Raw genomic sequence first — 57,671 nt, 5'->3', positions numbered from 1 at the left:
ACGACCATCCACCCGTTCGGCTCCATGTGATCCACTCCGGCGACTGGTTTGAAGTTGACGAGGTCGGCCAGGGTAATCGGCGCGGTCACGGAGTAACCGTCCCGCAGGGGTGGCGGAGGTGGGGGCGTGATCATTCCCCCGCGCCCATCGCCGCGCCCATCACCTCGTCCATCACCGGCCGAGTCCGACGAGCCGGGGATGTTGACGGATCCGCTGATGTCGACGCCGTCGCCGTTTACCGTGCCGGTACTTGATGGGCACCCGCCAACATAAATATCTGACTCTGAGCAGGTTTCCGCTGCGGCCGCGAAAGGGTGACTTGGGCCTGCAACTACGACGACGACAATCGCTGCGAATAGTCCAAAAATCAGTCCTGTTCGCATACTCCACCGTCCGCCCAGGGCTCTCGGGACGAGACCACAAGCAACTGTTTCACTTTGTCCCAATCTTCTGAGACCTGAAAGGGTTGCCGAGCGGGCCGTTGAGGTGAAACTACCGAGGCGCCACTCTTATCGAGGACTTCAACGCTCGACACATCAAGACACGCATAAATGCTCACGAGATCTTCTCCATTCGCTGAGCTGCCCGAAAAACGCTGGATTGTTACATGGTCAATTTTGGAAAGACCAACGGAGCGCAATTCTTTTGTTCGAAATTCCTGGTATCCAGAAAGTGCTGCTCGCAAAGCGGCGCCCTTTGCCACCTGCTCTATCCGCTCAGGATTCTTGCCCCCGTCGGCCAAGATCTCATCCGACACCTTCACGTACGCGGCATACGCCGCCGTCGCCGCCGCGAGCGCCTCCGCCTCGTTCGCGAAGACCGGTGTCGCCCTCGGTGTCGGAGACACAGGGTCCGGCGCGGATGTTCGTACGCAGCCAGTGAGCATCAGAGCTGCTGAGAGAACCGTTGAGAGAGCCGCTGTCACCACCACTGAGCGCGCCCGGATGTGTGCCGCACCGCTGAGCCGAGGAATGATCCGCATATCAACCGACGGTAGGGCAGGCATCGTGCACCCCGTCAGAACTTTCCACAGGCTGTGCACGCCTGGTCGCAACGGGTGGTTGAGGAGGAGCTACGGTGGAAGTGGAAACCATCTCCCGATCAGAAGGCATCTCGTGGAACTCAGCGGAGCATGGCAGCGGGCGGCGCGGGGGGCAATGTTGCTCGCAGCGGACGGCACACTCAAACCGACGATCTTCGCCGAGATGTCCGCCCTCGCCACGAGCACCGGCGCGATCAATCTTGGTCAGGGATTCCCCGACGAGGATGGACCGGCCGAGGTGCTCGAGGCCGCCCGCCAAGCCATCACCGACGGAATGAATCAGTATCCGCCCGGACTCGGCTTCCCCGTGTTGCGAGAGGCGATCTCTCGGCACCAGCACCGCTTCTACGGTCTCACCCCGGACCCCGACCGCGAAGTGATCGTGACCGCCGGCGCGACAGAAGCCTTGGCTGCCGCCATCCTCGCCCTCGTCGAGACCGGTGACGAGGTGGTCACCTTCGAGCCGTTCTACGACTCATATGCGGCCATGATCGCGCTGAGCGGTGCCGTGCACCGCACGGTCGCCCTCCGCGCCCCGCTCTTCCAGCCCGACCACGACGAGCTGCGTCGCGCCGTGACGGATCGCACCCGCATCATCCTGGTCAACAATCCACATAATCCCACCGGCGCGATGATGGATCTCGAGACCCTCGAACTGATCGTCGAGCTTGCCCACCGGCACGACGCTGTCATCGTGACCGACGAAGTGTACGAACATCTGACCTTCGGCCGCGTCCACCTGCCGATCGCCACGCTACCCGGAGCCTGGGATCGCACCGTCACCGTCTCCAGCGGCGGCAAGACCTTCAGCACCACCGGTTGGAAAGTGGGATGGATGACCGGGCCTTCCGAACTCCTGCAGGTCATCCTCGCCGTCAAGCAATTTCTCACCTATGTGAATGCAGCTCCGTTCCAGCCGGCCATCGCAGTGGGTCTCGGCCTGCCCGATGAATTCTTCCGCGGTGTCGCGAGCGTGCTGCAGGGCAAGCGCGACTTGCTCTCCGCGGGGCTGCGCCATGCCGGGTTCTCGGTCAGCGAGTCCCAGGGCTCCTACTTCGTCGTGGCGGATGCTGCGCCCCTCGGCTTCGCGGACGCCGCCGGCCTCTGCCGCCGCCTACCCGAGCTCGCCGGGGTGGTCGCCGTGCCGATGAGTGCCTTCGTGACCGATGAGCACAAGAGCGACTATGCATCGCTGGTGCGATTCGCGTTCTGCAAAAGGGTGGACGTGCTCGAGCGCGCATCCGCCCAACTGGCCGGGCTGAGTCGGTAGCTCAGCGACATCGCCGAGTCTGACCGCGCGGGAACCGCGTCGCCACGTGCAGCTAGTGCGGCAGAGCGTGCACACCGAAGCGGCGCAGCGCGAGCGCCGGGTTCACCGCGCGCACTGCAGCGATCCGTGCCACTGACACCCAGGCGATCGCCACTCCCGTTTCATCGCCGATAGTCGCGAGCTCGACACCCATCGGATCTACGATCATGCTGTTACCGGCCCCGACCGGCGGACCGTGATCGGCAGCAGCGAAATACACGGTGTTCTCGATAGCGCGCGCCGTGACCAGAGTGCGCCAGTGCTGCTCCTTGAGCGGGCCCCGCACCCACTCGCTTGGCAGCACAATGACATCCGCTCCCGCGTCGACGATTCGCCGGCTTACCTCGGGAAAGCGGATGTCGTAGCAGGTCTGCATTCCCACGGTCAGATCACCGAGAGCGAAGAGCCGCGGCTCTTCGATCGGACCGGGCATGACCCAGTCGCTCTCCCGCTGACCGAACGCGTCATACAGGTGCAGTTTGCGGCACTTCGCCACCAGCGTGCCGTGGGGGTCGAGCGCCACCAGCGTGTTGAAGAACCGGGAGTCGTCGTCAGAACGCTCGAGCATCCCGGCCACGATGTGGATATCCAGCACCTTCGCAATCGCCTCGAGCCCGGCCACGAACGGGCCGTCGAGAGCCTCGGCGGCTGCAACAGAGTTCGAGCCGAGCGCCGGTGAAAAGTAGGAAGAGTATTCCGGAAAAACTACTAGCTTCGCGCCGCGGGATGCCGCGGTCGTGGCGAGATCGCGCAGCTGCTCGAGATTGGCCGCGGTGTCTTCGCCGGGAGCAATTTGCGCGACAGCGATGGCTAGGGGTTCAACTCTGTCGCTCATGCGGCCAGCCTATTCGCCTAGGTCAACTTGCCTGACGCTAGCGCGGTGATCTGCTGCCGATAGGGCAGAAGCTCTGCCTTGAGACCGAGCCCGACGACCCCGACCAGGCGATCCGCCCGGTAATACCCGACGGCGACCGCACCGGACAGTTCACCCTGAAGGATGCGGATGTCGCCATCGGTCAGCGCTGGCAGCCCATAGGCCTGCACACCCACCTCGAACTGGTTCGACCAGAACGCTGGCATCGGCGTGAACTCTCGCGTCACCAGCTCGGCAAACGACCCATCGTCGGCAAGCCAAGCTCCGAGTACCGCACCCACACGTTTTCCCGTGTCGGTCGGGATGTTCCAGTGCTCGATCCGGCGTGCAACGTCATCGAACATGCGGTTGGGGAAGCGCGCGATGTCGCCGACCACGTAGATGTCGTCATGCGCGGTGCCGTCGGTCGATACCGCCCGGAGCGCGGAATCCGCGAGCACACCATCGGTGAGGTCGAGAGAGGTGCCATCGAGCCAGTCGGTGTTGCACACGGAGCCGATTGCCTCAACCAGCACGTCCCCGGCAATGACCTCGCCAGTGTCAAGTTGCAGACCCTCGAATGCGACCTCGCCAAGAATGGCGGCGACCGTGCGGCCGAGTGCGAATGACACCCCGTGCTGTTCGTGACGACGCCGGAGCTCCGCGCCCACCAACGCCCCGAGCGGCCGGATGAGCGGCTCGGCCCCGGGTGCCACGATCGTGACCTCGCAGCCGAGCTTGCGTGCCGTTGCCGCCACCTCGCAACCAATGAAGCCGGCTCCTACCATCACGACGCTCGCGCCGGGCACGAGTTCGTCGCGCAGGGCCATCGCATCGTCGAGGGTGCGCACGGTGTGCCGCCCGGCGATGAGCGGGAGATCCAGCCGCCGTGAGCGAAGTCCGGTGGCGATCACCAGGGCGCGCCACGGATGTTTTCGACCATCGTCAGCCGTCACGGTGCGAGCCTCGAGATCGGCGGAGACGACGCGAGCGCTGAGCATCCACTCCACGTCTGCCGTGGCCGCCCGGGCCGGGAAGGCGACTGCACTGTGCGATACCCCGGTAGAGAGCACCTCTTTTGAGAGCGGCGGACGGTTATAGGGAGCGTGCGGCTCTTCACCGATCACGGTCAGCGGGCCCGCGTAACCGGCCCGGCGCAGAGCCTCAGCGGTGCGAAGCGCACCCAGCGACGCGCCCACAATAATGACCGGCGCGATGGTCACCGGCACAGCATCCGGCACGGCGCTACTCGACGATTCGAATGGCCTGCATCGGGCAGACGTCGACGGCTGATTCGACATTGTCGCGCTCCGAGTCATCCGCTTCTGCGTGGTATTCGAGCTTGTCGTCGTCATCCAGCTTGAAGAGGTTCGGCGCCTCGAATACGCACTGCCCGTAGTGCTGGCAGAGCTCCATGTTGACCTCGATCTTGATCACGGCTGCTCCTTCATGCGCGGGTCAACCACGGTCGACGGGTAGAGGTCTTTAGATGGGGTGCGGATGCCCCGGAACTCCCAGTCGCCCCCGAGCGCGGTGGAGACCACCTCTTCGCTCTCGGTGGGCTGGGCTCCGACATCGGTGCGGATTGCGGTTAACCCGGTGACAATCAGGTTTGACAGGGTGCCGAGGCCTTCGACCTCAACCTCGACGACATCCCCCGGCTCGACCGGACGGGAGAACGCCGGCGTGCCGGAGAAGAGCAGGTCGCCGGGGCTCAGGGTGATGGTGCGCGCGATGTCGGCCACGAGGTAGTTCATATCCCACTCCATATTCGCGGTGTTGTCGTCTTGCTTGACCACCCCGTTGACGAGGGTGCGGATCTGTTTGTGGCGAAAGTCCCAGCCACTCACGAGCCCGGGGCCCACCGGGGCCAGGGTGTCGCTGCCCTTGACCCGCAGCATCGAGCCGGCATCCGTGTCACGGAAGTCATGCAGCCCGAAGTCGTTGCCGATCGTGTAGCCAGCGATGTAGTCGCTAGCCTTGTCCGGCGAGACATTGCGGCAGGTGCGACCGATCACGATGACGATCTCGCCCTCGAAGTTGAGCCACTTGCAGCCAAGCGGCCGAACGACCGAGCCGCCGTGGCTGTTGAGGGCGGTGACCGGTTTGTGAAAGTAGGTGGGGGCAGCGGGAAGCTTGGTCATGAACTCGTCGGTGCGGCTCGCGTAGTTGAGGTGTACCGCGATGATCTTCGACGGAACCGACGGCGGCAGGTGCCGCGCCTCATCCACTCCCACTTCACGCCCATCGGCGGCCACCAGGGTGTCACCGTGTCGCACCACTTCGGTGGCGAATCCGTCGAGCAGGATGCGGCGGGTCTCGACCGTGCCTGCTCCGACTGTGCCTGTCTCACGCGTGTGCTCACTCACGCGAGAGCACCAGGTCTTTCGCCGGAGGGAATCCACCCTCGGGTCGCGGGAACCACACATGCACCTGGCCGGTGCCGATCGAGTTCTCGTATTCGCTGTAGAGCACCCCGGGAGCAGTGCAGGCCTCTTCGCCGATGGCGCCGATCGTGAGTAGCCAATGCCCAAACATGCCCTCCGGGCGCACCCGGTGGAACGCCGGCATCGTCTCCAGCACCTTCGCGTGGTCGCCCGCCGTGAACCAGTCGAGACGCTCGTAGTCGGCAACACGCGCCGCCTCCGAGAAGATGTGACTCGGATCCGCCATCTCATGCTTACGCAACTCGCGCAGCTTATAAAAAGTGTGCGACAGGGCACCGGAGGCGAGCAGGATGACCCGTCGATCACTCTTGGCAACGGCCTCGCCGATCGCGCGGCCGGCTCGCAGGAAGTCCTCATCGGTGGCGGTCTGGCAGAGGCTCACGCTGATCCACTTCTTATCGGGCAGGCCCTCACCGAGGTACTTCCAGAGGTTGATCGTCGCGTACATCACCGGTAGGTCTGGGTCGTCGATCGGGGTGATCCAGGTGCCATTCTTCTCGTCCTGCGCAGCGATAAGCTCGGCGAGTTCCGGGTCACCGCGAAAGTCAAATGGCACGCCGTGCATGCCCCGCGGCAGTTCCTCCGAGGTGAACAGGCCGTGACGGCGCTCCTGCGAGGTGACGATGAACTCGACGGTGGATGCCCAGTGGCTGTCGAGCACGATGACGGTGTCGTAGTCCTCAGTCCCCTCACCGGCAGTCTCGAAGATATCCGCCCGGAGCTTCTCGAGGCCCGAGACGAGAGTCGAGTCCTTCCCCTCGTTCAGCTCCATGCGTATCTCTTTCGACAGCATGATGGTTGGCACGTGCGCGATCAGGCCAACACCGACAATTTCACCCATGAGCTATTCCTTCCAACCGTTGGGAGCGACGACCGTGTTCTTCACGTCCGCATAGAAATCGAATGACCAGGTGCCGCCCTCGCGGCCGACCCCGGATTTCTTCGAGCCGCCGAATGGCGCTCGGAGGTCGCGCACGAAGAAGCAGTTGACCCAGATCGTGCCGGCTACCAGCCGGGTCGTGATCGCCTCGGCGTGGGCGCGGTCGCCGGCGACGACCACCGCGGCGAGGCCGAATTCGGTGCCGTTTGCGAGCGCGATCGCCTCTTCGTCGGTGGCGAAGGTCTGCATTGTGAGCACCGGTCCGAAGACCTCCTGCGTCACGATCTCACTACCGGGGGCCGGGTCATCCACGAGAGTGGGGCGAAAGTAGAGGCCGCCGAGCCGGGAATTCTGTTCGCCTCCGAAACGGATAGTCGCGCCATCCGCTCTCGCGCGGTCGACGAAACCGGTGATGCGCTCAAGGTGCGTGCGGTGCACCTGCGGGCCGATGTCGCTGAGCGGATCCCGCGGATCACCCTGCACGAGCGCCTCGACCTTGCGGATAAAAACTGCCGTGAACTCGGCAGCGACGCTCTCGTGAACGAGCAGCCGCGTGCCCGACAGGCAGACCTGTCCGGCATTGTCGTACTGCTCCACCGCGAGGGATGCCGCGAGCTCGATGTCGGCATCGGCGAGCACGATGCACGGGCTCTTGCCGCCAAGCTCGAAGCTGCAGGGGGTGAGGTTCTCCGCCGCCGCGCGGGCGATCGACTTGGCCGTCGGCACCGAGCCGGTGAAGGAAATTCGGCTCAGAGCGGGATGCGCGACGAGCGCGGCGCCGGCTTCAGCCCCGTAGCCCTGCACGACGTTGAACACTCCGTCGGGCAGGCCGGCCTGCTTGGTGAGGTCGGCGAAGAAGGACGCCGTGAGCGGCGTCCACTCGGCGGGTTTCAGCACGACCGTGTCGCCGGCGGCGAGCGCAGGAGCGATGCGCCAGGTGGCGAGCATCAGCGGGGCGTTCCACGGCGTGATGATCGCGGCGACTCCCGACGGATCCCAGCTCACGTGGTTGCTGTGCCCCCGCGTTTCGAAGTCGTCGACGTGGAGGTGCTCGACGAGCCAGTCGGCGAAGAACCGCACGTTGTGGGCCACCCGAGGCATGACCCCGCGCAGGTTGCTGCGAAGCAAACCCCCATTGTCGAGGGTCTCAATGTTGGCGAGCGCATCAAGATTTTGCTCGACGAGGTCGGCGATGCGGTGCAGGATCGCGGCGCGCGCGGACGGAGGTGTCGCCGCCCAGCCGGGGAAGGCATCCCGGGCAGCCGTGACAGCCAATTCGACCTCGACAGCCGTTCCACGGGAGATCGCACCAAGAAATGAGCCATCGATCGGCGAGGTGTTGGCGAAGGTCTCGGCGGATGCGACCCGCAACCCGCCGATGTAATGACGGGTATCGACCGCGACGCCGGCGACTTCGATGCGGTGCAGCGCCGCGCCGCTGGTGCTGGTCATCGCGCCGCCTCCCGGGTCGAAGGACTCCTCGTTAAGTCATTCGGATACTAATGAATTACCATAGCGAATCCCGGGAGGCTCTACAACCACTGGCTGCGCTCGTTACTCCGACTTCTCTGCGTGCGCAGTCACGAGGCGAAGCATCTCGGCGAATTCGTCGCGGCGCGCAGGATCGATCGGGCTCGCGATATGACGCTCCTGCAGGTTGAACGCCGGGAAGAGAGTATTCATCAGGGAGCGCCCGGCGGGGGTGAGGCGCACCACCACGAGGCGACCGTCACTCGCGCTGCGCTCTCGAGCGAGCCATCCGCGCCCCTCGAGGGTGGAGAGCACTCCGGTGAGTGTCGCCTTGGAGAATCCACCCTCGAGAGCGATCTGGCGGGTCTCGATCGGCTCCCAGATCCAGGTGACCCAGAGCACGACGAAGGCCGTCCATGACAGGTTGTTTTCCGACAGCACCGTGCGCTCAAAATGATTGCGCACCGCATTGGCCGCCCGAAACAGGTTGGAGGCGACCGCCATCGCGGAGTAGTCGAGCCGCAGGTCACCGAGTCGGGCGTCGACCTGGCGCTCGGTTTCGGCGAGCGTGTGCGCTCCGGCCATCGGGACTCCTTCTCACGTGCGATGCAGACTGCGCTCACTCTAATTGACCGCCGGACGCGATCCGATGCGCTATCGCACCGGGGCAGGATGCCCTATCGTCGGAGATAACTTGTTCGTACCCTAACAACACCCCCAACCTGATAGCGAGGAATGAGTTGACTTCGACGACGAATGTCACTTTGGCCGATTTGGATCTCTTCGAGTCGGGTGATCCCTGGCGGGTCTTCGACGAGCTGCGTGCAAACTCCCCCGTGCACTGGGACGAAGAGGATGCCCCGAATCACGGCTTCTGGTCGCTGACGAAGTACCACGATATCGTCGGCGTGCTGCGCGACACCGAGACCTTCTCGAGCGAGCGCGGCACCGTCAACCTCGAGGAGCTGGATGCGGAGCAGATCGAGGCGCGCAAGTCCATGCTCGAGACTGACGGTGTGCGTCATCGCTCTCTTCGCCGGCTCATGCAGGGCGAGTTCACCCCGAAGGCGGTGGCCGGGTACGAGACTTTCCTGCGCGGCCTCACGGCATCCACGCTCGATGCCGCCTTCGCGAAGACCGAGTTCGACTTCGTCGCCGAGGTGGCTGCCGACTTTCCGATCCGCGTGCTCGCCCGCATGCTCGACGTGCCCGACACCGACATTTATCGCCTCATCGACTGGGGCAATCGCATGGTCGGCAACACCGACCCGGAGCACACCGACGTGCTCGCGCACTCTGCGGAGAGCGAGAAATATCGGCTGCTGCCCTTTCGCTCCCCCGCCGCCCAGGAGGTCTTCGACTACGGCAATGAGCTCGCCAGGCAGCGGCGCGGAGGCGATGGCACCGACCTCGTCTCCCGACTGGTCAACCAGACGCCGATGGACGGCATCCCGCTGAGCGAACGCGACTTCAACAGCTACTTCCTGCTGCTCGTCGTCGCCGGAAACGAGACCACCCGCCACACCATCACCCATTCGATGGACTACCTCATGCAAAACCCCGACCAGCTCGCGCTGCTGCAGGAGAAGCCGGAGCTGATCCCCTGGGCGGTCGAGGAGTTTCTGCGAATGGCGAGCCCGGTCTACCACTTTCGCCGCACCGCCACCCGCGACACGGAGATCAACGGACAGGCCATCAAAGAGGGCGACAAGGTCGTGCCCTGGTTCGCCGCCGGCAACCGGGATCCGCAGGTCTTCGATGACCCCTACCGCATGGATGTCACCCGCAATCCGAACGAGCACATGGCCTTTGGCCGTGGTGGTCCGCACATGTGCCTCGGCAACGCGCTCGCGCGGCTCGAGATCCGGGTGATGTACGAAGAGCTGCTTCCCCGCATCACCGGAATGCACCGTCTCGGCGAAGTCTCGAAACTGCGCAGCAACTTCGTCAACGGCATCAAGCGGTTCCCGGTACGGGTCGAGCTGGCGAGCACGAGATGAGCGACCGAATGGGTACCGGGTCGCATGAGGTCGGGTCGCATGAGATCGGGTCGCATGAGATTTGGGGGGACGAATCGGCAACGGTGGACCTCGCGGCCAGCTGGGCTGCGCGGCGGGTGGTGCGGCACACCGATCCGCTCTCCACCGCGCGTTCGGCGACGGATCTCGCCCTGGATGCCGGACCGACCATCACCGCATCCGGCATCGGAGCGGAGGCCGCCCTGCGCGTCTGGGACCGCGTGCTCGAGCCCGCCACCCGGTCGCAGGATGACCCACTCAATCTCGCGTATATCGCCGCCGCGCCGACCCGGGCCGCGATCGCATTCGACCTCGTGACCAGTGCTGCGAATATCTTCGGTGGGCTGTGGGAGGCGGGAGCGGGAGCGATCTACGCCGAGAACGAGGCACTGGCCTGGATCGTCGGGCTGCTCGGCTGGCCCGATTCAGCGGGCGGATGCTTCGTCTCCGGCGGCACCTCCGGCAATCTCTCCGCACTCATGACCGCTCGCGAGACGGCGAAGTCCCACCGGGGAGGTCGCCCGTCCGGCGGCTGGCAGCTCGCCTGCACCGCGAACGCCCACTCCTCCATCCGCTCGGCAGCGAAGGCGCTCGACGTCGACGTCATCGAGGTGCCGATGGATGCTCGCGGCCACCTCACCGGGGTGGCCCTCCGGGCCGTGCTTGAGCGCTCCCCCGACGTGTTCGCGGTCGTCGCCTCAGCCGGCACCACCAATGAGGGGCTCGTGGACGACCTCGCGGATGTCGCAGCCGTCGCCCATGAATTCGGAGTCTGGCTGCACGTGGACGGTGCCTACGGTGGGGCAGGACTCGCCGCCCCGAGCGTTCGCGCGCTCTTCAACGGCATCGAGCAGGCCGACAGCTTCATCGTGGATCCGCACAAATGGCTCTTCGCCCCCTACGACTGCTGCGCGCTGCTCTACCGCGACCCGGCGCTCGCCCGGGCGACCCACTCACAGCGGGCCAACTACCTCGATAACGTGGATCGCGAGTCGTGGAATCCCAGCGAACTCGCACTGCACCTGAGCCGGCGCGCGCGCGGGCTCCCCCTCTGGTTCAGTCTCGCCACCCACGGAACCGACCGGTATCGGGATGCAATCGAATGCTCTCTCGAGACCGCGCGGGCGGTTGCGAGCGCCATCCGGGCATCCGACCACCTGCGGCTCGTTCGGGAGCCGGAGCTCTCCGTCGTGGTGTTCGACCGTCCGGGTTGGCAAACGGCTGATTATCAGGCCTGGTCGCATTCCACCGCGGTCGAGGGCACGATGCTCTGCGTGCCGACGACCCTCAACGGCAAAACGGTGTTGCGTCTCGCGTTCGTGAACCCCGAGACGGATGCTGCGCGGGTGATCGAGATCCTCGAGACCCTGCGCTAGCGGCCCGGCCGGCCGCTCACCCGGCCACTCGGCCGCTCACCCGGCCGCTCACCCGGCCACTCACTCGGCCGCTCACCCGGCCACTCGGGTGTCAACTTCGCAGGCTCAATCAGCGCGGGAACCTGTCAAGTTGACACCTCAGCGGCATGAAAACCTGTCGAGTTGACACCTCAGTGGCGCTAGGGGCGCGGCAGCACCTTGGCGACCCGCTCGAGGTAGGCGTCGACGAGCATGGCGGTGCGCGCTCTGGCCGCTGACTCTTCCGCCCTGGTGTGGGCGAGCATGGCATCCGGATCCTGGCCGTCGGCGATCACTTTCGCGGCGCCCCCAGCGTTCAACCAGCCCTCAAGGCTCGCGGCGGTGAGTTCGGGATGAAACTGCACGGCCAGGCTCCTTCCGTGAGTGAACGCCTGGGAGGCGGATGGCGTGCGCGCGATCTCGCGGGCGCCGGCCGGCACCGTCCAGCGGTCGTAGTGGAACTCGAACCAGGGACCGGATGGCACGAGCCCGTCGTCGTCGCTGTGCATCGACGTCCAGCCGATCTCTGGTCGACCGGCAGCGGCGACCGCGCCACCGAGAGCCCGGGACAGCAGCTGGCCACCGAAGCAAATACCGAGCACCGGGATGTCTCTTTTCACGGCGTCCCGAAGCCAGCTGATCTCCGGAACCAGCCAGCGGCCGATGCCCGCGTCGTCCCAGGCCCCCCACGGTGCGCCCATCGGCACGAGCAGGTCATAGTCGGATGCATCCGGAAAGTCGAAGCGCACATTGGGGGTGTCAACATGCTGCTCATCGACGATCACCAGTTCGTCCACGTGGAAGCCACGTTGCCGCAAACGCTCCGAAACCGGGCCGGTCGGGCTCACATGGTCGTGCTGGATGAACAGCGCACGCATGGTCATCGTCACCGCCTATTCTGTTGGCTCTTCCCCGTCAGGCCGGTCGGGTGGGGCCCAAACTCTGACACTGATTCCAAGGGCCGCAGATATCGCGGATGTCGTCGTTGACCGGTTTAAGCCCTAGTATCGCACTAATCGTTCAGGGCCGAACGATCCAGTGCCCATGGTTATCGGGCTGGAGGATTCATGACTTTCGATGCAGCCGCACTCCGCACAGAGCTCGAGGCCACAGGTATCGATGTGCTGCGGCTGGTGTACGCCGATATCCTCGGGATCACCCGCTCCAAAGACCTGCTTGTGAGCCAACTGGAGCGCACGGCTCCGAGTGGCCCGACCTTCTGCCAGGGTGTGTGGGTCACCACCACCCAGGGCGGTGTGCTCGACGGCAACGCCATCATGTCCGACGGGCTGCAGGACCTCGTGAGCAGAATCGATCCGTCCACCGTCACGCTGATGCCGTGGGAGCCGGGAGTCGCCTTCGCCATTGCGGATGCTTTCGAGCCGAACGGTGCCGCGAGCAGCCTCGCGCCGCGGTCAGTGCTTCGCAACGTGATCGCGCAATACACCGCGCTCGGGCTCACGCCGATTGTCGGGCCGGAACTCGAGTTCTATATCGCCGAGCGTTCAGCGACCGGCGACTGGCAGCGGGCACTCACCCGCACCGGGCGCGTGTACACCACCGGCGCCTGGGTCGACCCCGACGGCCTCTTTCTGCACCTGATGCGGATGCTCGACCGAATGGACATCGGGGTCGTGGCCGGCAATCACGAGTTCAGCCCATCGCAGTACGAAATCAACCTCTGGCACGGCGAGGCCCTGCGTGCCGCCGACCGCACGTTTCTGTTCAAGACGGCGATCAAGGACATCGTGGCGCGCGCCGGCAAGCTCGCGACTTTCCTCGGCAAGCCGTGGACCGATGAGGGCGGCAGCGGATTCCACCTGCACTTTTCAGTGATCGATTCCTCGGGCGCCAATCTGATGAGTGAGCCGGATGGGCAACTGTCCACCATCTCGAATCGTCTGATTGCCGGCATCCTGGCCCATGCTCCGGCGCTCGCCGCCTTCACCAACCCCACGGTCAACGCCTACAAACGACTCGGCCCGGACACCCTCGCGCCCTACCGAGCCAATTGGGGCCACGACAACCGCAGTTCGATGGTGCGGGTGCCGCCGGAACGCGGAGCGGGCACGCGACTGGAGGTACGCATCGGCGACGGCGCGGCAAACCCCTACTTGATGGTCGCTGCTGTGTTGGCAGCTGGCCTTGACGGACTCACCCGCGAGCTCGAGATACCCCCGAGTGCGGACGGCTGGTCGTACGAGAACGAGTCGGCGGCCGTGTTGCCGACGAGCCTCACCATGGCTCTGGACGCACTCGATGCCGACCTGGTGCTGCGCCACGCGCTCGGTGCCCCTCTCGTGGACGTCTTCAGCATCCTGAAACGGGATGAGGTGGCCCGCTACGAGCAGACGGTCGAGGATCCGCACACCCGCGACGTGACCCGCTGGGAGCTCGACGAATATCTTGAAGACTACTGAGCGGTATGGACTACTGAGCGGTATGGACTACTGAGCGGTGGCCTACGGAGCGGTGGCCTACGGAGCGGGGCCGACGCTCACACGGCGCGCGAGCGGTCCTCCACGAGGTCTCCGCCGGTGAAGGTCACGCCGAGTTCCCGGTAGTACCCGCCGAGGATCTCCGCCACCGGGAGGATGGAATGCAGTTCGTCCCACGGCGAATCGGCGAGCGACAGCTCCGCATCGCCGCGCCAGGCCGGTCCGAGGTCGGCGTCGGTGCCGCCCATGGTCACGAGCTGGTCGAGAGAGAGACCCTCGCCCTGGCTGATCGAGGGCATGAAGCGGTTGTGCAGCATCCGATGACCGTTGACGAATCCGTTGTCAGCAGAGGGTTCGCGCAGCGTGACGACGGCGGATGCCAGCCGGTGGTCATAGGCGGAGAGCGAGGCCCCGATCTGCGCTCCAGCTTCGAGCCGTGGTGTCGCCTTGCCGCGCGAGAACAGCCGTGTGACGTGCACAGAGCCGAGCTTCTTGGGGTAGCCCTGGAACCATCCGCGGGCAATCGCGAAGTCCTTGGTGACCCAGATTGCGACGCAGCGGCTGTAGGTGACCCCCCGGTGGGAGCAGCGCACCACGACGAATGCCTCGAGGTACTGGGCGCGCACGGGGTCGAGCAGTTCGAGGCCACCCGCGCTGCAGGACTGCCAGTCTGCCCAGATGATGGCGACGGCCCCCGGACGGTCGGGTGCGAGATCGATGTCCGCCGGCAGGAGAGCTCGCACGTTGGCCGGATCGGTGAGGTATTCCACCGTGAGCAGTGTGCCGGAGTAGTACCACGGTGGCTTCGGCACGAGCGAGCTCGCACCGGTGGGGGTCAGCGGGGCGAGAAATCCGTTGAGAGCAGTCATAGCGCCAGAGTATAGCCCAGATTTTTTCGCTTGTTCGTATCCGAATGAACTTGTCGATTGCACTTGACGTCAGGCGCACGGTTCGCCACAGTTAGCTAACTCGTTCGGATACGGACGACTTGCTCGTACCCGAACCACCCCGCTGAGCGAACTCAATGAGGAGTATCGAAATGGCACTTGCTCCAGACCCCCTGGCCCCAGACGCCCCTGCCTCCGAAGGCGACACCGGTACGACTCTGCAGAAGGGTCGCCTCGGCACCATCGGTATCGTGTTCTTCGTCGTCGCGGCTGCGGCGCCGCTGGTCGGAATGACCGGTGCGGTACCGGTAGCCATCGTGCTCGGCAACGGTGCAGCAGCACCCGGCGCCTACCTCGCGGTCGGAATCACCCTGCTGCTGTTCAGCGTCGGCTACGCAGCGATGAGCCAGCGCGTCACCAATGCCGGAGCCTTCTTCGCCTACATCGGTCGCGGACTCGGTCGTCACGCCGGTATCGCCTCCGCGTTCGTATCGATCCTCGCCTACGTGGCGGTACAGCTCGCGGTCTACGGATTCTTCGGCGCCGTGATGGCCGGCCAGGTTGGTGTGCTCCCGTGGTGGGCCTGGACGCTCATTTCCTGGGCACTCGTGACCGTGCTCTCCCTGTTGCGCGTGGATATCGGCGCGCGCGTGCTCGGAGTTCTCATGCTCCTCGAACTCACTGCACTCGTGGTCACCTCCGTCGTCATCCTCGCCAATGGCGGTCCGGAGGGCGTCGATATCTGGGCCTCGTTCAACCCCGCAGCAATCGTCGCCGGTGGCCTCGCCGGATCCGCCGGTATCGCGTTCGCGTTTGCGTTCGCCTCGTTCATCGGATTCGAGGCGACGGCGATTTACGGCGAAGAGTCACGCAACCCAAAGAAAGTTGTACCCCGCGCCACCTACCTCGCCGTCATCGTGATCACCGTGCTCTTCTCACTCACTGCATTCGCCATGGTTACCGGGATGGGTGCATCGAAGGTAGTCGAGCGAACGGCCGAGCTCTCGACGATCGGCACGGTGCCACTCGCCGCCCCCGCCGAAGTGTTGTTCTCCCTTGCCACCCAATACGTGGGACCGTGGATGGCGACAGTCATGTCGATCCTGGTGCTCTCGAGCCTGTTCGCCGGTCTCCTCGCGTTTCAGAATGCGGCAAGCCGCTACCTCTTCGCGATGGGTCGTGGCGGAGTGCTTCCCGCCCGCCTCGGTACCGTCAACGGGCGCGGGGCGCCGGCGGCGGCATCCGTGGTTACCTCGGTAATCACGGGGATCATCATCGTCGCCTTCGCCGTCTTCCGGCTCGACCCCGTGCTCAATCTCTTCTACTGGTTCAGCGGACTGTCGGTCGTGGCGATCGTGCTGATCGAGATTCTCGTCTGCATTGCGATCATGGTGTACTTCCGCAGGAACCGGGGCGAGGAGAACGTGTTTCAGAGGAGCATCGCCCCAATCCTCGCGACGGTCGGTCTTGTTCTTGGTGAATACCTGCTGATGTCGAGGTTCGGGCTGCTCGCCGGCACCGTGGCCGATGGCGTCGATCCCACAGTCGATTCCTGGGGCCTCAGCGCCATCGGTTGGGTGCTGGTGCTGCTTCCGTTCGCGCTGCTCGGTCTTGGATACCTAGTGTCCCGAGCCCGCACATCCGTGAACCAGGAGCTGCTGCGCGACGTGCTGTCGTAGCCCGTAACCCACAGCGCTGCGGCCCGCCTGTTGTCAGGACCGCGCGCCGATCTGTCAGCCATGCGGCCTTACGTGCGACCGCATGACTGACGCACGGGCGCATGGTTCCGCCCGTGCGTCCAAACGGGATCAGATAATTGCCGCGCGAAGAGCGGCCGCAGCGGCGCCAACATCCGGGGCACCGTAGATTGCACCCCCGGCAACGGCGACCAACGCTCCCGACCGCTGCACGGAGGCGATCGTCGACACGGTGATACCGCCAGCCACCGAGAATGGAACTCCGGATGCTTCGCCGTCTCGCAGCAGGGTGGCGAAGGTGAAGCCCTCCTCTGCCTGCTCGTCGAGGCCGGCATGCATTTCGACGAATTCGGCCCCGAGGGCTACGACCTGCTTCGCACGGGCTGCCTTGTCGGCGACACCGATGAGGTCTACGACTATGCCTTTGCCGTGCTTCTTCGCTGCCGTGACAGCGCCAATGATGGTGCTGTCCCCTGCGGCGCCGAGAACGGTCACGAGGTCGGCACCGGCTGCGAAAGCGCTATCCGCCTCGAGCTCTCCGGCATCCATTGTCTTCAGGTCAGCAAAGACGATCTTGTCGGGATGTGCAGCCTTGATCGCCGTGACGGCCGAAAGCCCGGCACTCTTGATCAGCGGGGTCCCCAGCTCGAGGATATCGACGTTTGGTGCTGCGGCTGCGGCTAGCTCCAGCGCGGCTTCGACGGTGAGAGTGTCCATGGCGAATTGCAGTTTCATTGTGTTCCTTTGCATTACGGGTGGGTGGTGTGAAAGAAGAGGGGCAGCGTTCGGGGTCGGGGTCGCTACTCGAGGTTGGCGTGACGCGGCCAGAGCTCGTCAGCACTGAGTCCGCTGCGCTTCCAGAGGGCGTCAAAGAGGGCGTCGCCGAGCACAACGACCACCTGCTCGAAGAGACTGCCGGAATACTGGGTCGACGCCGTCTCGCTGCGATCGAGCTTCGTAGCCGCGGGAACCACGATGGTTGCGGTAGCCAGTTGCGCGAGGGGCGAGTCGGGTGCAGTGGTGATCGCCGCGACCTTCGCTCCCGCATCGGCCGCCGTTTGGGCTGCTCGGAGGATCCCGGCGGTGGTGCCAGAGCCGCTCGCCGTGACAAGCAGATCCTGCTCCGCGATCGCGGGGGTAGTGACTTCCCCGACAACATGCACCTCGATCCCCAGGTGCATGAGGCGCATCGCCGTCATCCGCAGTGCGAGTCCCGATCGACCTGCGCCGAGAACGAAAACACGTGGTGCGGCCGCAATGAGATCGAGGACCGGTGCCAGCGCATCCGTATCTCCGTTTACGAGGCGTGCGATGACGGTGTCGATCTCTGCGCTGATGCGAGCAAGAGACGATTCAACCGAGATATCTGCCTTTTCCATATCTCAACCCTGCGCGCCCACTGCCCGAGGTGCCCCCATCCGATCCAGCAGTCTTTCCTACCCTAAAGTATGGGTGTGTGCGAGTGGGTAGGCTAGCTACATGGTGTCAGAAGATCAGCTTCCGTCCCCCGCCTCGCGAGCACTGACGCTTGAGCATGCGCGTGCCATCGGCGAACAGGCCGACCGTCACGCGGTCACTTTGGAGTCGCTCCTGGCGATGCTGCGATCAACCCGGCTCGAGGACAAAGCGGCGCGAATGATGGCGATCGATGTCGCCACCACTGCGCTCGTCGGATTACGGATGGCCACCGACCAACAGCGAAGCACGACCCTCGAACCGGTGGTGGGGGCTTTCGCGCGTCTCCGAAACGATCTACGGCCGTTGGCGCGATTCGGGAAATTGGACGTGCAGTTCGTGGAACCACCGACCACCGGGCGTGCTCTGCCCGGGGAGGTCGCTCACGCCGCGCGTGCCATTGTGCGCAGTGCAGTTCTGGCATTTGTCGACACCGGGCAGTCCCAACGCGTTCGGATCCAATGGGATTGTGATGGATTCAACCTGCTCATCGGCATCCGGGATGACGGCCAGGGCGAGCTCACCGTGCATGACGACGCCCTGCGCCCGATCGCCGAACGGGTAGCGTCGCTCAACGGGGAACTGGCCGTCTCTGCGGTAGCTGGCTGGGGTTCGTCCCTCGAGATCCGCCTCCCGCTGGATCCCCCGGTCGAACCGCAGCCCCTCGCAGACACGGTCGAACTGTCACGACGAGAGCGCGAGGTGCTCTCGCTGGTGTCATCCGGTGCGAGAAATAGGGAGATTGCCGTCGAACTAGCGATAAGTGAAAACACGGTGAAATTTCACGTGTCAAACCTACTCGCAAAGGCGGGAGCTCGATCACGTGGAGAGTTGGCGGCTCTGTCTCGATCGATGCAGTCGCGTCCTCCTGCGCAATAGCCGCTCACCCGGCGGTACGCTGCACCTGCTCTGGATCGCGCATGGCAGAGGAAGCGCCACTTGCACACCCCAGTGTCGAAATCCTCAGTGTCGAAACCCCCATAGCAAAAGGCCCGGAACCTAGGTGGCTTCGGGCCTTCTGCGTGATGCTTTCGCTGTAATGCGCTGTTGCGGGGACAGGATTTGAACCTGCGACCTCTGGGTTATGAGCCCAGCGAGCTACCGAACTGCTCCACCCCGCGGCACCTCATAAGACTACCACGGGATGGAGACCGGTTTACCTCTCGACCGAGAACACCTTATTCAGTGCGGTTACGAGATTCGCATCTGCGGTCGCGTACGCCGCGAGGTCGCCTGACTTGAGCGCGGTTGCACGGGCGGTCAGCGCGGTCTGCACATCGGCAAGGGCGGACTTGAGCGCATCGCTTGTCGCTCCGGTGCCCGTGCTGGGCGTCCCGGTTCCGGTTCCTGTTCCAGTTCCAGTTCCGGGTGTTACCACTACGCCACCGTCACCGGCACTCGCACCGGAGTTGCCGCCGAACAGCGAGTTGAGGGCGGCATCGAGGGTATCTTCGAACGCCACCTTGTCACCGAACGACACCAGGACCTTGCGGAGGATCGGGTAGCTCGTCTCCGCATTCGACTTGACGTAAACCGGCTGCACATAGAGCAGACCGCCACCGACCGGCACGGTCAACAGGTTACCGAGGTCAACGGTGGTGTTACCCCGCTGCAGCAGAGCAAGCTGATTAGCAACCGCGGTATCGGTGTTGAAGTTGCTCTGCACTTGGCCTGGACCGGGCACCGAGTTCTGTTTGGGCAGGGAGAGGAGGGTGAGCTTGCCGTACCCCTTCGCGACCACACCCTTGGTCGAGCCGGCATCCGCATTCGCTGCCAGGTAGCCGGTAAGGATGCTGCTGGTGCCAGCTCCCCGAGAACTCGGAATATAGGTGGAGTAGATCGAGAACGCCGGTTCTGACGTACCCGGAACCTTCATCGTCAGATAGTAAGGCGGCTGGAGAGGCACTGCAGTGCCCGTCTTAGTCGGGTCGGACGGCGTGACCCACGCGTCGGATGAGGAGTAGAACGTGTTCGGATCGGTCACGTGATAAGCACCAAGGATCTCGCGTTGCACCTTGAACAAATCGGCCGGGTAACGCACGTGACTCATCAGTTGGGAAGAAATTTCGCTGATGGGCTTTACCGTCGACGGATAGATCTTCTGCCAGGTCTTGAGGATCGGATCTGTCTCATCCCAAGCGTAGAGCGTGACTTTCCCGCTGTAGGCATCGACCGTGGCCTTCACCGAGTTGCGAATGTAGTTGATGTCATCGAAGGCCAATTGCGGAGCCGGCGTGTAGGAATCGGCGATCGCATTGCTGAGCTGCTGGATCGCCGAGTAGGGGTAGTTCGCGCTGGTCGTGTAGCCATCCACAATCCACTTCACCCGGCCGTCGACGACCGCGGGATATGGATCGCTGTCCAGCGTGAGGTACGGCGCCGCCTTCTGGATGCGGTCCACCGGGTTTCTCGTGTAGAGCACCTGCGAGTCGTTGTTGACACCGCCAGACAGGAAGATCTGCTCCGACTGGAACTTGACGGCGTAGATCAGTTTCTTGAATACGTTGTCGAGCTTGGGCCCACCGTCGCCCGAGAAGGTCGTGGTAGCGTTCTGGTCGGAATTCGCGTCACCGGCTGGGTAATCGAGTTCGATCTTTTTGCCGTCTTTAGGCCCGCCCACGATCGAATATGTTGGTGACTCCTCGCCGAAGTAGATGCGCGGCTCGAACTCGCCAAGAGCTCCGGTCACCGGTATGCCCGACTCGAGGAACACGGGCAGGCCCTCGCTCGAGCGCTGATTGCCGTAGGCCGCGACGACACCGTAGCCGTGGGTGTAAACGAGGGTGTTGTTGTACCAGCTGGGAGAGGCGTTGGTGTTGGCCTGGTTGAGCTCGCGCACCGCAATGACGGTGTCTTGCGACTTGCCGTCGATCATGTAGCGGTCGACATCCAGATATTTCTTGAACTGGTAGTACTGCTTGATTCGCTGCAACTGCGCAAAGGCGGGCGAGACGATGGCGGGGTCGATGATGCGGATCGACGCAGTGGTGTCTACGTCGTCGCGCAGCGCGCCCTGCTGGGCATCCGTCTTCGCGGAATACGCTTCCTGCTTCACATCGGCGACGCCGTACGCATCCCTCGTGGCATCGATATTGCGCTGGATGTACGGAGCCTCCAAAACACGCACGTTCGGCTCGACCTGGAACTTCTGCACGATGAATGGATAGACGGATCCGATGAGCAGACCACTCACGAGAAGGAGTGCCGTGCCGATGAGGGGAAAACGCCAGCGGCCGATAACCGCGGTGATGACGAACAGGATCGCGACCACGGCAGCGATCCCGGCGAGGATCTGGCGGCCGGGAATCACTGCGGTCGCGTCTGCGAAGGACGCGCCCTCGAAGAGGGTGCTCGAGGTCTTGGTGCTGAGGGTTGCGTACTGGTCGAGCCAGATGCTCACCGCTTGCAACGCGAGGTAGACGGCACCGGTGACCGCGAGTTGGATGCGCGCGGTGCGCGAGATCCGCACCTCACGGCCATTGAAGCGCAGCGCTCCGTAGAGGTAGCTTGTCGCAATCGCAGCGATAGCCGAGATCAGCACGACTGCCGACGCAAAGGCCGCAACCGCCTGGTAGAACGGGAGCGCAAACAGGTAAAACGAGACGTCCAGCTGGAACTGCGGATCCACCTTGCCGCTGGGCACTCCGTTCATCCAGGCGAGCACCAACTGCCAGCGCGACGAGCTCGCGACCCCGGCGAAGAGTCCAAGTACCGCAGGGATTCCCCACATCGCGAGGCGGCGAAGTGGTTCGATTACCTGCTGGTAGCGGTCCAGCTGCGCGTTCAGCTTCGCGTAGACCGGTCGCCCGCGGAATGCGATTTCGATGCTGGCGAGCACCGGCACCGCCATGGCGACGAACCCGGTGAAGAACAGCACCGTGCTTGCCACCCACTGGGTCGTCAGCACCTTGAGGAACCCGAGTTGCTCGAACCACAGCCAATCGGTGTACAGGCTTGCAAAAATGAAGAAAATGACGACAAGAACTGCCACGGCGGCAAGGGTGATCAGGAGGGTAACTCTCGATCGCGATGCAGGGCGGCGTTCTTGAGTGGGGGTGGACGTCACGAGACTGCTCCAAGCTTGTGGCGGATTCTGTGCTGCCTATCTTAAGGGGTCGGTCTGGGAGGGTGACGCGCCCGTCACTGCACCGGGCAGGCGAGCAACCCACTGGTGCTCGCCCCCGACGCAATTGCCTTGAGTGCTGCAAGCGAGTCATCGAGTGTTTTCACCGCAAGAACCGTGATGCCGCTGGGGATGTGCCCGGTCACCTCGTCACAGTTGGCATAGGGAGCGAGGAACCAGGTGGCGCCGGCGGCTCGAGCTCCATACAGCTTCTGGCGGATCCCCCCGATCTGTCCCACCACTCCTTCGGCATCGATCGTGCCGGTACCAGCTACCCTCGCCCCTCCGTTGAGCTTGCCCGGAGTCAGTTTGTCGATGATCCCGAGGGCGAACATCTGGCCGGCACTCGGTCCGCCCACGTTCTCGAGCTGGATCTTCACGTCGAAGGGATAGCTGTAGACGATGGCGGGGAAGATGCCAACGATCGGAACCGGATTCGCTCCGCCGCTGAGCTCCGGCGTCACTGTGACCGTCCTCGACACTCCCCCGCGTTCGATAGCGATACTCACCGGCACCCCCGCACCGGTCTTGGCGAGGATTGCGCGCAAGCCGAGCACGCTGCCGGTGGTCTGTCCGTTGACACTGATGATGGTGTCGCCCTGTTCGAGCACGCCCGTCGATGGGGATTTCGGCGACAACCCGCCGACGATGAGCGAAACAGGCAGTGTGTAGCCGAGGTGAGTGAGCGCCGCGGCTACGGCATCCTTTTGGGAGTTTTGCATGTCGACGGAAGCCTGGGCGTTTGACTGTTCGACCGATGTGCCAAGCGGGTAGACGGCGTCCACCGGCAGCAGCGCCTTGCTCGAGTCCAGATACGCCTGCGCCACATCGAACCAGCTCGGAGGCTGCTCGCGACTGCCCGCGATATTCACCGTGAGCATGTCAAGGGCCCCGCTCGTGGCATAGGTCTTCTGCCCCGGAATCTCGATCATGGGCACCTGCTTGTTCCCGTTGGCCACCGTGCCGAGAGTGTTGAACACGGGCCCCGGCTGTTCGATCACATACGGCGCAGGCGCCAGAGTGAAAGCGAGAGTGCCGAACACCGCGACGGTGAGAAGAATCCAGCCCAGGATGGTGATGCGACGGCGGGATGGTGACCGCACCCGGTTGTGTTGGTCATCGATGAACAGTGCCACCAGGGTCCTTTCTCTCCGACTGTTCGCCACGGGCGCAGAGCAGCCTGACGTGATGAACGCGATACACACACCGCGTGCGATGTGCACCGGCTAGCGTAGTTGCCATGCCTGAAGATCCAGCTCAGAGCCCAGACGACGAGTTCCGCGAAATGCTGAGCAAGTTCCTCTCCGGTAAGGGAGACATCGATCCCGCCCGCCTCGCCGGTGCTGCGGGTTTACCGGACGACCCGGAGACGATTCGCAACCTCATCGCTCAACTGCAGACCGCTATGCAGTCAAGTGGTGACGGCATCAACTGGAATCTCGCGCTTGAGCAGGCGAAGACACTCGCAGCCAAGGATGCGGTCGCGGTTTCCCCGGCAGATCGCGCTGCCCTCGAACAGGCTTTCCACGTTGCGGCTCTGTGGCTTGACGAGGCCACTTATGTGAGCGAATTGACGTCTACCCCCCGGCTGATGTCGCGCACCGAGTGGATCACCGCAACGATGCCGATCTGGACCCAGCTCGCCGAGCCGGTAGCGCTCAGCATTGCCAACTCCCTCACCCAGGTGCTGCGTGATCAGGCACCGGAGGAGATGTCGGACATGATCGAGGGCGCGTCCCAGCTGATGCGCAATGTGGGCGGCACCCTTTTCGCCATGCAACTCGGGCAGGTCGTCGGCCAGCTCGCCGGTGAGGTTGTCTCGGGCGGCGACATCGGCATCCCGTTGCTCGGGTCGGTAGCTGCCGGAATGAACACTGTCGGCTCGGTCGCCGATTCCGAACAGCAGGCTGCGATTCTGCCGCAAAACGTCGCGGCCTTCGGCGCCGGGCTCGATATCGAGCTCGACCAGGTGCAGCTGTACCTCGCGGTGCGTGAACTCGCCCACGCCCGGCTGTTCCGTCATGCGAAGTGGCTGCGCCTGCAGCTGATGACCTCGATCACCGAGTTCGCCCAGGGCATCAGTATCGACACCGATCGACTCGAGCAGCTCGCGGCCGATTTTGACCCGTCCAACCCGGAAGAATTGCGCAATGCGATGGTGAGCGGTGCACTGATCCCGCCGAAGTCGGAGTCGCAACTGAGCGCACTCGCCCGGCTGGAAACAGTGCTCGCCCTCATTGAGGGCTGGGTGGATGTCGTGACCGCCCAGGCGACAGCCCGCCTGCCGAAGTCCAGCGCCATCGCCGAGACTGTGCGTCGTCGGCGCGCTGCCGGCGGCCCGGCTGAATCTGCATTCTCCACTCTTGTCGGGCTCGAGTTGCGACCACGCCGCCTCAGAGAGGCGGCGGTGATGTGGCAGAAGATCACCGACGAACTCGGTGACGAGAAGCGTGACTCGCTCTGGTCGCACCCCGACCTGCTGCCCGGTTCTGAGGACATCGACGATCCGGTAGCGCTCATCGCGAGGCTGTCCGAGCCGGAATCCGCAACCGACGAAATAGACCAGGCCATCGAAGACCTCCTCAACGATGACCGCGACGACCGACCGCACGAGGCAGACGGTGGCGGCACCGGGGACCGGCCGAGCTAACCACCGGTACCAGTTTCGACCGGTCAGTTTTACCCCGGTCTCGCGGTGACCTGTGGACAGCGCGCGACGTCGAATGCGTGAGGAGCGCATCATTTCGTGCATGGTCCTTCGACTCGATCCGCACGTCCCGCTCATCTGGCGCACGCCCCACAGCCTGCAGTTTGGGCTGGATCGGCCCCGCGTGGTGCTCGAGGAGGTTTCCCATGCCGATGAATTGGTGATAGCCGCCCTCGTCACCGGCGTGAGCAGCTCAGGCGCACGGATGATCGGCAACTCGGCTGGCCTTGACGACGACGCACTCACCGCGTTGCTGAGCGCACTTGAACCGGCCCTCGAATCGGCAAGCGAGTTGGCGACGAGGTCAGCACCCAAGTCAACGCCCGATCAGGCGGCGACCCGGCTCATCCCGGCGTCGGTTGTCGTCACAGGCGACGGGGAGACCGCACACCTGATTCGCCGTCTGCTCGGCACGAGCGGGGTAGCCGTCATCGCAGACGAGCCGGAGGCATCCCCGGAGTTCGTGGTGATTGTGGCACATTTTGTGATCGAACCCGAGGATCACGGCAGGTGGTTGCGCCGCGATATTCCGCACCTGGCGGTAGTTTTTGGTGACGAGACCGTGCGAATCGGGCCGATCATCCAGCCGGGGGTCGGACCGTGTCTGTACTGTCTTGAACGGCATCGCACTGACAGTGATCCGGCCTGGCCGGCGATGGCCTCCCAACTCTGGCAGCAGCGCAGCGCTCTCGAGACACCCCTCGTAGCCCAGGAGGTTGCCTCGGCTGCGGTGCGCCTGGTGCTCGCCGAGCGGATGCGGCACCGAGCGGAGTCCCTGAGGGCGGTCGGCTTCCCCGTAGCCCCATCCACTGCATCGACGCTGGAGATTGATGGGGCGACCGGGCAACGGATGCTGCGCGAGAGGCCGAGTCATCCCGATTGCGGCTGCGCCTCGCTCACGGCCTGAGCCGCACGCGGCACCACTCGGCGCGCCACGGAGACCGCCACGATCGCGAACAGCACGGCGATTCCGAAGCTGCCCGCGAAAGCCACGGAAGCAGCCGCACCGGCCGCACCGAGACGGGTGAGCGCACCGAAGACGACCCCGATGAGCGCGAGAGCGATGGCCGCCCCAAGCGAATCGGAGATGGACAGCGCAGAGCTGTTGAAACCCTGCTCCGCCGGGCGGGAGAATGCGAGCGTCATGACACTCGTGCGTGGATAGACGAGACCCATGCCGCCCCCACCGACCACCCAGCCCAGGATGATGACAGCCGGATGCAGAGTGAGCGCTGCGGAGACGCAGGCCACGACCACCGCCGCGAGCACGAGCCACATGCCAACACTCATTCCGGTGGCCGGGCGCAGGCGCTCGCCCAGATGCCCCTGAAGCCACGATGTGCCCGACCAGGAAAGCGCGGATCCGGTAAGCGCCAGGCCAGCGAACGTGGGTGAGAAGTTGTACTGCTGCACCAGAAGATATGGCAGATAGACCTCGGCCCCGAGGAACGAGGCCGATGCGAGCCCACGCAACAGGATGACGGTCGGCAGTCCCCGACGCGAAACCAGCGCGCCGCGCGGAAGCAGCGGCCGCACTGCCACAACCGCAACCGCCAAGGCTGCAAGCGGCAGGAGCACAGCCGCGACCCCACCGGTCTCCGCCGCGATATTGATTCCGAGCACAGCCACCGCCGCGAGCAGCGCCCAAACGATGCGACCCGGGTTCCACCGGGTTGAGCTGCGGGTACGAGGCTGGAGCAGCAACATCCGCGTGGCCGGAGTGAGCATGGCCGTCGCCACGATCACGAGCACAACAACCCCGAGAAACACCCAGTGCCAGCTCCACAGCTCGGCGACGAAACCAGCCACGAACGGACCGATGAGGGAGGGCACAACCCAGGCCGCGGCGAAACTGGCGAAGATCCGTGGCATCAGAGCAGGCGGATACAGCCGAGCGACGACGACATACAGGGCGACAGTCATCGCGCCACTGCCCAGCCCCTGCAGGAGGCGTCCAGCGACGAAGACCGTCATGTTCGATGCGCTCCCGGCGACCAGAAGACCGCAGGCGAAGAGCGCGATGGAAAGATAGAGCGGCAGGATCGGACCCGAGCGATCAGACCAGTTGCCCGCAATCACCATGCCGATGACCGCTGTCGACAGTGGGCCGGCAAAGGCGAGGGCGTAGAGGGTGGCGCCATCGAGATCGCGGCTGATCAGCGGCATGATCGTCGTCACGGCCAACGACTCGAAGGCGGCGAGGAAGACGAGTGCGCTGCTGCCGACAGTGACCCAGATCAGCCTCGTGCCAAAGATGCTCTCCACGACGACGCGCCGAACTCACGCAAGACCAGTGAGGAAGCGGGACGGGCGGCGCTCAGGGCCCCGCCCCGATGGTCTCGATGTCCAGGACAGGTGGAGCTGCCGGCGCGCGCGCGTGATGCCCACGTAGAGCAGGCGTCTCTCCTCTTCGATAGCCCGTTCCGTCTTCGCGTACGTGATCGGCAGATAGCCATCGCTCAGCCCGATCAGAAATACCGTGTCCCACTCAAGGCCCTTCGCCGAATGCAGGGTCGTAAGGGTCACCGCGGCCATGGTCGGCTCGTGCTGATTTGCCGCCCGCTCGAATAACTCGTCGACGAATGCCTTGAGCGATGTGCCTGCAGCGGATGCCTCGGCCAACCCCATCAGCGCGTTGAGGGATTCCCAGCGATCTCGAACCGCCCCGCGCACCTCCGGGGCGCTCTGGGTCCAGCCGAGCGAACGCAGCACGTCGCTCACGGTCTTGAACAGCGGCTCCCGCATCGCCCCAACGACGGCGCCCTTCAGCATCATCAGGGCCTGCTTCACCTCCTGCTGATCGAAAAAGCGTGGGCCACCACGCAACAGAAAACTCACCCCGGCATCGGTGAGGGCCGCCTCGAGCGGCGCCGATTGCACATTGATGCGAAAGAGGATGGCGACATCCTGCGGTCGAGTTCCACTTGCGATCGCTGTGGCCACCTGCGCCGCAATCGCCCTGGCTTCGGCGACGTCGCTCGGATAGCCCGTCACCGTTGGGGCTGCGTGTGCTGTGACCACCGGGGTGCGTGCCGTGGATCTCAGTGCCAGGGCTCCCGGTTGTCCACGCATCAGCTGGTTCGCCATGCCGACGATGGGCGGGCTCGAGCGATAGTTCTGCTCGAGGCGAATGACCGCCGCCTCCCGAAATCGGGTGGAAAATCCGAGCAGGAAGTCCGCGGATGCTCCGGCGAAGGAGTAGATGGTCTGGCTCGCGTCGCCGACCACACAGAGATCCTGCCGGTCACCGAGCCACAGGTCGAGAAGCGCCTGCTGCAGCGGCGAGACATCCTGATATTCGTCGACGACGAAGAAGCGATACTGCTCGCGCACCTGCTGGGCAACCCTCGGTTCGGCCTCGATCATGCCGGCCGTTGCAAGCAGCACGTCTTCGAAATCGAGCTGTCGGCGCTCATCCTTCACGGTTTCGTAGGCGCGCTGGATGGCGATCATCTTGTCGGCATCCAGCGACGAGGGAAGCGTTCGCTGTGGCAGGACGGCCGCGTACTGGTCGAGCGTGAGGCGCGACACTTTGCGCCACTCGATCTCCGCCGCGAGATCGCGCAGCGTCGCGGTGTCCAGCTTGAGACGCAGTGTCTCGGCGGCGTGGGCGATCACACGGCCTTTGCTGTCGAGGAGGCGGGGCATCTGCCCGCCGATCACCTCCGGCCAGAAGTGGCCGAGTTGAGACAGCGCGGTGGCATGAAAGGTTCGTGCAGCCACGCCCGTTGCCCCGAGCTCCCTCAGACGACCGCGCAGTTCCGCCGCCGCCCGCGAGGTGAAGGTGAGAGCCATCACGCGATCCGGGGCATAGACGCCGGTGACCACCCCGTAGGCGATGCGGTGCGTGATCGCCCGTGTCTTGCCGGTGCCGGCGCCGGCGAGCATGCAGAGCGGCCCGAGCAGGGTCTGCGCGGCGATGCGCTGCTCGTCGTCGAGGGCTTCGAGCAGCGAGTCTGCGGAGATCACCACTGCCGACGGTCGGCGATGGGGCCGCCGTACCAGTGCTCGATGATGGCCCGGGCGATCGAGGTGTGACCTGGCAGGCCGATGTCATCGAGGGCGGCGGTTAGCTCCTCCCGGCTGAACCAGCGCAGCTCGAGGATCTCCGCACCGTCCGGGGTGAGGATCGAGGTGATGCGCGGGTCGACCCGCGCCATGAACCCGAGCATGAGCGAGGCCGGGAACGGCCACGGCTGCGAGCCGAGGTAGACGGGATCGACGACACGGATGCCCGATTCCTCGAACACCTCGCGCAGCACAGCGCTCTCGAGCGACTCGCCGGGCTCGACGAAGCCGGCGAGGAGGGAGAAGCGATCGGCCGGCCACATCGCATTGTGGCCGAGAAGTAGGCGATCCTCGGCGTCAACAATTCCGACGATGATGGCGGGGTCCGTGCGCGGGAATACCTCGCGTCCGTTCTCTGTATCGGTGCGCACCCAGCCGCCCTGGTTGGCAACGGTCGCCATGCCGGTACGGGGAGAAAAACGATGCGAGTCGTGCCAATTGGCGAGAGCGAGAGCGGCGGTAAACAGCCCCGCATCACGATCGCTGAAGGTGTTGCCGAGTGCCCTGAGGTCGCCCCACCGGTCTGAATCCGCGGGCGCTAAGGAGCGAGCGGTGTCATCACTCACAATCACGGCGATGACGGGATCACCCGGTGAGTCCGATCCGACGGTGCGGCCGAGATACAGCCTGAGCTCGGGATTGAGTTCGGCGTCGTTCGCAAGCAAATCGAGCGTCCCACCGGAAGCGAGCAGCGCCTTGCCCTTCCAGAGCACGAGCTGTCGCATCCGCGGATCGTGTCGAAGGGTTTCGAACAGATCGGGGTCGCTGCGTGAAAGATAGTCGCGGTCGAGCCCGTGACGGGAGAGCGGTAACGCCGAGATCGGCAGCGGCATCAGATAGTCGGGCGAGGCATCGGGATGAATCGCAGGTTTTTGCGACGCAGCGTCGGTAGGCATCGAAGCACCAATCATCGAAGGGGCGGGAAGGGCGTGGCGTTCGGCACCGCCCGCGGAAGGACGACCTACCCTGAGAGGCATGGCCAGATCCCACTTCACTCTAGCCGCGCTCGCCACCTCCGCTGTTGCCGGGCTCGATGTCGCGTCAGCCAGCGATTTCGGGTCTGCTACCCGCGGTGATTTCGAGTCTGCGCTGCTCACTACACGCGACGGAAATCAGTGGATCATTAGGATTCCGACCTCGGAACGGGCCGAAGCCGAGCAGTCAGCCGACCTGGTCTCGCTGCGCGCCCTCAGTACCGGAGTACGTGCCCGCCTGCCGTTCGCAGTGTCCACCTATGCGGGCCAGACGCCCATCGGCGGCACCCGCGCAATCGTCTATGACTTTGTCTCAGGATCGCCGGTGAATCTCGCCGGGATCGCCGCCACCCACGCCCTTGCCCCGGCTCTCGGCCGGGCGATTGCGGCCATCCATACACTTCCCACCAGCTTCGTCGCGGATGCCGGACTTCCGGTTCTCAGTCCGGTGGAGATCCTGCGATCCACGATTACCATCATGGACCGAGCAAGCGCGACCAACTTGGTGCCGGCGGCACTTCTCGGTCGCTGGGAGAGGGCCACCGAAGATAGCCAACTGTGGCAGTTCGCGCCGACCGTGATTAACGGGGGACTCACCGCCGACTCATTCCTCGCCTCCGATGGCAACATAACCGGAGTTCTCGGCTGGCCCTCACTGAGCGTCGGCGACCCAGCCCGAGACCTGTACTGGCTTCTTGGCGCGAAGAACGAATACCTTGCCGACGCCGCCTTCGTTGCCTACACCGAGGCCCGCGGATCAAGCGACCGGCAGGTGAAGCAGCGGGCGATGATGTACGCCGAACTCGAAATCGCCAAATGGTTGCTCCACGGCACGCAGGAGCGAAGTACCGAGATCGTGGATGATGCGGTGCAGATGCTGCACGGCCTCGTCGACACCGTGCACAATGACCTCGAACAGACACTCAGCCACAACACCATGCCGGTCATGGCCGTGGATGAGGTCACCGCGATGCTCGATCGAGACCAGCGTTCGTAGCACGCGACGGGGAATTCCACTTGGCCTCGGTTAAAGCTTCGCTCGACTCAGCGGGCACTCGACTCAGCCGGCGACCGTGCGCCAGAGTGCCACGAGCTCGTCACGGTCGTAGATGCGTTCGGGACGGATGACGCGATCTTCTGTCACGTAATAGAAGACCGCGTCTATTAGAAGCGGATCGGTCTGCTTCCATTCGGCGAAGGCCTGCCGGTAGAGCGCGAGCTGGAGCTGCTTGGACTCGAGATCCGCAGCATCCCTCGGCGCCTTCCCGGTCTTCCAGTCGACGACCCGGTAGCGCCCGTCAATGAGATAGACCGCATCCAACTTGCACACGATCACCTCTCCCTCCAGGATGAGGTGGATCTCGATCTCCACCTCCTCCGGTGTGAGGGTGGCGAACTCGGAACGTTCGAACGTCGCTCTCAGCGCTGCGAGTCCGTCGGGGTCGACCGCGTCGCTCGGCACCCGATCCCCGGCGTAGCTGTCCCCGGCGTAGCTCTCCCGACCGTCCAGCTCGACCGCGACAGCATCCAGCTCCTCAGCGGTGCCGTGGATGCCGTAGCGCTGCTCGACCCACTCGTGGAAGAGCGTGCCGAGCCGGGTGGCACGGTAGGGCCGCTCCGGCATCGGACGGCGCAGGGATGCCGCGACCGCCGCTGGATTACTCACGAAGTCCTTGAAACGCGATGCCGAGACTCTCGTGGGCAGATCGACAACCCCCGCCGCGTCGATGCGCGCCTGCCGCTCTCTCAGCAGCATGGTGAGCTCTTCTGCCCAGGCGCCCTCCGCCCCCGGAGTCGATTCGCGCACCAGCCGTGCGGCGGCTGCGACCACCGCACGGCGTCCGCCGAGTGGATCCAGCGGCCAGCGAAACAGATTCGCCTCCCCGCCAAGCGGATTATCGTCATGCTCGCTCGCACGCGGCAGTGCTCCGATCACTCCCCCGCTCTCGAGTTCACGCAAGAATGCGCCCGGTTGACGCGGGCTGGACTGGGTCGCCCAGAATGATGCTGTAAGCAGGAGGCAATGACGCGCGCGCGTAACGGCAACGTAGGCCAGGCGGCGTTCCTCGGCGTCGTGACGTGCACGCACCTGGGCCGTAAACCGGGTGCGACACTCGAGAAGCTCTTTGCGCGTGGTCGCCGTCGTCCAGTCGAAGAGAGGAAGTTCAGCGGCATCACCGCGAAAATCGTAGGGCAGGGCTCCGAAGCTCAGCCATCCGTTCGATCCCTCGCGGGGAGTGCCCGGCAGCTCGCCCTCGACGAGTCGCGGCACCACCACAAGATCCCATTCGAGCCCTTTTGAGCCATGGATGGTGAGCAGCTGAACCGTTCCCGGCTCCGGATCCTCCGGGCGGGGCGAAAGATTATCGCGCCATTCAGCCTCCCGCAGCCAGGCCAGGAAACCACCGAGACTGGCCGCATCGTCCACGGCGAGGTAACCGCCGAGCGCGTCAAAGAATGCCTCCATTGTGGCCGCCCCGAGGGAGCGCGTCTCGTTCGCTGCAACCTCGATGTCGAGCAGCAGGTCTTGTTCGACGAAGGTCACGAAATCGAGCAGGTCGAGGCCCGCTCGCGCCCGAAGCCTGGCAAAGGTTCGACCGGCATCCCGAAGGCGTTCACGCCCCACGTCGCTGAATCGCTCGAGCTGGCTGTGGCCCGGCCGCGCGGTCGCAACAAAATCGAGTGCGTCGACGATCGACCCGCCCTCGGCCTCGGCGACGGATGCCCGCAGCGCCTCCTTCACCGTGTCGTCGAGGGTGCGCTGCGCGTAGTCCCGATCCCGCAGCCAGGAGGCGACTCGGCCGAGGCCGTGTAGATCTTTCGCACCGATTCGCCAGCGCGATCCGGAAAGCAGCCGCACCAGCTCCGACCCGGCGGTGGGATCGTTCACGACCGCGAGGGCCGAGACCAGGTCCGCGATCTCGGGCTCGGCCATGAGACCGCCGAGCCCGAGAACATGAAACTTCACGCCGTTGCGACGCAGTGCGTCGATGAACGCACCCTGCGTCTTGCGGGCACGAAACAGCATCGCTGCCGTCGGTGGAGTCTCTCCGGTTGGCACCGCCAGTCGATCTTTGAGCCAGTGCGCGGCGGCTTCAGCCTCTTCGGCAAGCGTCTCCTCCACGATGACCCTCACCGGCACGGCCGATGCCGTCGGTCCAGCCTCGAGCCGGTCGACAACAGCACTCCCCGCTGCCGCACCGGGGCCAGCACGAAACGGCTGAACGATCGCGTTGGCGACCGCGAGAATATCGTGCCCATTGCGCCAGGACGTCGTGAGCGCGAATTGCCCGTCAGGCTCGGCGCCGAACTGTCGGGCGAAGCCGTCGAGGTTGGCGGCACTCGCTCCCCGCCAGCCGTAGATCGACTGGTTGGGGTCTCCCACCGCCATCACCGGCAGTCCGGCAAAGAGCTCGGAAAGCAGAAGCGTCTGCACCACACTCGTGTCTTGGTATTCGTCGAGCAACACCACCCGGTATTGCTCGCGGAGTTCATCGGCGACCCGTGGCACCTCACGCACGATAGTGAGAGCGAGAGAGACCTGGTCGGAGTACTCGACGAAACCCCGTCGCACCTTCGCTTCATCAAAACGGGCGACGAGGTCGAGTAGCACCGGCAGCGCCCCGACGGTAGTGGCGAGGCTCGCGACCTCCTCGTAGGCTCCGCGTCCACCCGGCGGCAGCTCGACGAGCGCAGAGAATCGGGAGGCAAAGGTCGTGACATCCGCCGGGTCCACCAGGTTCTCGCTCATCGAGTGAGCGAGAGTGAGCACCGCCTTCGTCACCGAGTCGACGCTCTTGCCGAGACCCGGCAATCGGTCATCCGTCGAGCCGATCACGATGGTGCGGGCGAGCTGCCAGGCGGATGCCTCGCCAAGAACGGGACCGTCGCTCTCCCGGCCGAGCAGAATTGCGTTGTCACGGTAGATGCGATTCGAGAAGGCGTTGTAGGTCGCCACGGTTGGCGGATCGAATTCGTCGTAGTCCTCTGCGAGGAGACCGGCCTGATGCAACTGGTCGATGCGATGCCGAATGCGTGCGGAGAGCTCCCCCGCTGCCTTGCGGGTGAAAGTGAGGCCGAGAATCTGCCCCGCAGCGACCCTGCCATTGGCAAGCAGCCACAGCACTCGGTTCGCCATGGTCTCGGTCTTGCCACTGCCCGCACCTGCGACAACGAGCCCTGGCGAAAGCGGCGACTCGATCACTCTGCGCTGCTGGGCGGTTGGACGGGGGCGGGCCAAAGCATCGGCAATATCGTTGGCGGAAACACTGTCGTTGGCGGAAACACTCTCGTGTGCTGGCACACGCGCTGCCTCAGTCACTGGCCACCGACCTCACCCGGTGGAGCTTCTTGGTGCCGACATCGAAGGATCCCCAAGCGTCGAGATCGAGTGCACCATCAAAGGCAGCCGCGGCCATGCCGATCGCCGCTTGGCGGATCCGGGTGCGGAATCCCTCGAGTTGCTCCCCGTCGAGCGGCGCCTGGATGCCCTCGCGATACAGCTTGCCGCGTATTCCCTTTTTCACGAAAAGCAGCTTCGCTCCACCCGCCCGATGCTCTCCGAGCTCCTCGAGAAATTCATCGAGAACACCCTGCACGTAGGCGAGCTGGTAGATACCGAGCTGCGGATGCGCGTCGATTGTGGCTTGTGTCACGATCGGAGAGCCCGTCTTGAGATCGACGATGGTCACCGAGCCGTCGGCCGACCGCTCCACCCGGTCGATCGACCCATTTACGGTCGCCCGGTCGATATCGATGGTGAATCGGCTCTCTGCACCGATGAGAGTCGTGCCCTGCCGAGCAAAATCGGCAAGGTATTCAGCCACCCCGGCGGCCAACGCCCGTGCCGCGCGTTTCTGCTGCTCAGCGAGCCAGGGTGTCTCGAATGCGAGTTCATTCCAGCGGGCCTCGATCGCACTCCAGACCCCATCGACAGTCGAATCGGTTGCCGTCTCCATCGCCCAGTGCACGATGGTCCCGAGACCCATCGCGGTGCTTGATTTCGTGCCGGAGACCGAATCGATGAACCAGTCCACCGGGGAGTCCTCGAAGGCCTCGAGCCGCGACGGTGAGACCGGCACCTGCTCGTCGTCCGCAAATACGGGTTCGCTGGTCGAGACGTCGAGGAGCCCGTGCCAGTCCTCCGGATCGGCCCCCGGGATGCGCTCGCGTGCCAACCGCACGAGAGCCGATGCAGCGGCCGCGCGCTCGCCCACTGTGCGCCTCTGCTGCGCGAGCTCCCGCCGCAGCCGGCCGGTGAGCGCCCGGAGTGACAGGGGTTTCAGCGCAGCCGTATCAAGCACCGGTGTGTCCGCCGGTGCAAGCGAGAAGAGCACACTCGCCGACTCGTCTTCATTGTCGACCGCAGCGAGGATGACCTGCTGTCGTGCGCGGGACACGGCGAGTGCGAACATCCGCAATTCGTCGTCACGCACCTGTCGTCGCTCATCGATAGGCACGTCACCGAGACCGGTCATCACCCGAACGAGCTCGTGCGGATAAAGCAGTGACCCGCGCAAGCGCAGGTTCGGCCAGACACCGTCTTGCAGCGCGGCGATGACCACGATCTCGAACTCCAGTCCCACCGTTCCGGAGACAGTGGTGACGAGCACCGCGTCACCGAGCGACTGCGGGGAGAGAGTGTCTTCCGGCACTTCGGCGTCGAGCACCCCGTCGAGAAAGACCCGCGCCGCGGTACCGGGCCGACGTTCGACGAATCGCTTCGCCGCTGTGAAAAGTGCCACCACACCGTCGAGATCGCGATTGGCCTCGTCGGCGGCGATCCCGGCACTGGTCGCGCGGGAAAACCACTCCGGGGCGAGACCGCTGCGATCCCAGGCCAGCCAGAGCAGTTCCTCGATGGTCGCGCCCTGCACGCTGGCAACCCCGATGGCGCCAAGGGTGCTGGCTAGTCGATCCGCGTTGCGCCCGACACGATGGTCGATGGTGGCGAATCGACCGGGCGCCGCGAGGGCTTCCACGAGCAGCTCCTCACTGGATCGGGTGCCCCCACCGGCCAGCTCCTCCGCTCGTAGGGCGAGCCTCAGGCGGCGCACCGCGAGCTTGTCGAGACCGCCGAATGGTCCGAGAAGCAGGTCTGAGGCGATCGCCGGGTCGAGCGCGGTGCGGCCGACCCCGACATCCACCACGGTGAGGAGTCCGCGGGCAGCATGGTCATCGCGCAGCGCCCGGCCGCCGACCGAGGTGCGGGTCGGAACTTCGGCGAGAGCAAGAGCCCGCGCGATCTGGGGCACCAGCGATCCGCTCCGCACGATCACAGCCATCCGATTCCAGGCGATGCCGGAGAGCAGGTGACGTTCACGCAGCTGGCGCGCGATCGCCGCCCATTGGCGCGCGGGAGATTCGGCCAGGATCTTGACGATCGGGAATATCGTCGGCACAGCAGTAGTAGCTGGCACGGGAGCAGTAGCCAACACGGCAGTAGCCGGCACAGCGGTAGCCAACACGGCAGCCTGGGCTTCGCGGTGCCCGAACACCCCGGCTGTACCGATGCGTTCCGTGGTGCGCCGGGTGAACTCGCGCAGGGTCTGCCCCTGCCGATGCACCGTTGACAGGGTCAGGGTGGTGAAATCGGACACGTCGAGCAACGTCCCGAGACGGGCGAGCGCGTCGGGCTCACCCCCACGGAAGGCGTTGGCCGCAACATCCGGGTCTCCCAGGGCGATCACCGACACTCCCCGGGCGGCGAGAGCAGCGAGGAGGCCAATCGTCGATCGGGTGGCCTCCTGCAGGTCGTCGACGATCACGAGGCGCAGTCGATCGACGGAGGCGCCACCCTCTCCTCGCCGCAGTGCGGCGATCGCGAACTGCACGAGCTCGGTCGAGTCGAGCTGGTTGGAGCGGGAACTGCTCACCACGGCGAAGTAGTCGGCGATGAAGTCGGCTGCGGCGACCCATTCCGGCCGGTCGCGCTCCCTCCCCAGGGCGCGCAGACGATCGGGCGGCACGCCGTATTCGGTGGAACGCCCGAGCAGTTCGCGCAGCTCGGTGCGGAATCCGCGGAGCCGCCGCACCGGGGGTCCGAGCTGTTTGGGCCAATCCGGGCCCGCTCCGTCCTCCAGCTGACCGTCGATGAGTTGGGCGATATCGCTGTCTTGGTCACCACCGGTCGCAAGCCGCGGTGCGTCCACACCGGCGGTGCGGGCGGCGTTGCCGACGATCTCGAAGGCGAGGGAGTTGATGGTGCGAGCGATCGGACCGTTCGTCGGCAGCCCGAGTCTCAGGGCCAGGATGTCTCGCAGCCGGGTCGCCGTCGTGCGGGAAGAGGTGAGCACGAGCAGGTCTTCCGCAGAATAACCGCGCCGCTCAACGCGGTGAGCCACGAGCTCGACGAGGGTCGCAGTCTTGCCCGACCCCGGCGCGCCGATCACTGCCGCAGACGATCCATCCGTCAGGTCGAGCACAGCACGTTGGGATGCATCGAGCACAGCCACACCATCGAGCACAGCCACACCATCGAGCACAGCCACACCGGGGAGAAACGGACCCCGCCGGGATGACGGTGTTTCACCCCGTCGAAACCCTGTGATCGCCATCGCCCCACCGTAGCGCGACCGGGTGACATCACTGCCGCGCCGTCGGTTCGTTGCGCCCAAAGAGAACGGGGAGATTTGTCCTGCGACAACTGTCGTAGCCTGAGCACGTGGACATACGAATCGGCATCACCAACAGCCCCCGCGAAATCAGTCTTGAGTCGTCGCAATCAGCGGCGGATGTCGAGGGTGTCGTCACCTCGGCCCTCACCTCAGAAGCCAAGTTCTTCAAGCTCGTCGACCAAAAGGGCAACGTCTATGTCGTTCCCCTCGCTACCTTCGGCTACCTCGAAATCGGGTCGGAAGAGTCCCGTCGCGTCGGTTTCGTCTCCTAACCAATGGAGCTGCTGTTCGTAGTGCTCGGCGGTGCCATTCTCGGTATCGCTTCGCGCTACAGCGTCCCGAGGCGTGACACGCACGGTGCGCTGCTCGTCCCGGCGGTCGGAGCGATCGCCGCAGCCGTGGCCTGGGCCGCACTCACCTGGGTCGGCTGGAAGTTCGACGGCGGCTGGATCTGGGTCGTGAGCCTCACCGCTGCGGTGATCAGCGCCGTTCTCGCGAGTGTGTTGCTCGGTCGCACGCGCACGGCACGCGACGCGGAACTGCTTTCGAGGCTCAGCCACACCTGATCAACCTCCGCTGACAGATCAAACAGCTGTGCGGCGGCGGTGGACAGGCGCTCAGGCCGTCAGGCCGAGCGAATCCATCCGTCGCGTATGCGCGGCAATCAGCTCGGTGAACGCCGGCTCCAGTCGAGCTTCGTTGCGATGCGAGTCACTGATGTTTGTCAGCGATGACCGCGCAATCAACAGCGTGTCGCCCACCAGCCGACGGCCCCACATGGCGAGCCGCGGGGCGAGCCGCGCGTTGGTGTCGATGGCCGCTCGCAGCTCATCCACGAGCAGCGCGTGCCCGTCATCACCCGAAAGCAGCAGGATGATGCGCGTCCGCGCGTCGGCGGACAGTCCCTGCGCCAGCTGCAGTTGAAAGTCACCGAGGAGACCGGCGGTGAGATATGCCGTCACCAGCATTTCATACCAGTCCGCACCGAGGGTGGTGCGGGCATACTCATCGATGCGCGCAGCAAAGGGGGCCATGACCGGTCCCGGCTCGTGCCCGAGTCTCTTGATCTCTGCGGCAAGACCGTGATGCTTTGCCAGTGCCAGGGCAGCGACACGACTGATGGCGACCTTCGACGCGGCAGTCGGTGCGACACTCACCGCGTGGCCGAGCGTCTCGAACAGCGCAAGCTGCACGTAGGCGGCTTGGCCGAGATAGGGGAGCAAATCGGGGGTCAGTTCGGCGAGGTCGACACGGTCGACCTGCGCGACTGGCTCGCGCCGGGGCTTGGGCCTGGCAACATCTGTGCGCCGGGGGCGTCGAGAAAACAAGAAAACCACGGGGACAGCCTATCCGCGACAGGCCGCCGCCCCTTCCGAAGGCACTGAAGAGGCCGCAGAAGGCTAAACTGCTGGTAATGCCTCCCATTTCTGGTGGAGGCTCAGCACGCCCCAGGTCAAAGCGGGCGTAGCCGCTTGCAGACAGGGCCCCAATCATCACTACTTTTTCAGATCCCATTACTTTCACAACGCTCGGTATCGATCAGGACATGGTCGACGCGCTCGCAACCAAAGGCATCATCGAGCCATTCCCGATCCAGGCCCAGACAATCCCCATGGGACTCGGCGGTCAGGACATCATCGGTCAGGCCAAGACGGGAACGGGTAAGACCCTCGGCTTCGGGCTCCCTCTCCTCCAGTCGCTCGGCCTCAACCCTGCGCCGGGCGTCAAGGCGCTTGTTGTCGTGCCGACCCGCGAGCTGTGCATCCAGGTGGCCGAAGACCTCGTGCTCGCGGCATCCAATCGCGGCACCCAGGTTGCGGCGATCTACGGTGGCAAGGCCTATGAGGGCCAGGTCGAGCAGCTCAAGGCCGGAGCCCAGGTCGTAGTCGGCACCCCCGGCCGCCTCCTCGACCTCGCGAGTCAGCGGATGCTCTCGCTCAAGGATGTCACCGTGATGGTGCTCGACGAGGCTGACAAGATGCTCGACCTGGGGTTCCTCTCCGACATCGAGAAACTCTTCGCGCAGACCAACCCGACCCGCCACACCATGCTGTTCTCCGCCACGATGCCCGGCCCGATCGTGGCCCTGGCGCGTCGCTTCATGAACCGGCCTATTCACATCCGCGCGACGGATCCGAACGAGGGCCGCACTCAGGCCAACATCAAGCACGTCGTCTACCGCGCCCACTCGATGGACAAGGATGAGGTCATCGCCCGCATCCTCCAGGCCGAGGGGCGGGGCAAGACCGTCGTCTTCACCCGTACGAAGCGGGCAGCCGCCAAGCTCGTCGAAGAGCTCAACGACCGCGGTTTCAACGCCGCCGCCGTGCATGGCGACCTCAATCAGGAGCAGCGCGAGCGGGCGATGGCGGCGTTCAAGGCCGGTAAGAAGGACATTCTGATCGCAACGGATGTCGCGGCCCGAGGTATCGACGTCAATGACGTGACACACGTGATAAACCACACGATTCCGGATGATGACGACACCTACCTGCACCGCGCCGGCCGCACCGGCCGCGCGGGCAAGACGGGTATCGCGGTCACCTTCGTCGACTGGGACGACATGCACAAGTGGGCTGCGATTAACAAGGCGCTCGATATGGGCCAGCCGGAGCCCGTGGAGACCTACTCCTCTTCACCGCACCTCTTCACCGACCTCGACATCCCGCAGGGCACCAAGGGGCGCCTCGCGTCGGCCGGCCCCGTGCGCGCACGCGAGCCGCGTCCGGCAGACAGCGACCGCGGGGGTCGCTCGGGAGGCAGCCGCGACGGAGCCGCGCGTGACAGTAGTGGACGCGACAGTGGTAGTCGCGACAGTGGCAGCCGCAGCAGTGGCGGCCGCAGCAGTGGCGGCCGCGATGGTGGTGCCCGTGGGGGAAGCAGCGGTGCCCCGGCATCCGGAGGGCGTCCCCCGCGCACCCGAAACGAAGGCTCCACGGATGTCGTGCGCGAAAGCTCCGAGGGCGGCGGAACCCACGATGGCGCGTCGCCAGCGCGTCGCCGCCGCACTCGCTCACGCCGCGGTGGAGCAGGCAACACGCCCCCGCCCGCCTAGGCTGATCACGTCGCTTGCGGAACGGGCGAACCCATCGTTCACGCTCGAACGGTCAGCCCCAGACGGGAACCGATCCCTTCGCCGCCGCGATGATTCGTTCCAGAGCCTCCGGCTCAGTGGTGTTCTCACCGAGCCGGTTGTGCTTGCCCTCGCCGTGGTAATCACTTGAACCGGTCACGACCAGGTTGTATTTTCGCGCGAGCTCAAAGAGTCTCACCTTGCCATCTTCGGTGTTGTCGCGATGGTGGATCTCCAGGCCGAAGAGCCCTGCAGTCACCAGCTCAGCAATCGCGCGTTCCTCGATCACCCGGTACCGACCCTGAGTGGCCGGGTGCGCGAGCACCGGCACCCCGCCAGCGGCCACGATCATCCGCACTCCCTCGAGCGGTGACGGCGCGTAATACTTCTCGTAATAACCGCTTTGCCAGTGCAGGATGCTGGCAAAAGCCGCGTTGCGATCACTCACGAGCCCCTTCGCCACCAGGGCGTCCGCGATGTGCGGTCGGCCGAGGGTCCCCCCATCTACCGACTGGGCAAGCACGTCGGCCCAGCAGATGTCGTAGTCGACAGCAATGCGTTCGACGATGCGTTCCGCGCGGCGTGCCCGCCCGTCGCGAATCCGTGCGGTTTCCGCGATCACCGTCTCATCCGTCGGATCGAAAAGGTACGCAAGCATGTGAACGCTCGCCGGTCCAAAGTTTGTGCTCAGCTCCATACCGGGAATCACCGTGAGCCCGGTTCCGGATGCCGCGGCGAAAGCCTCCGGCCAGCCCGCAGTCGAATCGTGGTCGGTGATCGCCACAGTCCCGAGGTCGGCGGCCACCGCAGCCTGCACGAGCTCGGTCGGGGTTTCGGTGCCGTCCGAGACGCTGCTGTGGGTGTGCAGGTCTATCGGTCGAGGCATTGTTCAACTCTATTGCCGTTAGGGTGGGGCTCGATGTTCCGCCGTCTGCTCGCTGCCCTGCTGCTCATCGCACTGTCGGCGTTTGCTCTTGTGCTCGGCTGGCCACAGCTTTTCTCTGTGCAACGCGTCGCCGGCATCGCTCAGCTGGTGTCATTCCGTGGCGCCGCAGCAGTCGCGGCATTCCTCGTACTCGTCGTGTTGCTCGTGCTCGCAGCCGCGAGCCGACGCTTTCGGCGGCTCGGCCTGTCGCTGGCCGCTCTCGCCCTCGTGTTCGCGTTGGTCAACGCTGCAGTGCTGGCAAGCCGAGGGTTCGGTGACACTTCCCAGCCCGCACGGGCGGCCACTGACCTCACCGTGATGTCGTGGAACACTCTCGGCGATGCACCTGGACCGACGGCGATCGCACGACTCGCGATCGACTCCGATGCGGATATCGTGTCGCTCCCCGAGACGACCGAAGAAACTGCGAAGGCTGTCGCCGTGCTGATGACGGCCGCCGGACTTCCGATGATCTCGCATACCGTTGCGCACGGTCTGGTCTCGAAGGCTCGTTCCACCTCCGTGCTGATCAGCACCGCACTCGGTGCCTATCACCTCGATACAGCGGCCGGATCTACCCTCACCCTTCCGAGTCTCGTCATGGTGCCCGACAGCGGTGCAGGTCCGAGAATCGTCGCAGTGCATGCCGTTGCGCCGCTGCTGAGCGAACTCGCAAACTGGAACGCTGACCTGCGCTGGCTTGCGGGCGCATGCCGGTCGGGGAATGTGATTCTCGCCGGTGATTTTAACGCCACTCTCGATCACCTGGCCGGCCTCGGTTCGGCGCCCGGTACAACCCTTGGGGCGTGCACAGATGCCGCAGTGCAGGCGAAAACGGGCGCTATGGGGAGCTGGCCGACCGGAGTGCCTGCCCTGCTTGGCGCACCGATTGATCACGTGATGGCCACGAATAACTGGGCGGTGGTCGGTGTGCGCGTGGTCGAGAATCTCGATGGCGCGGGCAGCGACCATCGGCCACTCGTGGCGCGACTGCGCGCCGCAGCGCCCTAATCCGCAGCAGCGCAGGATTAGCAGCGCAGGCATAACCTGAGGCTCTGCGCTCGTCCGATCGGATGCCGCGGTGGAGAATGGAGGCATGGCCGACAACAATGCACCCGCGCCCCGCGCGACCTCCAACCGTTCTACCGTGCCCGTCTCCGAGACGTTTCGGCAGTTCATCTCGGGCGAATGGGCCGAGCGCGACGAGGTCAAACCGAAGCCGCGAGAGCAGGCCGCCTGGGCTGCGGAACGCCGCAGCCGACTCTCGGCACTGTATGTGGGGATGCGCCTGGTAATCCCCGCCGGTGCCGCCAAGGTGCGATCGAACGACACCGATTATCCCTACCGTGCCCATTCTGCCTTCTCCCATCTCACCGGCTGGGCGAGTGACTGCGTGGCCGCCAGCGTGCTCGTGCTCGAGCCAACAGCTCAGGGCCACACCGCCACCCTGTACTTTCGCAAGGCCGCCGGTCGAGACTCGGACGAGTTTTACGCAAACTCGGACATCGGCGAATTCTGGACCGGACCGCGTCCGTCTCTCGCGCATGTTGCAACGGATCTTGGACTTCTCACCGCCGATCTCGCGGAATTCGAGCATGTACTCGACTCGGTCGACGTCGGCACGATCATCCTCCGCGAGGTCGATCGTGATCTCACGGAGCAAGTCGATAGAAGGCGGATCATCGCCCAGAACGTCGACGACGACGGTAATTTCGCGTTCGTTGCCGATGGCAACCCGTTCATGGCCGCTGACGAGACCTTCTCCCGCGACCTCTCCGAGCTTCGGCTGGTGAAGGATCCCTGGGAGATCGTGCAGATGCGACAGGCCGTCGCCGCCACGAAGAAGGGGTTCGACGACGTGATCGCCGACCGCGACGCGATCGTGGCCCATGAGCGGGGCGAGCGGCTGGTGGAGGGCACCTTCAACCGCCGTGCCCGAGCCGAGGGCAATGCGGTCGGCTACGACACCATCGCCGCATCGGGGCCGCACGCCTGCATCCTGCACTGGACCCGCAATGACGGCGCGGTGGTGCCTGGCGACCTGATCCTGATGGATGCCGGCATCGAGCTCGACAGCCTGTACACCGCCGACATCACCCGCACGCTGCCCGTGAACGGGGTCTTCAGCCAGACCCAGCGGCGAGTCTACGAGGCCGTGCTGGAGGCTGCGGATGCCGCCTTTGCGACCGTGCGGCCGGGCATCCGCTTCCGCGAGATCCATGCGACCGCGATGGCAGTGATCGCCAGAAAGACCGCCGAGTGGGGTTTTCTACCGGTGAGCGCCGAGGAGTCGATACTGCCGGATAACCAGTTCCACCGGCGTTACATGGTGCACGGCACCTCGCACCACCTCGGCATCGACGTGCACGATTGTGCCCAGGCCCGTCGCGATCTCTACCTCGACGGTGTGCTCGAGGCCGGAATGGTGTTCACAATCGAGCCCGGGCTGTATTTTCAACCCGATGATCTGACCGTGCCGCAGGAGTTCCGCGGTATCGGAGTGCGGATCGAAGACAACATCCTGGTCACCGAGGACGGAGCCGAAAACCTCTCGATCTCAATCCCGAGAACAGCGGATGACGTGGAAGCCTGGCTGCGCTGAGCGCACTGCCCGGTTTCTCAGGCCGTGCGCAACAGCGCGTCCTGCGCTTTCGAGAGCAGATTGGGATCGACGACAATCTCGTAACGGCTGGCCAGCACCTGGTGCGTGGAGGTGAAGTCGCGGGTGCGGCGGGTGACGGCGGTCGCGGCCACGCCGAACATCGCTCCGAAGCCGGCGCCGATGATCACTGCCGCAATCACATACTGCAGCACCGTACCCGTGCCGCCGAAGGTGAACAGAACGCCGATGAAGAGCCCGAACCAGGCGCCACTTGCAGCCCCGGCCCCCGCTGCGCGACCGTAAGTGAGTTTGCCGGTGACGCGCTCGACCGTCTTGAGGTCGCTGCCGACAATGGCGACCTGCTTCACCGGGAAGTCGGCTTTGGCAAGTCGGTCCACCACTGCTTGCGCTTCGAAGTAGGTATCGTAGGTGCCAAGCACGTCGCCCTTCGGGAGCGTCGGGATGAGACGGCCACGGGGAGTGAGCGGGCTGCGATTGGTCATGGTGCCATTATCCTCTTCGCCCGTTCGGAAGGTCTAAGTTAGATCTGTGAGCGCCGCACGAGTCTTCGTCGCCCGACTTGCCGGGTGTCCCGTTTTCGACCCCGCGGGTGACAAAGTCGGCCGCGTTCGCGACGTACTCGTGGTCTATCGGCTGAAGGAGCCACCGCGGGTGATCGGCCTCATCGTCGAGGTGCCGGGAAAACGCCGGGTCTTCCTCTCGATCGGGAGGGTGACGAGCTTCGGATCCGGCCAGGTCATCACCACCGGCCTCATCAATCTGCGCCGTTTCGAACAGCGCGGCGGTGAGACACGGGTGATCGCGGAGATGCTCGGCCGCGATGTCACTCTTGTTGACAAATCCGGAAGCGCCACCATCGAGGATGTTGCGATCGTGGAAAAGGGTGCGGGCGAGTGGGCGGTCAATGAGCTCTTCCTGCGCCGGCCGAAGACGAGTTCCTCACCATTCGCCAAGGGGCAGACCCTGTTCTCTCCCTGGGGCGGAATGCGGGAGCGATCCACTGGCGAGGCACAGTCAGCCACCCAACTGCTCGCCACCTACGAAGACCTGCTCCCGGCCGACCTCGCGAACGCGCTGCTCGACCTTCCCGAACAGCGGATGCTCGAAGTCGCCGAGGAGATGAGCGACGAGCGTCTCGCCGACGTGCTCGAGGAGATGCCCGAAAGTGAGCAGGTCGACATCCTGAACCAGCTCGACGACGACCGTGCCGCCGACGTTCTCGACCAGATGCAGCCGGATGACGCGGCCGATCTCATCGCGCAGCTCAGCGACGAGCGGGGCGAGGTGCTTCTCGACCTGATGCAGCCCGAGGAGGCCGAGGATGTGCGCATGCTTCTCGCCTACGCGCCAGACACCGCCGGCGGCCTTATGACACCGGAGCCCATCATCGTTTCTGCCGATGCGACCGTTGCGGAGGGCCTTGCGCTCATCCGCCGCCACGAACTCGCCCCGGCCCTCGGCGCGGCGGTCTGCGTGACCCTCCCGCCCTACGAGCCACCCACCGGGCGATTTCTCGGCATGGTTCATTTTCAGCGGATGCTGCGCTACCCCCCCATGGAACGACTCGGCACCCTGATCGACCGCAAGCTCGAGCCGGTGAAGGCCAACGCATCCGCCGCCGAAGTCGCCCGCACGCTCGCAAGCTACAACCTCGTCTCGCTGCCCGTTGTCGACGAGAACCACCGTTTGGTCGGGGTGGTGACCATTGACGATATTCTCGACTACCTTCTGCCCGATGACTGGCGAAGTCACGACGACGATCCCGCCCCGGAAAATGCCGACACCAGCACTATCCCCGTAATCGCTCCTGCCGCACGGAGGTCACTCAATGGCTCGTCGCTCTGACTCCCTGGACACCCCCAAGGGCCTACGCAACCGATTCGTTCCCCGCGTGGGCGGCGGCGACCGGGTCGGACGCTTCTCAGAGGGTTTTGCCCGCGCCATGGGCACGTCTTATTTCTTAGTCGGCATGACGGTGATCGTCGTCGCCTGGCTCGCCTACAACAGCTACTCTCCACCCGCGTCGCAATTCGACCCGATCGGGACCAACTTCACCCTGCTCACGCTGATCCTGTCGCTGCAGGCGTCGTACGCCGCCCCGCTCATCCTCCTGGCCCAAAACCGCCAGGCCGATCGCGACCGGGTGCAGTTCGAGCAGGACAGACAGCGTGCCGAGCGCACCCTCGCAGACACCGAGTATCTCGCCCGCGAAGTCGTCTCGCTGCGGCTCGCCGTGAAGGAGCTCGCCTCGAAAGAATTCATCAGGGCGGAATTGCGGGCCATGCTCGAGGAGTTGGGGAAGGACCGGATGCCCAACGGTACGGCGAGTTGAGTACGACTGCGACCCTCGGGCCGCGGGTGCTCAATGCGCTGTCCCAAGTGATCGACCCGGAGATCCGCAAGCCGATCACCGAGCTCAACATGATCGGGGAAGTCACGGCGACGGCCGACGGCGCCGTCACGGTGGGGCTGACCCTCACGATCATCGGATGCCCCGCCGCCGACAGCATCGAACGCGATGTGCAGGAGGCCGCTGCGTCCGTCGACGGTGTCACGCAGGTGACCGTGAATGTCAGCATCATGACTCGTGACCAGCGCAACGCGCTGACCGAGAAGCTTCGCGGTGGCCGATCACGCGAGTTGCAGTTCGGCCCGCAGTCGCTCACCAGAATCATCGCCATTACGAGCGGCAAGGGTGGCGTCGGCAAGTCCACCATCACGGCTAATCTCGCGGTTGCCCTCGCGGCCCGCGGACTTGCTGTCGGTCTCATCGACGCGGATGTCTTCGGATTCTCGATTCCGGGCATCCTCGGGCTCTCCGGGGCAAAGCCGACGAAGGTGGGAGAGATGATCCTGCCGCCGATCAACTACGGCGTGAAGGTGATCTCGATCGGCATGTTCGTGGAGGACAACGCCGCCGTGTCCTGGCGCGGCCCGATGCTGCACCGCACGATCCAGCAATTCCTCACCGACGTGTATTTTGGTGACCTCGATGTGTTGCTTCTTGACCTTCCCCCCGGCACCGGCGACGTGGCGATCTCGCTTGGGCAGCTGCTTCCGCACGCCGAGGTGATCGTGGTCACCACTCCACAGGGGGCTGCGGCCGAGGTCGCCGAACGCAGCGCAACCGTCGCTCGCCAGACCGGCCAACGCGTGATCGGCGTGATCGAGAACATGTCGGGGCTGGTGCAATCCGACGGCAGCGTGCTCCACCTCTTCGGCACAGGGGGCGGTGCGGATGTCGCAGCTCGGCTTTCCGCTGGCCAGGAGCGACCCGTTCCGGTGCTCGCTGCCGTGCCGCTCAGCATTGCATTACGCGAAGGTGGCGATGCGGGAGTGCCGATCGTGCTGTCAGATCCGCAGGATGCGGCATCCGTGGCGATCCTCGCCGTGGCCGATCAGCTTGCAGCCCTCGGTCGCGGCCTCGCCGGCCGCAAGCTCGGCTTCAGCGTCGGCTGACGCACCCTCACTGGTCCAGCGGCGGTCAGACCTCGCGGGTCGGCGCCTGGCGGTATCCGTCGCGAAGGCTCACGACAACAACAGAGGCGATGCCCCACACGGAGAGAGCGGCAATGGCGGAAGGAATAAAGAAAACAGACATGGTGACCTCGGGCTATGGCTTCAGATGATTGATTTCTCTAATCCCACACCCATTTTCTCTTTAGCACAATCAAATAGAAGTAGAGTCACTGTGTAGAATTTCTTTATGGACGTACATCGCTTGCAGTTACTTCGTGAGCTCGCCGAACGCGGCAGCGTCACGGCCGTCGCACTGGCAACCAACCGCACGGTCTCGGCGGTGTCACAACAGCTGAAAGTGCTCGAACGCGAGGCCGGGCTCCCCCTCACTGGGCGCTCCGGGCGCGGCATAGTGCTCACCGGTGCCGGGCGGATGCTCGCTCAGACGGCAACGGATGTCGCCATCGCGCTCGAGCGTGCCGATGCGGTGTGGAAAGAGTTCACGCTCTCCCCGCGCGGCGAAGTCACCCTCACCACCTTCCCCACCGGCGGCCAGATGCTGCTGCCGGGGCTGCTGGATGCCGTGGCCAAGATTCCCGACCTCACGCTCGTCGCGAGCGACCAGGATCCGCTGCATCCCGACTTCGCCGACCTCACCCCCGACTACGACATCGTGATCGCGGATGCTCCCGGCCTGATGCCGTCATGGCGCCAACGTGGCCTCGCCGTGGTGAAGCTGATGGATGAGCCGCTCGATATCGCACTGCCGGAGGGGCACCCTCTGGCCAGCAAGACGAGCCTCTCGGCGAAGGATCTCGTCGACGTCACCTGGATCGGTGTACCCCTCGGCTTCCCCTACGATCGCATCCTGCGCCAAGTGGAGGCCATCACGGGCATTCCGGCGAGAATCGGCCAGCGGTTCCTTGACAACGGCATCGTCGAGGCCCTGGTCGCCACCGGGCACGGGATCGGGATATTGCCACGCTTCACCACCCGCGATCACGAGAACGGTCTGGTGACCCGGCCGCTGAGCGGCATCCGCTCCACCCGTCAGATCTCGGCGCTGATGCGACCCGATCGGGCCGAGCGCCCATCGGTACGGATTGTCGTCGAGGCCCTGACCGAGGTGGCACGCGCTGTCGAGGCCCAGCACCAGAGCTAGGCCCGCACGTTGCCGGCCCGACCAAGCCAGAATTAGAAAGCGGTGCTTGGCAGGTCCTTCTCGTCGTCGAGAATCCCGCGTACGATGCGCTCCGCGACCGCTGCAGGCTCGAGGCCGGCCGGGAACGCGGGGGCGGTACCGGCAATGGCGCGAGTGGCCAATCCCGTCTCGGTGTGGCCCTGGCGGCAATCCAGCATGCGTATGCCGGAGCGTCGCAATTCCCGCGACGAGGCCTGCACGAATGCTGCCAGCGCCGCCTTCGATGCCGAGTAGGCTGCCAGGCCCGCCGTCGGAGACTCGGCAACGACGCCGCTGAGCGTCACGATGAACGGCTTTCCACCGGCCGCCGCCGAGGCCGCCAGGTGGGGGGCTGCCTCGCGGATGAGTCGCATCGGCGCGAGAGCATTCACCTCGAAGAGCTGGTGCAAGGTGTCATCACGAACCTCAGTCGCCGGCCCGAAAGCCACAACTCCGGCCGCGATGACCACGCCGTCGAGGCGGCCGTGCACGCCGAACGCGGCGGTGACAATCGCTGCCGCAGCAGCCTCATCGGTGAGATCGCCCAGAAAGGTATCGGCACCACTCAGGTGCTCCGGAGTGCGTCCGGCACGAATCACCGTCGCACCGCTGGTTTCGAGTCGCTGCGCTATTTCAGCGCCCAACACTCCGGACGCTCCGACCACAAGAACAACAGACCCAGTTACATCACTCATGCCGCGATACTAGAGGCTCGGTCTGGGACCGCGCCGAACGCCGCGGGCAACTTTGAATGTGGCTGACGATCCGCAGCTGACGATCCGCAGCTGACGATCCGCTTACGTCGCCTCGGTGTCGAACGGAGCACCGACGGTCGCGCCACTCACCGCGCTTTCGGCCATCAGCCGCTTGCGTTTTGCATAGGCTGACTCACCGTTCGGCTGCACGATTGTGAGCGGCACATCTGTGCGCGCCTCCGGATCCTCGAGCAGTGCCTCGCGGATGATCCGGCGCGGGTCATACTGACGAGGATCGAGCTTCTTCCAGTCGACGTCGTCGAAATCTGGTCCCATCTCCTCGCGCAAGCGCTCTTTCGCGCCGTCCGCCATGTTGCGAACGCTCCGCACCAGGCGACCGAGCTGCGCCGCATAGTGTGGAATTCGCTCCGGGCCAAGCAGAAAGACCGCGATCACTAGGATCACGACAAATTTATCAATAGTCAGGCCGCCGAACACCCACCAAGACTAACGCTCCACGACGCACACCCTCCCCTACGCTGGGGAGTGGACGAGGAGCAGAATTGGCAGACAAAGAGTCGAGCTGGAAGTTCGCTGAGGACTACATTGTTGAAAACGCGGCGCTAGTCCAGGCACGAGCGCATTCGATCGAATTGGGGATTGATGCGGTGAGCCCGGCAATGGGTGCCCAGCTCGCGGTGATCACGGCAGCCACTGCCGCGACGAGCATTATCGAGATCGGCACCGGCGTTGGCGTGAGCGGCCTGTGGCTGCTCACCGGGGCCCCCGAGGCCACCCTCACCTCGATTGACTTCGAACTGGATTTTCAGCAGTCTGCGAAAAAGACATTTCTCGAAGCGGGTGTCCCGGCGAACCGGGTGCGGCTCATTGCGGGTCGGGCCATCGACGTGCTGCCGCGCATGAACGAGCAGTCCTACGATGTCGTGTTCGTGGATGCCGACCCGAAGTCCGTGATCCAGTACGTGGAGCATGGCCTTCGACTCCTGCGGACGGGAGGCACTCTGCTCGTGGCCCATGCGCTGTGGCGCGATCGCGTCGCCCAGCCGGCGCAGCGGGATGACACGGTGACCGGGTTCCGGTCACTCCTTACGGAGTTGGCCGAATCCCCGGCCGTGATCAGTGCGCTGTCACCGGTGGGCGACGGACTGCTTCAGGTGACCAAGCTGTAAGGTTACCCAGCGCTAAGGCCACCGCACACCCTAACTGGCCGCCGCAACGACTCCGGCTAGTGCGTCGTGCAGTTCTTTCGCTTCGGCATCGTTGACCGAAACGACAAGGCGACCCCCACCTTCGAGCGGCACGCGCACGATAATGAGGCGTCCCTCTTTAACAGCCTCCATTGGTCCGTCTCCGGTCCTCGGCTTCATGGCTGCCATGATGGATCCCCTTTCGTGGAATAAGACTCTATTATCTCGTAACTCCGCCTGAACCCGAAAACGGGGGCTGTGCTACCAGCGGTTACGGGGGTGACCAGTCCACGCCGTTCACCCACCAGCAGAGCCAGAGCCAAGCGAATTGGCCGACGATCGACAGGGCGACGACCGTGACGCGGTACACCGCAGATCGTGGCAGTGCCACCGCCCCAAGGAGTGGGAACAGCGGCATCAGCAACCGGAAAGTACTCGATTGGGGAAAGAACACCGCGAGAAGGTACAGGGCGTAGCTCGCGCACCAGATCCGCAGCTCCGGACCGAGCCGTTTCACCGCCGGGGTGAACAGCGCAGCGAAAAATGCTACGACGATAACCGCAAGAATCGGCAGGGCGAGAGCCCCGATATCCCACTGGTCACCCCAGAATTGCGCACCCTGAACCCACGGGGTGAATGGCACGAGGGGACCCCATCCAATAAAGCTCGAGCGCCAAACCAGCTCGGTGTCGGTGTAGGCGGAGGCAGAGCCGGTCACCACCCATGCGGCAATACTCCAGACGAAGCCCATCAGCAGGCTGAAGGCGGTGAGAGCGATCCCGGCGCGCACCTGTGCGGCCGGGAATGGCTCTCGACGCCGAATCCACCAGCGGTGCACCAGGTGGAGACCGAGTGCACAGGCGAAGGCCAGACCGCTCGGACGAGTAAGCGCCATGACGGCGACGACGGGAAACAGCGCGGCGTATCGGCGCTTCACGAGGAGGTAAAGGGCAAGGGCAAGAAAGAACAGGAACATCGATTCTGCATAGGCCACCTGCAGCAGCGGGGAAAGCGGTGCCACACAGAACAACACGACCGAGAACAACGCCGTCTCCCCCGGGAGCACGAGATGCAGCAGCCGGTAGATCATCAGCGCGGCGGCGAGTGAGAACAGCAGCGAGACCAGCACCGAGGTGGTCTCCCACGGCATCCCGCTGACCTCCCCGATGCCCCGCACTAGAAAGGGATAAGCCGGCTGGAACGCCCAGGCATTTTCGGCGACGCGACCGTCGCCGGATAGTGGCACAGTGCTCGGATAGCCGGCGAAAGCGATGTAGTGGTACCAGGCGCTGTCCCAGAGTTGCGAGAATTCGGAGAGCCCCGGGTGTGCCCGGGTGCGGATAGTTTCCTCCTGCCACCCGGCGAAGACCAGGAGCAGAGACGTCGAGACCAGTCTGGAGATCAGCCAGATCACGACGACCTTCGCCCACCACGGTGTCAGTCGGTAGTGCCTCTGCACCCGCGTCAGACGGATAGCCACGCCCGCAAGCCGCGTTCACACTCCGTGATCTGATCGACGGCCACCCGCTCGTTATCCGTATGGGCCAGCAGCGGGTCACCCGGCCCGTAATTGACAGCGGGGATGCCGAGGGCGGCGAAGCGGGCGACATCCGTCCAGCCGTATTTGGGTTTCGCTTCCCCACCGACCGCGGCGAGAAATTGCCGAGCAAGCGGAGCATCGAGGCCGGGGCGAGCGCCGTCTGCGCGGTCGGTGACCACGAGAGCGAGGTCAGGGAACACACTTCGCAGGTAGCTTTCCGCGTCGGCGCTTCCCTTATCAGGAGCGAAGCGGTAGTTCACCGTGACTACACACTCGTCGGGGATCACGTTTCCGGCTACTCCCCCACTGATCGCCACGGCGTTGAGCCCCTCGCGGTAGATGAGCCCATCGACCTCGATCGACCGAGGCTCATAGGCTGCGAGAATATCGAGGATCGGGGACGCCGCGTGGATCGCGTTCACACCGACCCAAGCCCGTGCCGAGTGGGCACGAACGCCCACAGTGCGCAGTTCGACGCGCATCGTGCCGTTGCAGCCCCCTTCGACGCGAGAATTGGTCGGCTCTCCGAGAATGGCGAAGTCACCGGCGAGCAGCTCCGGGCAGTTGGCGGCAAGACGCCCGAGCCCATTCAGATCCGTGGCGACCTCCTCATTGTCGTACCAGATCCAAGTGAGGTCGACTGCCGTCTCCGCGAGCTCTGAGGCCAGCTTGAGCTGCACTGCGACGCCGGCTTTCATGTCGACCGTTCCCCGACCCCAGAGATAGTCGATGCCATCCTCGGTTTCGAAGCGCGTCGGCAGGTTGTCGTTGAGCGGAACCGTATCCGTGTGCCCCGCAATGACCACGCGACGGGGGTGACCGTAGGTGGTGCGGGCGACAATCGCATCGCCATCCCGGATGATCTCGAGATGCGTCAACGGGGCGAGTGCGGCGGCAATCGCGTCAGTGATGGTGCGTTCGCCGCCGGAGACCGATTCAATGTCACAGAGTTGACGGGCAATCTCGATCGAGGACGCTGTGAGATCGATCGTGGGCACAGAACTTTCCGCGGCGGACATGCGGTCAGTTTATAAGTTGGCTCTCGCTAATCTTGACCCATGACTGATCGACCAGCCTGGGGCTACGGACTCGTGACCATCGCCGGCGACGGCACCGTGCTCGACACTTGGTTTCGCACGCCGACACTCGGTTCGTTCCCGGCCGGTCGTGATCAGCACATCGCACCGGCCGACTTCGCCTCCGTCGTCGGCCGCGATGCGCGCCGCAACGTGACCGTCGACTTCGCGATGGTGCAGATCAACCTGGCTGCGGCTCCCTCATCCACCCCGGATGCGTACCTGCGCCTCCACCTGTTGAGCCACCTCGTGGTGGCGCCGAACACCATCAATCTTGATGGGCTGTTCGGCCACCTGCCGACTGTCGCCTGGACGAACGCCGGTCCGGTGCATCCGCTCGATTACGCCGACCAGCGGTTGACGCTGCAGCGCCTCGGGATCTCGGCACACTCGATCGACAAGTTTCCCCGCCTCACCGATTACGTCTCGCCCGATCGGGTGCGAATTGCGGATGCCTCGCGCGTGCGTCTCGGAGCCCACCTCGCCCCCGGCACCACGGTCATGCATGAGGGATTCGTGAACTTCAATGCCGGTACCCTCGGAGCGTCGATGATCGAGGGCCGAGTCTCGCAGGGTGTTGTCATCGGTGACGGGTCGGATGTCGGCGGCGGGGCCTCCATCATGGGTACCCTGTCGGGCGGTGGTACCGAACGCGTGACGGTGGGCAGGCGCGCGTTGCTCGGTGCGAACTCCGGCATCGGCATCTCGATCGGCGACGACTCTGTGGTCGAGGCTGGGCTCTACCTCACCGCTGGCACGAAGCTGACCGTGCTCGGGGACACCCCTCGCACGGTGAAGGCCGTCGAGCTCTCCGGTGTCGCCGGGCTTCTGTTCCGTCGCAATTCGCTCACCGGTGCGGTCGAAGTGCTCGCTCGAAGTGGCCGCGGCATCGAGCTCAACTCCGCGCTGCACGCCTGACCTGCGCGCGCCCGCCCCGCGCCCCGCTGGCCCGGGAAAGCGGGCCATTGCGGCCACACTGGGCCAGCACGCCGGCCCGTTGTGGCCGAACACGCCCGGATTCGGGCAGCACAGACCGGGCACAAACTTTAGCGCACTGGCCACTCGCGCAGGGGCTCGCCGACGTACAGCTGCTGCGGTCGGCCGATCTTGGTGGCCGGGTCGTTGTTCATCTCGCGCCAGTGTGCGATCCATCCGGGGAGGCGTCCAATCGCAAACAGCACCGTGAACATGCGAGAGGGAAATCCCATTGCTTTGTAGATGACACCGGTGTAGAAGTCCACATTGGGGTAGAGCTTGCGCTCGATGAAATAATCATCGGCCAGTGCGACGGCCTCGAGTTCCTTTGCGATGTCGAGTAGGTCGTCCTTCACGCCGAGGGCTGCGAGCACCTCATCCGCGCTCTCCTTCACGAGCCTGGCACGCGGGTCGAAGTTTTTATAGACCCGGTGACCAAAGCCCATCAGACGGATGCCATCTTCCTTATTTTTCACCCGCTCGACGAACTTCTCCACCGACTCGCCCGATTCCTTGATCTGGCCAAGCATTGTGAGCACCGCCTCATTCGCCCCGCCGTGCAGCGGACCGTACAGGGCGTTGATGCCAGCCGAAATGGACGCAAACATATTGGCCTCGGTTGACCCGACCAGCCGCACCGTGGAGGTGGATGCATTCTGTTCGTGATCCTCGTGCAGGATGAGGAGGCGCTCGAGGGCCTTCGACACCATTGGATTTGCCTCATACGGCTCCGCCATCGTGCCGAAGTTGAGCTTGAGAAAGTTGTTGGTGAAACTCAGGGAGTTATCCGGATACAGGAAAGCCTGACCGAGGCTTTTCTTGTGTGCGTAGGCCGCAATCACCGGCAACTTGGCTAATAGGCGGATGGTCGAGAGCTCGACCTGTTCCGGGTCGTGAACGCTGAGCGAGTCTTCGTAGAAGGTCGACAGGGCCGAAACAGCGCTTGACAGCACCGACATCGGGTGCGCGTTATGGGGCAGGGCGTCGAAGAAGCGTCGCAGGTCCTCGTGCAGCAGGGTATGGCGCCGCACGCGCTCCTCGAAGGCGGACAACTCCGATGCGGAGGGGAGCTGGCCATAGATAAGCAGCCACGCAACTTCGAGATAGGTGGAGTTGGCCGCGACATCCTCAATGGCGTACCCGCGATAGCGCAGGATGCCTCTGTCACCATCGATATAGGTGATCGCGCTCTGCGTCGCCGAGGTATTGACGAAGCCCGGGTCGAGCGTGGTGTACCCGGTCTGGCGGGTGAATGTGGAGATATCGATGGCGTGAGCACCATCTGCACCCGCCTTGATGGGGAACTCGGCAGAACCACCCGGAAACCGGAGAGTGGCCGTATCGGCGGCAGGGTCATTGACAGCGGAATTCACAATTACAGCCTAATTGCACGCGTGCACAGCCTCAGCACCCGAGTCGATATCGAAACTCACTAAGGAAAACGCGCTGCCATTAGAGGTAGTCGCTAGATTTAGCCCGACGGGACGATCGCGGCGAGCCGGCTGACCGCAGAATCGATGGCTGTGTCGGTGGCGGTGAGGGCAACCCGTACGTGTTGGGAGGTCTGCACGCCGTAGAACGTTCCCGGCACGACGAGAATACCGAGATCCGCCAAACGGGCGACCGCCGACCAGGCATCACCGCCTGAGGTAGCCCAGAGGTAGAGGCCTCCCTCGCTGCCATCGATGCGAAAGCCCGCTGCCTCGAGCGCCGGCTTAAGCCGGTCTCGCCGCGAACGGTACAGCGCCTTTTGCGCGCGCACATGGTGGTCGTCACCGAGCGCGGTGATCATCGCCGCCTGAATCGGTGCCGGCGGCAGCGTACCGAGGTGCTTGCGCGCGGTGAGCAACTGCCCGATCAGGTCGCTGCAGCCGGCCGCGAAACCGGCGCGGTATCCCGCGAGGTTGGATTGCTTACTCAGCGAACAGACACACAGCACCGAGCTGCGATCGCCAGCAATGACCCGGGGATCCAGGATGCTCGGGGTCGCAGTCGTGTCGAACTCATCACTCCAGCCGAGCTCCGCGTAGCACTCGTCACTGGCGATGACCGCACCGAGTTCGCGGGCCCGGGCGACCGCTGCGGCCAACTGCGAAACCGAGAGGATGCGGCCATCGGGGTTTCCTGGACTATTGACCCAGACCAGCCGGGTGCCGACCGGCCACTCGGCCGGGTCATCGCTGGAGACGACCGTCGCACCGACCAGCGCTGCGCCGACCGCATAGGTGGGATAGGCAAGAGACGGCTGCACGACGATGTCGCCGGGACCCAGGCCCAGCCAGAGCGCTAGACCAGCGATGAACTCCTTCGAGCCGATCGTCGGCAGCACATTGGCGACGGTGAGGTCGTCGACACCACGTCGACGACCGAACCACTCGACGATCGCCTCACGCAGGGCGGGCATGCCTGCGGTGAGTGGGTAGGCATGGGAATCCGCCGCCGCAGCCAGCGAGTCACGAATGAGAATCGGAGTCGGGTCTACCGGCGAGCCGACAGACAGGTCGATCACTCCGTGCGGGTGCGACTTCGCCCGGGTTGCGTACGGCTCGAGCGCATCCCAGGGCCAGTCCGGCAGGCTGAGGGCCATGGTCAGGCTGCAGGCGCCTGGGGGGCAAGGGCAGTGATGATCGCGTGGTCCTTATGGATGACGCCAATCTTTGCTGCTCCGCCGGGCGAGCCGACCTCGTCGAAGAACTCCACATTGGCCGTGTAGTACTCGGCCCACTGCGCTGGTACGTCGTCTTCGTAGTAGATCGCCTCGACCGGGCAGACCGGTTCACACGCACCACAGTCGACACATTCGTCGGGATGAATGTAGAGCATGCGGTCGCCCTCGTAAATGCAGTCGACGGGACATTCGTCGATGCACGCTCGGTCTTTGACATCCACACACGGGAGGGCGATGACGTAAGTCACGGTCGGATCGGTCCTTTCGATACAGGCCTTTTTGCAAGCTTATCCCGCGAAAACGTGCCGAATTTCGGCCAGGCAAGCACGATTCCAGCGATCACGAGCGACCCGTAGGTCAGGGTGTAGCCGGCGGTATTAGCCGGCACCAGAACGGACCCTCCGGTGGACCGCACCGAGAGCAGCCCGATGACGAGGAGGAGACCCACCGCGGCGCATCCTGTCATCACGCGACCGGGAAAGACGATGCGCAGCCCGACCAGCAAACACGCCATGACCAGCATCGACACAACGATTCCCACCGGAATCGCCGCTCCGAAGATCATCGGGATGAACTGGTGGTTGACGACGGTGATCCCTCCGAAGACTGCGGCGACGAGGGCCGCGAGAATTCCGGCGAACACCCTGATCGACAGTCGCTGATCCGTCAGCGCCACCATGTCAGGGGCCACAGTGCGAAGGCGGGTGAAGCCTTCCACGGTTGCGATCGCATGGCTCGGGCCGCTGGACAGCGAGAATTGATCGCCCTCGATCACGATCTGGGTGCGATGCGCGGCAAGCGCCGCGGTCTTGCGATCGAGCACTGTTGGCACGGTGGAAAAATCCACGCGCAGGGTCGAGCCGGACGCATC

Annotated in this window: 52 protein-coding genes and 1 tRNA gene (2 of these 53 cut by a window edge); 20 read left to right on the top strand and 33 right to left on the bottom strand. The window is 64.7% G+C overall.

Annotated elements, in window-relative coordinates:
• Together IWX88_RS05685 and IWX88_RS05680 are read right to left on the bottom strand one after the other, a co-directional pair.
• Positions 1–89: the beginning of a hypothetical protein gene (locus IWX88_RS05685; RefSeq protein ID WP_196828158.1), read on the bottom strand. 403 nt of this gene lie to the left of the window's left edge; only the first 89 of its 492 coding nucleotides appear in the window; its start codon is at positions 87–89; the stop codon falls past the left edge of the window.
• 278 nt (positions 90–367) lie between these two features.
• A complete protein-coding gene (locus IWX88_RS05680; RefSeq protein ID WP_196828156.1) occupies positions 368–763 on the bottom strand; it encodes a hypothetical protein in 396 nt (131 codons plus the stop codon).
• A gap of 394 nt (positions 764–1,157) precedes the next feature.
• On the opposite strand from IWX88_RS05680, the gene IWX88_RS05675 reads away from it, so the two are divergent.
• The gene (locus IWX88_RS05675) at positions 1,158–2,312 is read left to right on the top strand and encodes an aminotransferase class I/II-fold pyridoxal phosphate-dependent enzyme (RefSeq protein ID WP_231368971.1); all 1,155 of its coding nucleotides are present in this window, start codon (positions 1,158–1,160) and stop codon (positions 2,310–2,312) included.
• A 52-nt stretch (positions 2,313–2,364) separates the two neighbouring features.
• On the opposite strand, the gene IWX88_RS05670 is transcribed toward IWX88_RS05675, so the two are convergent.
• The 7 genes from IWX88_RS05670 to IWX88_RS05640 form a co-directional block, all read right to left on the bottom strand.
• Complete coding sequence (locus IWX88_RS05670) at positions 2,365–3,186, bottom strand: carbon-nitrogen hydrolase family protein (RefSeq protein WP_196828152.1); 822 nt, start codon at positions 3,184–3,186, stop codon at positions 2,365–2,367.
• A gap of 17 nt (positions 3,187–3,203) precedes the next feature.
• Positions 3,204–4,445 carry an NAD(P)/FAD-dependent oxidoreductase gene (locus IWX88_RS05665; RefSeq protein ID WP_370568195.1) on the bottom strand — a complete coding sequence of 414 codons (1,242 nt, stop codon included), beginning with the start codon at positions 4,443–4,445 and terminating at the stop codon, positions 3,204–3,206.
• Positions 4,446–4,449: 4 nt separating this feature from the next.
• Positions 4,450–4,641 (bottom strand): ferredoxin, encoded by a 192-nt coding sequence (locus tag IWX88_RS05660; RefSeq protein WP_196828148.1) that lies wholly within the window; start codon positions 4,639–4,641, stop codon positions 4,450–4,452.
• On the bottom strand, positions 4,638–5,573 hold the full coding sequence (locus tag IWX88_RS05655; protein ID WP_370568194.1) for a fumarylacetoacetate hydrolase family protein: 936 nt from the start codon (positions 5,571–5,573) through the stop codon (positions 4,638–4,640). Before IWX88_RS05655 ends, IWX88_RS05660 begins: the two co-directional genes overlap by 4 nt.
• Positions 5,566–6,492: a catechol 1,2-dioxygenase gene (locus IWX88_RS05650; RefSeq protein ID WP_196828144.1), complete on the bottom strand. Its 927-nt coding sequence runs from the start codon at positions 6,490–6,492 to the stop codon at positions 5,566–5,568. The genes IWX88_RS05655 and IWX88_RS05650 overlap by 8 nt, the downstream gene beginning before the upstream one ends.
• A gap of 3 nt (positions 6,493–6,495) precedes the next feature.
• The gene (locus IWX88_RS05645; RefSeq protein ID WP_231368918.1) at positions 6,496–7,983 is read right to left on the bottom strand and encodes an aldehyde dehydrogenase; all 1,488 of its coding nucleotides are present in this window, start codon (positions 7,981–7,983) and stop codon (positions 6,496–6,498) included.
• Positions 7,984–8,085: 102 nt separating this feature from the next.
• Positions 8,086–8,586 carry a MarR family winged helix-turn-helix transcriptional regulator gene (locus IWX88_RS05640; RefSeq protein ID WP_196828142.1) on the bottom strand — a complete coding sequence of 167 codons (501 nt, stop codon included), beginning with the start codon at positions 8,584–8,586 and terminating at the stop codon, positions 8,086–8,088.
• Between the two features lie 179 nt (positions 8,587–8,765).
• Here IWX88_RS05640 and IWX88_RS05635 point away from each other — a divergent pair, with 179 nt between their 5' ends.
• A complete protein-coding gene (locus IWX88_RS05635) occupies positions 8,766–10,001 on the top strand; it encodes a cytochrome P450 (RefSeq protein ID WP_231368917.1) in 1,236 nt (411 codons plus the stop codon).
• Positions 9,998–11,395: an aminotransferase class V-fold PLP-dependent enzyme gene (locus IWX88_RS05630; protein ID WP_231368916.1), complete on the top strand. Its 1,398-nt coding sequence runs from the start codon at positions 9,998–10,000 to the stop codon at positions 11,393–11,395. The genes IWX88_RS05635 and IWX88_RS05630 overlap by 4 nt, the downstream gene beginning before the upstream one ends.
• Positions 11,396–11,574: 179 nt before the next feature.
• On the opposite strand, the gene IWX88_RS05625 is transcribed toward IWX88_RS05630, so the two are convergent.
• Positions 11,575–12,297, bottom strand: a complete 723-nt coding sequence (locus tag IWX88_RS05625; protein ID WP_231368915.1) for a type 1 glutamine amidotransferase — start codon at positions 12,295–12,297, stop codon at positions 11,575–11,577.
• A 183-nt stretch (positions 12,298–12,480) separates the two neighbouring features.
• Between IWX88_RS05625 and IWX88_RS05620 the strand changes: the two genes are divergently transcribed.
• The gene (locus IWX88_RS05620; RefSeq protein ID WP_196828138.1) at positions 12,481–13,833 is read left to right on the top strand and encodes a glutamine synthetase family protein; all 1,353 of its coding nucleotides are present in this window, start codon (positions 12,481–12,483) and stop codon (positions 13,831–13,833) included.
• Positions 13,834–13,910: 77 nt separating this feature from the next.
• On the opposite strand, the gene IWX88_RS05615 is transcribed toward IWX88_RS05620, so the two are convergent.
• Positions 13,911–14,720, bottom strand: a complete 810-nt coding sequence (locus IWX88_RS05615; protein WP_196828136.1) for an acetoacetate decarboxylase family protein — start codon at positions 14,718–14,720, stop codon at positions 13,911–13,913.
• A 170-nt stretch (positions 14,721–14,890) separates the two neighbouring features.
• Here IWX88_RS05615 and IWX88_RS05610 point away from each other — a divergent pair, with 170 nt between their 5' ends.
• On the top strand, positions 14,891–16,417 hold the full coding sequence (locus IWX88_RS05610; RefSeq protein WP_196828134.1) for an APC family permease: 1,527 nt from the start codon (positions 14,891–14,893) through the stop codon (positions 16,415–16,417).
• Positions 16,418–16,546: 129 nt separating this feature from the next.
• Here the strand turns inward: IWX88_RS05610 and hxlA are convergent, their stop codons facing one another.
• Together hxlA and hxlB are read right to left on the bottom strand one after the other, a co-directional pair.
• Complete coding sequence (gene hxlA, locus IWX88_RS05605) at positions 16,547–17,170, bottom strand: 3-hexulose-6-phosphate synthase (protein ID WP_196828132.1); 624 nt, start codon at positions 17,168–17,170, stop codon at positions 16,547–16,549.
• Between the two features lie 65 nt (positions 17,171–17,235).
• The gene (gene hxlB / locus IWX88_RS05600) at positions 17,236–17,814 is read right to left on the bottom strand and encodes a 6-phospho-3-hexuloisomerase (RefSeq protein WP_196828130.1); all 579 of its coding nucleotides are present in this window, start codon (positions 17,812–17,814) and stop codon (positions 17,236–17,238) included.
• Between the two features lie 100 nt (positions 17,815–17,914).
• Here hxlB and IWX88_RS14015 point away from each other — a divergent pair, with 100 nt between their 5' ends.
• On the top strand, positions 17,915–18,769 hold the full coding sequence (locus IWX88_RS14015; protein WP_196828128.1) for a LuxR C-terminal-related transcriptional regulator: 855 nt from the start codon (positions 17,915–17,917) through the stop codon (positions 18,767–18,769).
• Between the two features lie 168 nt (positions 18,770–18,937).
• Here IWX88_RS14015 and IWX88_RS05590 read toward each other — a convergent pair.
• The 3 genes from IWX88_RS05590 to IWX88_RS05580 form a co-directional block, all read right to left on the bottom strand.
• Positions 18,938–19,011, bottom strand: a tRNA-Met gene (locus tag IWX88_RS05590).
• A gap of 35 nt (positions 19,012–19,046) precedes the next feature.
• A complete protein-coding gene (locus IWX88_RS05585) occupies positions 19,047–21,956 on the bottom strand; it encodes a UPF0182 family protein (RefSeq protein WP_370568193.1) in 2,910 nt (969 codons plus the stop codon).
• Between the two features lie 74 nt (positions 21,957–22,030).
• Positions 22,031–23,149 (bottom strand): PDZ domain-containing protein, encoded by a 1,119-nt coding sequence (locus IWX88_RS05580; protein ID WP_370568192.1) that lies wholly within the window; start codon positions 23,147–23,149, stop codon positions 22,031–22,033.
• Positions 23,150–23,253: 104 nt separating this feature from the next.
• Here IWX88_RS05580 and IWX88_RS05575 point away from each other — a divergent pair, with 104 nt between their 5' ends.
• Positions 23,254–24,663 carry a zinc-dependent metalloprotease gene (locus IWX88_RS05575; protein WP_196828126.1) on the top strand — a complete coding sequence of 470 codons (1,410 nt, stop codon included), beginning with the start codon at positions 23,254–23,256 and terminating at the stop codon, positions 24,661–24,663.
• A 100-nt stretch (positions 24,664–24,763) separates the two neighbouring features.
• Entirely contained in the window at positions 24,764–25,627 is an 864-nt protein-coding gene (locus tag IWX88_RS05570; RefSeq protein ID WP_196828124.1) for a hypothetical protein, read from the top strand.
• On the opposite strand, the gene IWX88_RS05565 is transcribed toward IWX88_RS05570, so the two are convergent.
• The 3 genes from IWX88_RS05565 to nudC are packed head-to-tail and all read right to left on the bottom strand — an operon-like array spanning position 25,591 to position 29,684.
• A complete protein-coding gene (locus IWX88_RS05565; RefSeq protein ID WP_370568191.1) occupies positions 25,591–26,985 on the bottom strand; it encodes an MFS transporter in 1,395 nt (464 codons plus the stop codon). The genes IWX88_RS05570 and IWX88_RS05565 overlap by 37 nt on opposite strands.
• Before the next feature lie 15 nt (positions 26,986–27,000).
• Positions 27,001–28,692: an ATP-dependent helicase gene (locus IWX88_RS05560; protein WP_196828122.1), complete on the bottom strand. Its 1,692-nt coding sequence runs from the start codon at positions 28,690–28,692 to the stop codon at positions 27,001–27,003.
• Entirely contained in the window at positions 28,686–29,684 is a 999-nt protein-coding gene (gene nudC, locus IWX88_RS05555) for an NAD(+) diphosphatase (RefSeq protein WP_231368914.1), read from the bottom strand. The genes IWX88_RS05560 and nudC overlap by 7 nt, the downstream gene beginning before the upstream one ends.
• 79 nt (positions 29,685–29,763) lie before the next feature.
• Here nudC and IWX88_RS05550 point away from each other — a divergent pair, with 79 nt between their 5' ends.
• Positions 29,764–30,759 carry a phosphotransferase gene (locus IWX88_RS05550; RefSeq protein WP_196828120.1) on the top strand — a complete coding sequence of 332 codons (996 nt, stop codon included), beginning with the start codon at positions 29,764–29,766 and terminating at the stop codon, positions 30,757–30,759.
• A 63-nt stretch (positions 30,760–30,822) separates the two neighbouring features.
• Here the strand turns inward: IWX88_RS05550 and IWX88_RS05545 are convergent, their stop codons facing one another.
• Positions 30,823–34,083, bottom strand: a complete 3,261-nt coding sequence (locus tag IWX88_RS05545; protein WP_370568190.1) for a UvrD-helicase domain-containing protein — start codon at positions 34,081–34,083, stop codon at positions 30,823–30,825.
• A complete protein-coding gene (locus IWX88_RS05540; protein ID WP_196828118.1) occupies positions 34,076–37,318 on the bottom strand; it encodes an ATP-dependent DNA helicase in 3,243 nt (1,080 codons plus the stop codon). The genes IWX88_RS05545 and IWX88_RS05540 overlap by 8 nt, the downstream gene beginning before the upstream one ends.
• 107 nt (positions 37,319–37,425) lie before the next feature.
• Here IWX88_RS05540 and IWX88_RS05535 point away from each other — a divergent pair, with 107 nt between their 5' ends.
• Together IWX88_RS05535 and IWX88_RS05530 are read left to right on the top strand one after the other, a co-directional pair.
• Complete coding sequence (locus IWX88_RS05535; RefSeq protein ID WP_196828116.1) at positions 37,426–37,650, top strand: DUF3107 domain-containing protein; 225 nt, start codon at positions 37,426–37,428, stop codon at positions 37,648–37,650.
• Between the two features lie 3 nt (positions 37,651–37,653).
• Entirely contained in the window at positions 37,654–37,944 is a 291-nt protein-coding gene (locus IWX88_RS05530; protein ID WP_196828114.1) for a hypothetical protein, read from the top strand.
• Between the two features lie 51 nt (positions 37,945–37,995).
• Here IWX88_RS05530 and IWX88_RS05525 read toward each other — a convergent pair whose 3' ends face one another.
• Positions 37,996–38,715: a ferritin-like fold-containing protein gene (locus IWX88_RS05525; protein WP_196828112.1), complete on the bottom strand. Its 720-nt coding sequence runs from the start codon at positions 38,713–38,715 to the stop codon at positions 37,996–37,998.
• A 176-nt stretch (positions 38,716–38,891) separates the two neighbouring features.
• On the opposite strand from IWX88_RS05525, the gene IWX88_RS05520 reads away from it, so the two are divergent.
• Positions 38,892–40,433 (top strand): DEAD/DEAH box helicase, encoded by a 1,542-nt coding sequence (locus IWX88_RS05520; protein ID WP_196828879.1) that lies wholly within the window; start codon positions 38,892–38,894, stop codon positions 40,431–40,433.
• A gap of 52 nt (positions 40,434–40,485) precedes the next feature.
• Here IWX88_RS05520 and IWX88_RS05515 read toward each other — a convergent pair whose 3' ends face one another.
• The gene (locus tag IWX88_RS05515; protein WP_196828110.1) at positions 40,486–41,337 is read right to left on the bottom strand and encodes a PHP domain-containing protein; all 852 of its coding nucleotides are present in this window, start codon (positions 41,335–41,337) and stop codon (positions 40,486–40,488) included.
• Positions 41,338–41,370: 33 nt separating this feature from the next.
• On the opposite strand from IWX88_RS05515, the gene IWX88_RS05510 reads away from it, so the two are divergent.
• Both IWX88_RS05510 and IWX88_RS05505 read left to right on the top strand, forming a co-directional pair.
• Complete coding sequence (locus IWX88_RS05510; protein ID WP_196828108.1) at positions 41,371–42,387, top strand: endonuclease/exonuclease/phosphatase family protein; 1,017 nt, start codon at positions 41,371–41,373, stop codon at positions 42,385–42,387.
• Positions 42,388–42,472: 85 nt separating this feature from the next.
• A complete protein-coding gene (locus IWX88_RS05505) occupies positions 42,473–43,978 on the top strand; it encodes an aminopeptidase P family protein (protein ID WP_196828106.1) in 1,506 nt (501 codons plus the stop codon).
• A 17-nt stretch (positions 43,979–43,995) separates the two neighbouring features.
• Here the strand turns inward: IWX88_RS05505 and IWX88_RS05500 are convergent, their stop codons facing one another.
• Positions 43,996–44,481 carry a general stress protein gene (locus tag IWX88_RS05500; RefSeq protein WP_196828104.1) on the bottom strand — a complete coding sequence of 162 codons (486 nt, stop codon included), beginning with the start codon at positions 44,479–44,481 and terminating at the stop codon, positions 43,996–43,998.
• Between the two features lie 46 nt (positions 44,482–44,527).
• On the opposite strand from IWX88_RS05500, the gene IWX88_RS05495 reads away from it, so the two are divergent.
• From IWX88_RS05495 to IWX88_RS05480, 4 genes are all read left to right on the top strand, one after another.
• Entirely contained in the window at positions 44,528–45,844 is a 1,317-nt protein-coding gene (locus IWX88_RS05495; RefSeq protein ID WP_196828102.1) for a magnesium transporter MgtE N-terminal domain-containing protein, read from the top strand.
• On the top strand, positions 45,828–46,331 hold the full coding sequence (locus IWX88_RS05490) for a DUF1003 domain-containing protein (RefSeq protein ID WP_196828100.1): 504 nt from the start codon (positions 45,828–45,830) through the stop codon (positions 46,329–46,331). Before IWX88_RS05495 ends, IWX88_RS05490 begins: the two co-directional genes overlap by 17 nt.
• Positions 46,328–47,458 (top strand): Mrp/NBP35 family ATP-binding protein, encoded by a 1,131-nt coding sequence (locus tag IWX88_RS05485; protein WP_231368912.1) that lies wholly within the window; start codon positions 46,328–46,330, stop codon positions 47,456–47,458. The genes IWX88_RS05490 and IWX88_RS05485 overlap by 4 nt, the downstream gene beginning before the upstream one ends.
• Before the next feature lie 247 nt (positions 47,459–47,705).
• Positions 47,706–48,620: a LysR family transcriptional regulator gene (locus IWX88_RS05480; protein ID WP_196828098.1), complete on the top strand. Its 915-nt coding sequence runs from the start codon at positions 47,706–47,708 to the stop codon at positions 48,618–48,620.
• 32 nt (positions 48,621–48,652) lie between these two features.
• Here IWX88_RS05480 and IWX88_RS05475 read toward each other — a convergent pair whose 3' ends face one another.
• Together IWX88_RS05475 and IWX88_RS05470 are read right to left on the bottom strand one after the other, a co-directional pair.
• A complete protein-coding gene (locus IWX88_RS05475) occupies positions 48,653–49,333 on the bottom strand; it encodes an SDR family oxidoreductase (RefSeq protein WP_196828096.1) in 681 nt (226 codons plus the stop codon).
• A 102-nt stretch (positions 49,334–49,435) separates the two neighbouring features.
• Positions 49,436–49,831, bottom strand: a complete 396-nt coding sequence (locus IWX88_RS05470; RefSeq protein WP_196828094.1) for a twin-arginine translocase TatA/TatE family subunit — start codon at positions 49,829–49,831, stop codon at positions 49,436–49,438.
• Positions 49,832–49,896: 65 nt separating this feature from the next.
• Here IWX88_RS05470 and IWX88_RS05465 point away from each other — a divergent pair, with 65 nt between their 5' ends.
• Entirely contained in the window at positions 49,897–50,523 is a 627-nt protein-coding gene (locus IWX88_RS05465) for an O-methyltransferase (RefSeq protein WP_196828092.1), read from the top strand.
• A gap of 30 nt (positions 50,524–50,553) precedes the next feature.
• Here the strand turns inward: IWX88_RS05465 and IWX88_RS05460 are convergent, their stop codons facing one another.
• The 3 genes from IWX88_RS05460 to dapE all read right to left on the bottom strand — a co-directional run bounded on the left by IWX88_RS05460 (position 50,554) and on the right by dapE (position 53,100).
• Positions 50,554–50,730, bottom strand: a complete 177-nt coding sequence (locus IWX88_RS05460; protein WP_165063777.1) for a DUF3117 domain-containing protein — start codon at positions 50,728–50,730, stop codon at positions 50,554–50,556.
• Between the two features lie 82 nt (positions 50,731–50,812).
• Positions 50,813–52,021 carry a hypothetical protein gene (locus IWX88_RS05455; protein WP_370568189.1) on the bottom strand — a complete coding sequence of 403 codons (1,209 nt, stop codon included), beginning with the start codon at positions 52,019–52,021 and terminating at the stop codon, positions 50,813–50,815.
• A complete protein-coding gene (gene dapE, locus IWX88_RS05450) occupies positions 52,006–53,100 on the bottom strand; it encodes a succinyl-diaminopimelate desuccinylase (RefSeq protein WP_196828090.1) in 1,095 nt (364 codons plus the stop codon). Before dapE ends, IWX88_RS05455 begins: the two co-directional genes overlap by 16 nt.
• 39 nt (positions 53,101–53,139) lie before the next feature.
• Between dapE and dapD the strand changes: the two genes are divergently transcribed.
• On the top strand, positions 53,140–54,075 hold the full coding sequence (gene dapD, locus IWX88_RS05445) for a 2,3,4,5-tetrahydropyridine-2,6-dicarboxylate N-succinyltransferase (RefSeq protein WP_196828088.1): 936 nt from the start codon (positions 53,140–53,142) through the stop codon (positions 54,073–54,075).
• A gap of 128 nt (positions 54,076–54,203) precedes the next feature.
• On the opposite strand, the gene IWX88_RS05440 is transcribed toward dapD, so the two are convergent.
• From IWX88_RS05440 to IWX88_RS05425, 4 genes are all read right to left on the bottom strand, one after another.
• Positions 54,204–55,505, bottom strand: coding sequence for a citrate synthase (locus tag IWX88_RS05440; protein ID WP_196828086.1), 1,302 nt, complete (start codon positions 55,503–55,505; stop codon positions 54,204–54,206).
• A gap of 98 nt (positions 55,506–55,603) precedes the next feature.
• Positions 55,604–56,719 carry a succinyldiaminopimelate transaminase gene (dapC, locus tag IWX88_RS05435; RefSeq protein ID WP_196828084.1) on the bottom strand — a complete coding sequence of 372 codons (1,116 nt, stop codon included), beginning with the start codon at positions 56,717–56,719 and terminating at the stop codon, positions 55,604–55,606.
• A 2-nt stretch (positions 56,720–56,721) separates the two neighbouring features.
• The gene (gene fdxA, locus IWX88_RS05430) at positions 56,722–57,048 is read right to left on the bottom strand and encodes a ferredoxin (RefSeq protein WP_196828082.1); all 327 of its coding nucleotides are present in this window, start codon (positions 57,046–57,048) and stop codon (positions 56,722–56,724) included.
• Positions 57,045–57,671: the 3' portion of a PIG-L family deacetylase gene (locus IWX88_RS05425; protein ID WP_196828080.1), read on the bottom strand. It continues 582 nt past the right edge of the window; 627 of the gene's 1,209 nt are visible here — the last part of the coding sequence; the start codon falls outside the window, past its right edge; it ends in the stop codon at positions 57,045–57,047. Before IWX88_RS05425 ends, fdxA begins: the two co-directional genes overlap by 4 nt.

Source organism: Frigoribacterium sp. CG_9.8, assembly GCF_015751965.1.
GTDB lineage: Bacteria > Actinomycetota > Actinomycetes > Actinomycetales > Microbacteriaceae > Lacisediminihabitans.
Note: the sequence above shows the minus strand (reverse complement) of the source record. Positions and strands in the feature narration are given on the sequence as shown.

Coding starts and splice junctions, on each gene's coding strand:
- IWX88_RS05675 (WP_231368971.1), top strand. CDS start 1,158: ATGTTGCTCGCAGCGGACGGCACACTCAAACCGACGATCTTCGCCGAG.
- IWX88_RS05670 (WP_196828152.1), bottom strand. CDS start 3,186: ATGAGCGACAGAGTTGAACCCCTAGCCATCGCTGTCGCGCAAATTGCT.
- IWX88_RS05650 (WP_196828144.1), bottom strand. CDS start 6,492: ATGGGTGAAATTGTCGGTGTTGGCCTGATCGCGCACGTGCCAACCATC.
- IWX88_RS05645 (WP_231368918.1), bottom strand. CDS start 7,983: ATGACCAGCACCAGCGGCGCGGCGCTGCACCGCATCGAAGTCGCCGGC.
- IWX88_RS05640 (WP_196828142.1), bottom strand. CDS start 8,586: ATGGCCGGAGCGCACACGCTCGCCGAAACCGAGCGCCAGGTCGACGCC.
- IWX88_RS05630 (WP_231368916.1), top strand. CDS start 9,998: ATGAGCGACCGAATGGGTACCGGGTCGCATGAGGTCGGGTCGCATGAG.
- IWX88_RS05625 (WP_231368915.1), bottom strand. CDS start 12,297: ATGACCATGCGTGCGCTGTTCATCCAGCACGACCATGTGAGCCCGACC.
- IWX88_RS05620 (WP_196828138.1), top strand. CDS start 12,481: ATGACTTTCGATGCAGCCGCACTCCGCACAGAGCTCGAGGCCACAGGT.
- IWX88_RS05615 (WP_196828136.1), bottom strand. CDS start 14,720: ATGACTGCTCTCAACGGATTTCTCGCCCCGCTGACCCCCACCGGTGCG.
- IWX88_RS05610 (WP_196828134.1), top strand. CDS start 14,891: ATGGCACTTGCTCCAGACCCCCTGGCCCCAGACGCCCCTGCCTCCGAA.
- hxlA (WP_196828132.1), bottom strand. CDS start 17,170: ATGAAACTGCAATTCGCCATGGACACTCTCACCGTCGAAGCCGCGCTG.
- hxlB (WP_196828130.1), bottom strand. CDS start 17,814: ATGGAAAAGGCAGATATCTCGGTTGAATCGTCTCTTGCTCGCATCAGC.
- IWX88_RS14015 (WP_196828128.1), top strand. CDS start 17,915: ATGGTGTCAGAAGATCAGCTTCCGTCCCCCGCCTCGCGAGCACTGACG.
- IWX88_RS05575 (WP_196828126.1), top strand. CDS start 23,254: ATGCCTGAAGATCCAGCTCAGAGCCCAGACGACGAGTTCCGCGAAATG.
- IWX88_RS05570 (WP_196828124.1), top strand. CDS start 24,764: ATGGTCCTTCGACTCGATCCGCACGTCCCGCTCATCTGGCGCACGCCC.
- nudC (WP_231368914.1), bottom strand. CDS start 29,684: ATGCCTACCGACGCTGCGTCGCAAAAACCTGCGATTCATCCCGATGCC.
- IWX88_RS05550 (WP_196828120.1), top strand. CDS start 29,764: ATGGCCAGATCCCACTTCACTCTAGCCGCGCTCGCCACCTCCGCTGTT.
- IWX88_RS05540 (WP_196828118.1), bottom strand. CDS start 37,318: ATGGCGATCACAGGGTTTCGACGGGGTGAAACACCGTCATCCCGGCGG.
- IWX88_RS05530 (WP_196828114.1), top strand. CDS start 37,654: ATGGAGCTGCTGTTCGTAGTGCTCGGCGGTGCCATTCTCGGTATCGCT.
- IWX88_RS05515 (WP_196828110.1), bottom strand. CDS start 41,337: ATGCCTCGACCGATAGACCTGCACACCCACAGCAGCGTCTCGGACGGC.
- IWX88_RS05510 (WP_196828108.1), top strand. CDS start 41,371: ATGTTCCGCCGTCTGCTCGCTGCCCTGCTGCTCATCGCACTGTCGGCG.
- IWX88_RS05505 (WP_196828106.1), top strand. CDS start 42,473: ATGGCCGACAACAATGCACCCGCGCCCCGCGCGACCTCCAACCGTTCT.
- IWX88_RS05500 (WP_196828104.1), bottom strand. CDS start 44,481: ATGACCAATCGCAGCCCGCTCACTCCCCGTGGCCGTCTCATCCCGACG.
- IWX88_RS05490 (WP_196828100.1), top strand. CDS start 45,828: ATGGCTCGTCGCTCTGACTCCCTGGACACCCCCAAGGGCCTACGCAAC.
- IWX88_RS05480 (WP_196828098.1), top strand. CDS start 47,706: ATGGACGTACATCGCTTGCAGTTACTTCGTGAGCTCGCCGAACGCGGC.
- IWX88_RS05475 (WP_196828096.1), bottom strand. CDS start 49,333: ATGAGTGATGTAACTGGGTCTGTTGTTCTTGTGGTCGGAGCGTCCGGA.
- IWX88_RS05460 (WP_165063777.1), bottom strand. CDS start 50,730: ATGGCAGCCATGAAGCCGAGGACCGGAGACGGACCAATGGAGGCTGTT.
- dapE (WP_196828090.1), bottom strand. CDS start 53,100: ATGTCCGCCGCGGAAAGTTCTGTGCCCACGATCGATCTCACAGCGTCC.
- dapD (WP_196828088.1), top strand. CDS start 53,140: ATGACTGATCGACCAGCCTGGGGCTACGGACTCGTGACCATCGCCGGC.
- dapC (WP_196828084.1), bottom strand. CDS start 56,719: ATGGCCCTCAGCCTGCCGGACTGGCCCTGGGATGCGCTCGAGCCGTAC.